The sequence below is a fragment of the Marinomonas arctica genome, assembly GCF_003259225.1.
Taxonomy (GTDB): Bacteria; Pseudomonadota; Gammaproteobacteria; order Pseudomonadales; family Marinomonadaceae; genus Marinomonas; species Marinomonas arctica.
On sequence record NZ_QHJF01000025.1, the window covers coordinates 1 to 57,671 of the forward strand.

Below are 57,671 nucleotides of genomic sequence, written 5' to 3' on the forward strand. Positions count from 1 at the left end.
GTGAGGCATTGAGCTAACCAATACTAATTGCTCGTGAGGCTTGACCATATAACACCAAAGTGGTTTTTTAAAATCACAGACACAGATTACGATAAAGCATCAGCAATGATGCGCATCGGTTTGATACTTGGTTATCGCTATTTCAAAAAAGAATTGTTAAAGATCCAAGCACGTCTTCGCGTGTTTTGAGACAAGCTAGCCGTCAAAGGCAAGCAGCACAACACAGTGCCACTCAAAACAAACGCAACAGAATTGCTTGACGATCATAGAGGCGTTGAACCACCTGATCCCATCCCGAACTCAGAAGTGAAAAGCGCCATCGCCGATGGTAGTGTGGGAGATCCCATGTGAGAGTAGGTCGTCGTCAAGCTTTATATTTAAGAAGCCCTGATAGCTAACGCTGTTGGGGCTTTTTTTTGCCTCAAGGAAATGCCATCTTGTCATTGCATTCGCTTGCGCCAGTTTCGTAAGCTCAACGCGTCAGCGCGACTTCAATGCTAAGATGGCATGTATCGGTGTACAGTGAGAGTCCCGCAAGAGCATAAATATCGTCAAGCTTTATATTAAGAAGCCCTGATAGCTAACTCTGTCAGGATTTTTTATCTCAAGGAAAGCTCTTTTGGCGGCCTGAAAGCCGCCGACCTACAGTTTGGCTCTATTCTGGGGATAAACGTTATTTTTATGCACAAAAAAGCCCAGCTTGTTGCTGGGCTTTGTGTATAGTTCAGGTTTTTTTATCGTGTGTTGTCCGCTAATTCACTTAGCAAGGCTCGCTGAGCACTACGGTATTCGCCTTTTCTTGGTTTAGATAGCTGGTAAGAGCCATCACTTTGCAGAATCCAGCTTTGTGTATTGTCTGCTAGATAGTATTCTAATTCTTTCTTAACACGACGAGTCTGCTTGTAATCCTGTAACGGGAAGGCAACCTCGATACGGTTATTTAAGTTTCTGTCCATGCCGTCTGCGCTGGACAGATACACTTGTGGATTACGATCGTTGAAGAAGTAATAGACCCGCGTATGCTCGAGGAATCGTCCTATAATACTTCGTACTCGAATATTAGAAGATATGCCTTTTATACCTGGTCGCAAGGTGCAAATGCCTCGTACTATTAGGTCAATTTTTACACCAGCTTGAGATGCTTTGTACAATGACTGAATAAGTTTCTGTTCGGTCAAAGAGTTCACCTTGATGATGATTCGAGATGGCTCGCCTTTCAGAGCGTTTTCAGCCTCGCGATTGATCATATCAAGTAAACGATCTCGCAAAGTAAAAGGTGCGTGTAGCAGCTTCTTCACTTTTAGCTCTTTACTCATTCCGGTGAGTTGCTGGAAAACACGATGCACGTCATCGCCTATTTCTTTATCCGACGTCATGAAGCTGTAGTCAGTATAGAGTCTTGCATTTCCTGCGTGATAGTTCCCCGTGCCTAGATGAACATAGCGGGTGAGTTCTGCACCCTCTCTACGAACGATCAGAATCATTTTGGCATGGGTTTTATGTCGAACAACGCCGTACACAACAATGGCACCAGCGTCTTGTAGACGACTTGCTAAGGCTAAGTTCTCAGCCTCATCGAAACGAGCCCTTAACTCAATGACAACCGTTACTTCTTTACCGTTACGAGCGGCTTCAACCAGTGCGTTGGCAATAGGTGAACGAGAGCCGGTTCTATATAACGTTTGACGGATAGCCACGACACTTGGGTCTTTCGCGGCTTCGCTTAATAAGTCGATAACGGGCGAAAAACTTTCAAACGGGTGCATCAATAGATAGTCGCGTTGACGAATGGCCTCGAATAATCCCCCTGAGCTGGCCAATTTTCTAGGCAAGCCTGGTGAAAAAGGAGGGTACATTAGATCTGGTCTATCAACCAGTTCCAGAACGGCCATGAGTCGGCTAAGGTTTACCGGCCCATCTATTCGATATAAATCTTGTTGCTCTAGCTCAAACTGCTTAAGCAATGAGTCGACAATGTGCAGAGGGCAGTTTTCAGCGATTTCTAATCGAACTGAACTACCGTAATGACGACTTTGTAACTCTGTTCGTAAGGCACCAGCTAGATCGACACCAATGTCATCGGAGTCTACTTCTAGATCGGCGTTACGGGTAAGGCGGAATTGGAAGCAGCCTTTTACCGTCATGCCGGGGAATAGCTGATCAGCATGGGCGTGAATAATGGAAGAAAGAAAGACAAGGTTATCACCGCCCTCACAAACGTCATCCGGCAGTTTCACTAAACGAGGCAGCGAACTTGGTGCAGGAACAATGGCAAGCCCATTTTCACGGCCAAAAGCATCACGGCCTTCAAGCTCCACCACGAAGTTAAAGGTTTTGTTTGCGAGTCTTGGGAAAGGGTGTGCTGGATCAAGGCCAATTGGGCTGATGATAGGCAACACATTGTCACGGAAATAACGTTTTACCCAAGCCGCTTGTTTTTCATTCCAGACGGTACGGCGAATAAACTTAACGTTTTCATTAGCCAGTTTAGGCAAAATGATATCGTTGAGAATACGGTACTGACGGCGTACTAGTTTGTGGGCGTGTTCACTAATCAACGACAGTACTTTTTTCGGGTGCATGCCGTCAGGACCGTTTTTTTCACGGCTATATTCTAATTGGCTTTTAAGACCTGCGACACGAATTTCAAAAAATTCGTCCATGTTCGAACTAAAGATGCACAGAAACATCAATCTATTTAAGATTGGATGATTTTCGTCCATAGCTTGCTCAAGAACGCGGGCGTTAAACTGTAAGTGACTTAACTCTCTATTGAAGTAGAGCTCCGGATCCGCAAGATCGATTTGTTCTGGCAAGCGTTCTTCGATAGATGCTTTAGTAGGATCTTGTGGTTGTTCTGGTATGGGTTCTAAAACAAGTTCTGCGTCCAACTCTAAAGATGGACTCGGAATGGGTTCTTTTTTATCTATTTCGTTCACCGACTGCTCAGACATGCGTTCTAATTCTCTCTAAATACCGTTTTATTGTGTTGTTGGTATCAATGTTCCTTTGCCTACAGTATGTAGGCATATGATAACAAATTACACCAACGCAGCCTGCTGGTCACCGGATTCTATGTATCTATTTGTGTTAAAAGTTATTAGCTTTTGGTTTTCAGTAGGCGTGCTGCATCTTTTGCAAAGTAAGTCAGGATGCCATCTGCACCAGCGCGTTTGAATGCTAGGAGTGATTCCATCATTACCGTATCTTTATCTAACCAACCATTTTGAAAGGCGGCCATGTGCATGGCGTACTCTCCGCTTACTTGATAAGCAAAGGTGGGCACTTCAAGTTCTGTTTTTACTCGGCGTACGATATCTAAATAAGGCATGCCGGGTTTGACCATGACCATATCTGCGCCTTCTTCTATATCGAGCATCACTTCTCGGATCGCTTCGTTCGAGTTAGCAGGGTCTATTTGGTAAGTAAATTTATTGCCTTTGCCAAGGTTGCCGCTGGAACCAATCGCGTCACGGAATGGACCGTAATAAGCCGAAGCGTATTTGGCTGCGTACGCCATGATCAGGGTATTAACAAAGCCTTCCGCTTCTAGTTCATCGCGAATCTCACCAATTCGTCCATCCATCATGTCGGATGGTGCGACTATGTCGGCACCCGCTTGGGCATGTGAAAGCGCTTGCTTTACTAGCGTATCGACAGTGATGTCATTCAGCACATAACCTGAGTCATCAATGATGCCGTCTTGGCCGTGAGTGGTGTAAGGATCTAGCGCGACATCAGTAAGCACACCTAGTTCGGGAAAGGCTTCTTTCAAAGCGCGAACCGCTCGTTGTACTAAGCCATTTGGATTGTATGATTCTTCGGCAAGCAATGATTTTTTATCACTGTCAATGACGGGAAAGAGTGCAATGGTAGGAATGCCTAGCTCGACAAGTTCTTTGGCTTCTTCTAACAGTAAGTCGATCGAAAGACGTTCAATGTTTGGCATAGAAGGAATGGCTTGGCGCACATTACTTCCTTCAAGAATGAACATTGGATAGATTAAATCATCTGCTGTAAGGTGATGTTCGCGCATTAGGCGACGAGAAAAATCATTTTTACGCATGCGTCGCATGCGAGTATATGGAAATGTCATCCAATATGTCTCCTTTTAGCTGTCTGTAAATGTACTTTAGCATTGTTACAATATTAAGACAGTGACAGATGAAAAGCTTTGTGTTGAGACAAAACTTTACGGATTTTTAGCACTTAGTCTTTGTTTGTGCTCGTTTTGTGCTGCTAAGCCAATTGTGCTTCGGCCTCTTCAAGCTCTTCTTGTGCCTCAAACCACGCTTCTTCACTTTCGGCTTGGGCTTTTTTCCATTTTGCCTCATCGCTTAATAAGCTCTGTAGCTTATTTCTTTGATCGGCTTCGTAAAGGCTTGAATCAGCCATCGCTACTGCAATACGATCAAGATGCTCTTGAGCTGTTTGAATCGCTTTTTCGTACTTCTCAATTTGTTTGCGAAGAGGGCGTAACTTTTCACGCATTTCTGCGGCTTTACGACGCTCTTCTTTGCGATCAACTCGGTCTGTTTTATCGCCCGCCAATTCGCTTTTTTCAAGCTGCGCAGCGTTGGCTTGTCTTGCCTGTAACCATGTGTGATAAGCCGGTAAGTCACCATCGAAAGCTTGTATTTGATGGTCGGCAACAAGGTAAAATTCGTCGACGGTACTGTTAAGCAAATGTCTATCGTGAGATACCAGTAAAATGGAGCCTGGAAATTCTTGCAATGCTTCCGTTAGTGCTTGGCGCATTTCGATATCCAAATGGTTGGTTGGCTCATCGAGTACTAATAAATTGGGTTTTGTCCAAGAAATTAAAGACAAAGCTAAACGCGCTTTTTCTCCACCTGAAAAGCCTTTTACCGCACGAAGGGCGTCGTCGCCAATAAAGCCAAAGCCACCTAGATAGCGTCGAATATCACTCTCAAGTACTTTCGGAGTGAGTCGTTGGATATGCAGTAGTGGCGAAGCTTCTAGATCAAGTGCACTTAATTGATGTTGTGAGAAATAACCAATCTTTAGGTTTTCCCCTAAGATGCGATCCCCTGCCAGAATGCTAATTTCGCCAACGATGGATTTGATGAGCGTTGATTTACCCGCACCATTAGGGCCAAGCAGACCAATACGTTGACCATCTCTAAGCGCGAAATTGGTGTTACCCAGTTGTACTGTTTTGACGCCAGATTTAGAGGTGTAGCCCAAGTCTGCTTGAGATAAATTGACCAATAATTGTGACGTTTTTTCGGCCACGGGAATCGTGAACTCAAATTGCGAATCGATATGAGCAGGGCCGATAATTTCCATTTTTTCGAGCATTTTTAAGCGACTTTGTGCTTGCTTTGCTTTGTCAGCCTTGTAGCGGAAGCGGTCCACGTATTGTTGTAGGTGGGCACGCTTTTCTTGTTGTTTCTCATAGTTAGCTTGTTGTTGCGCTAAGTGCTCAGCACGTTGGCGCTCATAATCCGAGTAGTTGCCTTTGTACAACACCAGTTGCTTTTGATAGAGGTGAACGATATGGCTACAGATGCCATCTAGGAAATCACGATCATGAGAGATGAGTAGTAAGGTGCCTGAGTACTGGCGCAGCCAGTTTTCCAGCCACATTACCGCGTCTAAATCCAAGTGGTTAGTTGGCTCATCCAGTAGTAATACATCAGAAGGACACATCAGGGCTTTGGCGAGGTTAAGGCGAATTCTCCAGCCACCAGAAAAATCAGACACGGGTCTTTGCATGTCCGTCATTTTAAAGCCTAAGCCTTGAAGAAGTGTTTCGCCCCGTGATTGTGCGGTATAACCATGAGCGTTTTCATATTCACCCAGCCAGACAGCGTGAGCATGATCGTCACCATTGGCTTGCGCCTCAGCTATATTTTTTTCGATCTCTCTGAGTTTGTCATCACCATCGAGACAATAATCCAAGGCACTGCGTTGTGTTTCTTCTACCTCCTGAGCCATGAAGGCAATACGGCGCTGCCCGGGTAGAATAACTTCACCGGTATCAGCATGCAGTTCGCCTTTGATCATAGCAAATAAAGAGGATTTGCCTGCGCCATTGGCACCGATGAGGCCGACTTTTTGACCTTCAAAGATGGTGAGATCGGCTTCTTCAAGTAAAAACTGAGTACCGCGCTGTAAACTAACTTGCGTAAATTGGATCATAAAAACTGATTATCTCTTATCTCTCTTAATGAGAAGTGATGTTGATCGTTTCAATCGTCTTTCCAGTAGAAAGTGCAATGCACAACATTTTAGAGTGCTGCTAGATGAAACGAAATAGCAAGTGTGAATATTCCCCGTACATATCCCCAGTTAATGACGGTTTTAAAGTGGATGATTGGGCGTCTCAAGGGTAAAATGGCGATAATACTCATTTGAATTTTTTACTCAGGCTTATGGCTTGGGAAAGGTGTGCTTTGTGAACAATGTAACCATCAATGAAATCCAGCGTTTTTCCTTCGATAACAGTAACGTTCGTGGTGAACGAGTGTTGCTTAACGACGCCTATCAAGAAATTATAAAACGTAAGGCATATCCGTTATCGCTAGAAAAGCTTCTCGGAGAGTTTGTCGCTGCTATCGCGCTTTTGAGGGATATTGTCAAAATAGATGGCGTGTTATCGATTCAAGCCAAAGGTAATGGTTTCTTATCTACCCTGATGACGGAGTGTGACGAACATCAAAATCTTCGTGGTATTGCTCAGTGGGATGAAAGCCAAGAGGTGCCAGAGAGCATTTCCCTAAAAGAGGTACTTGAAGGAGGGTATTTAGCCATTACCATCCAGCCTCGTAATGGACAGCGTTATCAGGGCATCGTTGAGATCATTGGGGACACCTTGTCTGAATGCCTTGAACAGTACTTTTCTCAGTCTGAGCAGTTGCCAAGCCGAGTGTGGTTAGCAGCGAATGGTGCACAGTGTGGTGGCTTGTTCTTACAACGCTTGCCAGAAGAGCAAGCAAAAGAAGGCGATGAAGATGCTTGGGAGCGTTTAACACATTTGGCTTCAACGGTGAAAGAAGAGGAATTGCTTGGGCTTGAAACCAGTGAACTATTGCACCGCCTATACCACGAAGAAGAAGTGCGTTTATACGACGTTAAGACAATGCAGTTTGGTTGTTCATGTTCTCGTCAGCGTACTTTAGAAGCCGTGATGTCGTTAGGGTCAGCAGAAATACGTGAGTTGCTAATAGAGCAAGGCAGTGTGAAAGCCGACTGTCAATTTTGCGCTGAAAAGTACGAGTTTTCAGAAAATGACTTGGCCGACTTTCTCGGCGACCAAGCCAAAACCCATTAGTCTGAAGCACATTAAGACTTAAACGTGGCGTGATTGATCAGATCGCGCCACGATATAATGCCAATCACATTATGTTCATCGTCAACGACAGGTAGGCAAGAAATATCCACGCGTTTAAACCAAGCGATGATGTCCTCTATGGAGGTGTCAGCTTTAACCGTTATCGGCTGACGAGTCATTGCCTGATGAGCCGCACGGTTTAAGGTGTCTAAATCTCTTGGTTGTTCGGATACTTTGTTAATAAAAGGGCTAATCAGACGCAACAGGTCTCGGTCAGAAATAATACCGACTAATTTGCCTTTCTCTGTCACAGGAAGATGGTGAAAACCATGTGTTTCCATGATTTTTCTGATGTTGGGTAAGCGTTCATCCATTTCGACACAGATGACATTTTTTACCATGATATCTTGTGCTTTCATTGTCATACTCCCCAGCATCTCGATAAGAGAATTTAGTATATTTATACTGAATATTATTATTTAAATATAGTAGCAAAATCGAAGCATGTTTTTTATTAATGTTGCTAACATCGCTTTTCTTGCTGCTAAAGTCAATCAAATGAGCGTTATCTTGCTCATTGAAATGTGAATATATCTACAATCTTATACTAAGGTCTCAAGACATTACTTTTAAAATCCGTATAATTGAATCACACCTGCTCAGAATCCCTATTAAGCTGATTTTCTATGTACTTTCGGCATACGAGCAAAGGCGTTCTGAGGAGAGGGTGAAGAAAGTAAAGTAGCGAGCTTTTGTCGTTACTGGCCAAAAGCCCTTTTTCTACATCACTCTCAAATTCACAATTGGCTATGACACGGCGAAATCATATGACCTCAAATTCTGTAGACGTTTTACTAGTCGGAGGCGGTGCTATGAGCACCACCTTAGGAGTGTTACTCAAGCAATTAGATCCCAGCATGACCATGTTGATGGTGGAACGGTTGGACAGTGTCGCAAAAGAAAGTACGGATGGCTGGAATAACGCTGGGACAGGCCATGCGGCATACTGCGAACTTAACTATACCTCTGAAAATAAAGACGGTTCTGTCAATATCGACAAAGCCGTAACCATCAATGCGGCTTTTGAAATCAGTCTTCAATTCTGGTCTTATTTAGTCGAACAGGGGCTTATGCCTGCTCCTCAAGAGTTTATCCATCGCGTGCCTCACCAGAGCTTTGTATGGGGAGAGCGTAATGTAAAAATGCTTAAAGCACGTCATGCGGCCATGAGTGCACATCCTGCTTTCAGAGAAATGCAATACACGGAAGACCGTGAAAAAATGAGAGAGTGGATGCCTCTCATAATGAATAATCGTGAGGGTAACGAACCTCTTGCGGCAACCCGCGTTGATCATGGCGCGGATGTGAATTTTGGTGCGATTGCTCGGAATATGAGTAAGCATCTACAAGGGCTGGATAATTTTGAACTGAGCTTAAATTGTGAAGTGAAAGATTTAAGCAAAAGACCAGACGGAAGATGGGACGTTGAGATAGAACAAAATGGCGCTCGTAAAACCGTGGATGCTAAGTTTGTCTTTTTAGGTGCCGGTGGTGGCGCTTTGCCTCTCTTACAAATGGCCGATGTGAAAGAAGGTAAAGGTTTTGGTGGTTTTCCTGTCAGTGGTCAATGGTTGGTTTGTGAAAAGCCTGAAATTGTCGATCAGCACTTTGCCAAGGTCTATGGTGCCGCGCCAATTGGTGCACCGCCAATGTCTGTGCCACATTTGGATACACGTATTATTGACGGTAAAAAAGCCATTTTATTTGGTCCATTTGCAGGCTTTACAACCAAGTTTTTGAAAACAGGTTCGTTTTTCGACCTTCCTAAAAGTGTTCGCTTTGACAATATCAAGCCAATGCTCAGTGTGGGTAAAAACAATATGGACTTGACTCGTTATTTAATCAGCGAAGTGATGCAGTCTCATAAAGACCGTTGTAACTCGTTGCGTCAGTTTTTTCCAGATGCGAAAGATGAAGACTGGGAACTGGCTTACGCTGGACAACGTGTTCAAATTATCAAAAAAGACGCAAAAACGGGTGGCAAATTAGAGTTTGGTACCGAAGCCATTACGACCGAAGACGGTTCTCTTGCTGCTTTGTTAGGTGCCTCTCCTGGCGCTTCAACGACAGTGAATACTATGATTGGTATTATAGAGCGCTGCTTCCCAGAGCAAGTTGACTCTACAGATTGGCAAGCAAAACTAAAAGTTATGGTGCCATCTTATGGTGAGTCACTCATAGATAATACGGATTTGCTACTTTCTATTCGTGCACGGACGTTAGAAACGCTCAATTTAAAGCCTTAATGTAAGTCAATAATGGCCTCTAGAAAGCGGGCGTGAGACTTCGCTTTCTTGGCTTACATCTTGAAAAATACATCAATACAGAGATTGAATATGACAATGACTTTTGCTGAGCGCGCAGACCAACTGTGTGACAGATTACGAGACATGGAGCATCACGCAGAAGAAGGAGATCAGCTTTTTTATTGCGCCTATCTTCTTGGGCTTTTGGGGCTGCATAGTAGCGCTGAAGGTGAGGGTAAAGAGGCGTTTGACCGAGACTTTACAGCGATTCTACAAGAAACGCTTGAGGCTGAAGGTGTTACCACGAACGATCAAGCAAACATAACGTCATTATGGCAAACGGTTTGCTCAAAAGCGTCTTAGTCGTATCGAATGAAGCATGTGAGTATAAAAAAAGAGGGGTCATTATTAGACCTCTCTTTTTTTAGCTCAATACTCAAATTCACCTAGGTAGGTAAAATGGGAGAATACTACAGCACTTAAAGTGCGGGTTTATTTGGGTGTGGAGCGTAAGCAAATACGTCAGAGAAACAACGCTCTGTGCTTAGTCCTTTGAGCTCTAGCTGGTCAAATGTCCCGTATACCATGCCAACTGATCCGCTGATAAACGCCACACTTTGGCTTAAATCGGGGTGATCTGCTAATATAGCTTCGTATAACCAACCACGTCTTCCGTGCCACTGATCACTTGCCTCGTTAACGATGACATCTAGCGTGAAGGGCGTGTATTTGTGAGCTTCTTCTAACCATTCTTGGGCGAATACATCTTCAGCGGTTCTTAATCCCCAATAAAAGGATACTTTTCCGGTAAAGTTTTGCTCTACTAATTCGCTGTATAGGCTTTTGATTTGAGCAAAGCCTGTGCCACCAGCGATGAGTAAAATATGCTCAGGATGAGTGTCTAATACGCCATTTTGTAGGTGACAGTCACCGCCAGGTGCTTTGATTGCAATGCTGGTGTTGGATTGAATATAGTCTACGACCTTGCTGGCAAGTGACGTCGGATCTGATACCAAAATGTACAATGTCAAATTCGGAAGTTCGTGCGGTGCACTGCCAATAGAATAAGGAACTTTTTCACCTGTTGGCAATACGACCATTAAATACTGACCTGCTTTAAAGGTCAGATCATCGGCTTCTAGGCTAACTCGGTATACATTCTGATTAATTAATTCAACAGCCTTTACCGATGCGCTCATCTCTTTCATTCAAATTACTCCAATCTGTGTCGCACTGACTTATCAAAAAAGTCCGCGGACATTGATGATGCACTATATTGATCATGTAAGTAAAAAAAAACCACTTCATGAAGTGGTTTTATGAGGCAGAGTGATCTGCCTATTTATTTTTGCCTTTCATTGACTCAAAGAACTCATCGTTTGTTTGAGTGACTTTGAGGCGATCAATCAAGAACTCAGTTGCCGCTACATCTTCCATAGGATTCAGTAGCTTACGAAGAATCCACATACGCTGCAGTTCATCTTCTGAGGTCAACAAGTCTTCACGACGAGTACCTGAACGGCGAATATTGATGGCAGGGAACGTTCGTTTTTCTGCAATTTTACGGTCTAGATGCAATTCAGAGTTACCAGTACCTTTGAACTCTTCAAAGATAACTTCGTCCATTTTGGAGCCTGTATCAACAAGCGCCGTTGCGATAATCGTCAAACTACCGCCTTCTTCGATGTTACGTGCCGCCCCAAAGAAACGCTTTGGACGCTCTAATGCGTTTGCGTCCACACCACCCGTTAATACTTTGCCTGATGAAGGGATGACGGTGTTGTAGGCACGTGCCAAACGAGTAATGGAGTCTAGTAGGATTACCACATCGCGTTTGTGTTCAACGAGGCGTTTTGCTTTTTCGAGTACCATTTCAGCCACTTGAACATGGCGTGCTGGTGGCTCATCAAACGTAGAAGCAACCACTTCACCGCGAACAGTACGAGACATCTCGGTTACTTCTTCAGGACGTTCATCAATCAGTAACACGATGAGGTGACATTCAGGGTTATTACGGGTAATGGCGTTGGCAATATTCTGCAGCATAAAGGTTTTACCCGCTTTTGGCGGAGAAACAACCAAAGCACGCTGACCTTTACCCATTGGCGCAACAAGATCAATGATGCGCGAGGTAACGTCTTCTGTGGAGCCATTACCGGCTTCCATCAATAGGCGTTCATCTGGGAAAAGAGGGGTAAGGTTTTCAAAAAGGATTTTATTGCGAACGCTTTCAGGTTTATCAAAGTTGATTTCGTTGACTTTTAGTAGCGCAAAGTAACGTTCACCATCCTTTGGAGGGCGTATTTTCCCGGAGATAGTATCCCCAGTTCGCAGGTTAAAACGTCTAATTTGGCTTGGTGATACGTAAATATCGTCCGGACCTGCTAAGTAGGAACTATCAGGTGAACGTAAAAAGCCAAAGCCATCTTGAAGAATCTCTAAGATACCGTCGCCGTATATGTCTTCCCCACCTTTTGCATGACGCTTTAGGATTGAGAAAATAACATCTTGTTTACGGGAGCGAGCCATATTTTCTAGGCCCATCTCTGATGCGATGTCTAAAAGTTCGTGTACTGATTTCTGTTTTAAGTCGGTAAGGTTCATAAACGGGTTTTGTATTAGCTCATTTGAGGAATATTGACGGAATTAGAGTTAATCAATAAGTAACAATAATGTGTGTCTGGAAGTATCTTACAATGTATCAGCTATTCGGCATAAAAAAACACAAAACAACGTGGTTATAAAACTTTTGTTTTGGTTTAGATCAGCCCGGATAGGGCAAAGCCAATACAGCGCGAAACAATTTGATTGGGATCTAGAGGTGACTTGCTTGTTGCTTTGTCACTATCGAGACCATCCATACTATAGTTCGACTTAAAGGCGAGGTCTATAGTGAAACTCAGGAAAAAAACAATTTCTGGTAATTTTTTGATCAAACTCAGGGTTTTTGTGCTTTCAGAAGAGTCTATTTTTCACGTTAAGTGCTTAATGCCCCTTGCTTTTCGGAAAAAGTGGGCTGTTTTCGTAAAAAATTCATAAAAAACTCTAGGCTTTTTGCTGCCATGTTGCCAATGACATAGGCAAGGAACTGATATACTCTTGCCTTAATTAAGACTTCTGCAAGATAAGGCTTTCTGAATGCAATCACTTTTTTTGCAACAATCTCATGATTTTCCTTTTGAAAAAATTGCGGCTATAGACTTGGGCTCAAACAGCTTCCACATGGTGATCGCTCAAGTGACTCATGGGCAGTTACGAATCACCGGTGAGTTTGGTGAAAAAGTTCAGTTGGCGGCGGGCCTAGTGAATGGGCGCTTAGATGACGAGTCACAGCAACGAGGCTTAGATTGTTTAGCTCAATTTGCACAAGTGATCGAAGACCTGCCTCCCGGCTCTGTTCGTGTGGTTGGTACGAACGCGCTAAGGGTGGCCAAAAATCGATATGATTTTATTGGTAAGGCCATGGATATCATGAGCCATCCGGTAGAAATCATCGCGGGTCGTGAAGAGGCTCGTCTGATTTATGTTGGTGTATCAAGAACCATGGATCATGGTGATGCAAAACGGCTGGTAGTGGATATTGGTGGTGGTAGTACGGAATTTATTATTGGTAAACAGCTTGAGCCAATATTAACGGAAAGCCTTCATATGGGCTGTGTAAGTTTTAAGCAGCGCTTCTTTGATGACGGCAGCATTAATAAATCCAATTTTCAGAAGGCTGTTACGGCGGCTCGCTTAGAGCTTTTAAGTATCCAAGATGATTACCTTGATGAGACATGGGATGTGGCTATTGGCTCTTCAGGGACAGTGAAAGCGGCTTTTAATATTGTTAAGGAAAACAATTGGAGCAAGAAAGGCATCACGTTAAAAAATCTAAAACAAATTCAAAAAGTGTTATTTTCTGCAGGGCATATTGATAATCTCGACCTGCCGGGCCTTAAGCCTGAGCGCAAAGTGACGTTTGCGGCTGGTATTGCGATTTTAACGGCGGTGTTTGAATGTTTTGATATCAAGCAGATGGATTTCTCTAACGCGGCGTTAAGAGAAGGCGTGCTTTACGATATTATGGGTCGTTACGCGGAAACGGATATTCGTGAACGTACCGTTAACTACATGCTGAATCAGTATCACATTGATACGGAGCAAGCAAAACTGGTCACGCACACTGCGTTATCGGCATTAGCTCAAGTGAAAGACGATTGGAACCTGAATAGTATTTCCAGTGAAGACTTACTACGCTGGTCTGGATTACTTCATGAAGTAGGGGCGGGCATTTCCCACAGCCGCTACCACAAACATGGCGCTTACATTATTAGTGAGTCTGATATGCCAGGTTTCTCTCAACAAGAGCAACAGGCATTGGCTAATTTAATTCTACGGCACCGTCGCAAGTTCACTCAATCTTTAGATTACCGCTTTACCAAAAGTGATCAGCAAGATTTAGACCGATTGTCTATATTATTAAGGCTTTCAATATTGCTGCATCATGATAGAAAAGAGGGCGACATGCCTATCTTTACTCTGAAAGCGAGTGATAAAAGTTTGCATGCTGAGTTTTTACCAGAATGGTTGAATAACCGTCCTTTGACACTAGCCAACTTACAACGCGAAGCTGAGTCTTTAGTGGCTGATGGATACACTTTGACCTTTAGTTAATATAAATCAGCGTCAGTTGAGGATCAGGTTAGTTTATCAATTGAGCGATACAAAGCGGCGACTTCCTCTCGTTGTAATCCCGTAATACGAGAAAGTCGTCCAATGCTCGAAGACACTTGCACTGACTCTTTTCCTTGTTGCTCTTTTTCTTCCTTATTATCGGCTTGCTGCAATGTTGATATTAACTGTTGTTTTGCCTTCCCCGATAATTGAATGCTGTCCTGCTGTCTTTGAACATCTGAGCGCACGTTACTGTCTGTCTGTGCGGGCGGCACAGGCAAATACAAACGATTGTTTGAGATGGGAGAGATTGACAAAACAGCCACCTAATAATGAATGATCTATTTTAAGAATAGTATAAAAAACAATCAATGTGTATGTTTCTTGCTACAATCTTTAATCTGTAAGTTAGACATGGCTAGGTAAGGTGTTTTTATCGACAGTTCTATTTATATGTCTTAATAGAACTGCGTTATTTTAAATTTATTTTATCGTCTCATTCACCATATTAGTGTCATTGCCATACAAGGATGATATTGTTTGCACATTGTTATCAATTTCATGACTAAAGAACAATGCATGTAACAGATGTAAGGTCTGCCTTATCGCGTTAATCGCGCGAATGATTATCTGTTGTCAGTCGTTTGCTTCAAAAAGGATGCCGCATGAGCCAAGAAAATCTTCCAATAGAACATCTTTATTTTACTGAGACAAATTTAGAACAAATCTTAGCAAATTTAGACGTTGTTCGTAATCGAATACACCCACAGGCAACGGATGACGAAGGCGTAAATGAACAGGTGTTTCCATCTGTTTGCCTTATTGGTCTGGGGCGATGTGGTTCCAATATCGCTCTGGATGTCGCCTCGTTGGTATACGATGCGAGAACCAATTATATGCGAGAAGTGGAAAGCCAAGAAATCCTCGAAAATGAAAGCGAATTTCGACCTATGCGTTGGATTCGTAAGCATTTACCACTCGAAGGGAAAGACGGTTTTAAGCCTGTATTCTTAATTGAGCCTATCGTGTTATTGGGTGACTTGGATAAGGATATCGAAGGGCGAATTCGTTTTTCTAACCAAGAAGGCAGAGCCAAGTTCTTAGAAGAGTACACCAAGCTACAGATAATGGATTTGTCTGAAGTGCATGCTGGTGGTGCGGGTAATGCGCCAATTTTAGGACAATATCTTGCCAAAATTATCTTGAATAAAGATGCCACCACCTTCCGCAACGAAAATTGGAAACAGATGCATTCCTATTTGGTGGATTCGTGCGGTATCAAAGCCAACCAATCACGTTTATATTTTTATATTTTCAGTGCGGGTGGTGGAACGGGTTCAGGCATGGCCTCTGAGTTTGGCCTAGCACAACAGTTTTCCTATCTCAGCAAGACTTTCGACTACCGATCCGATCAGAGCAAAATGGCGGATAAACGCCATAGCTTTGTGTTTGAGCCAATTTTCACATCGGGTATTTGTATTTTACCGAATATATCTGGAAAAAATGTTGAAATCTCTGAGGCGCTACATATTAACGCTGGGCGTTTGCTAACGAAATACATATCAGAAGAATGGAATTTTTCGTACAACGAAGAACGTGAAGAAGATGAAGTGCCTGCAGACGTCATGGAGCGCATCCGCCCATGGAACTCCATGATGTTAATCTCTAATGACATCATGCGTTATGCAGAAGAGGAAGATGGTGGCGATGCAGACAGTATTGATGTTAACACCATGGAAAAATACGCTAACCAGTATATCTCTCAACAAATCTTCAATATCTTAACCGCTCAAGCCGTCACAACGGATTACGATGAAGATTACTTCCGTCGCGCGGGTATTGATATTGCTGAGACTATTCGTCTGGATGCAAACGATTTGTTCATGAGTTTGGCAGGCCCTGTTGCTGTTGCTTACGCAGAAAGTGTTGTTAATGAAAGTACGCGTCAAGACAGCGTCGATATTGATGACCTATTCTGTCGCTCAATTGAATTGCCACACTTCAATAGTGACACGTCAGCGATTGAAGGGGTGAGTGTATTGCCAGTTGAATCCGAGCGATACCGTGAAGCGATTAAGAACTATCGAAAAAGCGGTTACGACGCGACCACGTTGAATCACCTGCATTTCTTTAAAAATTGTTCGTCTATCGTATCGATTATTTCTTTGCCGCGAGATTACAAACTATCTTTTACGGCATTAAATCGTCTCAAAATGCACTTGAACCGCTTATGCCCTAATACAACATTAAAACGTTATGCATTGGTTATTGGTGCATCGGCTAACTTGTCATTAACCACGCTTATCGCAAAAAGCCCTTGTTTGAGTGATGATTTTTTAACCTTAATGGTCGCTTACATGAAGCGTTGTTTTGCCCGTGACGATTACCGTTACACGGATGAAATAGACAAAGCGATTATTAAAATGATCCAAGATACGGATTTTGATGAAGCGTTAGTAGACAAGTTTTTTACTACGTATGAGAACCCTGCGAAAATCTTGGATACAAACTGGTATGCGATTAAGCCAATGTATGAGAAAAAATACCGTGAGCTAATCGACAATAATCAGCGTTTTGTCTCGATCAATGATATTCGTTTGGACATTGATAACGTGAAAAATGCGATTAAATATCTGCGTGAAATTTATCGTCATCGCATTAGTAAAACCAATGTTCTTACACTGAATAGCTAATGATTGATAATTAACATTATGTTTTAAAGGCAACTCACGCAGAGTTGCCTTTTTTAGCTGGTTAAAAACAAAAAATGCCATAGTTGGCTTAGTTATTGAGTGGACACTTACTTTCGAAACGCTTTGCATTGTTCGATAAGCGCGTCGATGTTGATGTGTTGTTCGGCGCTGTCGGCGAGGCGGTTGATTTCGGCATCGCGGTACTGGTCGTAGTCGAATGCGGCGGCTTGGTCGACGCCAGCCCAGTGAAGTAGAGCTTGTAGGGCGTCTGGATGGTCGAATATACCGTGTAAATAGGTGCCTATAATCTTACCATCTTCTGATATATAGCCCTCTTTTTCGCCATTTTCGTTATTTTCTCCATTCTCTAAGTTAGCGAAGTGGCGGATGCTTGTGTTAGTTGAAAAGCTTGATACGCCGGAGTGAATTTCGTAGCCCGTGAGTTGGGCTTGTTGTGTCTCGATTTGCAGATAGCCTTGGCGTTGCTTGAGTTGTTTTTCTTTTTCTAACACCGTGGTCATGGGGATATAACCAAAGCCTTTGGCTTGGGTGTTGGCGTGTTGGTTTTCTAAGCCATAGGGGTCGAGTAAGGTGTCCCCTAGCATCTGAAATCCCCCACAAATGCCCATGACTTTGCCACCGTATCTTAGGTGTGTATCTAAATACCTTTCCCAACCTTCCTGACGTAAAAACGCTAAATCACTCTGTACACTTTTGCTGCCCGGCAAGATAACAAGGTCGGCCGGCGGTATGGCTTGGTTTGCTTTGACAAGGGTGACTTGCACATTAGGATGGAGGCGCAGCGCATCCCAGTCTGTGTGGTTACTGGTGCGAGGCATGACGGGAATAACCACATTCAGTTTGGTATTGGCGTCCGTTTTGACGGGACTGTGGGCGACCGCGTCTTCGGATTCTAGATGGAAGCCTTTTAAATAAGGCAAGACACCAAGGACGGGCTTGCCTGTACGTTGTTCAAGCCAATCTAATCCAGACTGCAATAAACTGATATCGCCCCGGAAGCGGTTGATGACAAAGCCAATAACGCGATCTTGTTCGCTAGGGCTGAGCAGTTCCAAGGTGCCAACCAGATGCGCAAAGACGCCACCTTTATCTATGTCGGCAATAATAATAACCGGACAATCGATGCTTTCAGCAAAGCCCATGTTGGCAATGTCACGAGCACGTAGGTTGATCTCAGCAGGACTGCCGGCCCCTTCAATAAGCACCGCCTGATATTGATCGGCAAGGCGGTAATAAGAATCCAGCGCAGCCACTTTAGCGATGCTTTTGTATTCATGGTAGCCAACGGCATCCATGTTGCCCACGGCTTTGCCTTGGATGATGACTTGAGCACCGACATCGGTATTGGGTTTGAGCAAGATGGGGTTCATGTCGACGTGGGGTTCGAGCCCCGCGGCATAAGCCTGTACGGCTTGGGCACGACCTATTTCATTGCCATCTTGGGTCACGGCGCTGTTCAATGCCATGTTTTGCGGTTTAAAGGGGGCGACTTGAATGCCTCGACGTGCAAATAAGCGGCATAAAGCCGTTACTAGGGTGCTTTTTCCGGCATCGGATGTGGTCCCTTGGACCATTAAACTAAAGGCTGGCATTCAGAGTCATCACGCTTTAAATCAATAAGGTGATAGAATTCTACCTCATTGTCCCATTATGTGAAAAACGACCTATATTCATGATGACTTCAATTTTTGACTTTTTAGCGACGAACAGCTTTATGGTGTTGGCGGCATTGGTGTTAGATCGCTGGCTAGGTGAACCGAAAAGTTGGCATCCGCTGATCTGGTTTGGCCGTTGGGTGGATTTGTGTCGCAAGCATACTCAGCTGCCTTTAGATGCCTCCTCGGCTCGTCAACGTATGGTGGGTGTACTGGCTTGGCTGATCGCCGTGTTGCCTTGGTTATTGATCTTATGGGTATTGTTTTGGCTACTGCCTAATCTGCTGGATGTGATTCTGTCTATTCTTATATTGTATTTTGCGATTGGTTGGCAGAGTTTGCGGGAGCACGCGTTGGCTATTTACCTGCCTTTGTCGGCTGTGTCGCCGTCGTCTGAAATGACGACTGAAGAGGCGGCTGAAAAGCTCAATGAAGCACGTCTTGCTGTCAGTTATATCGTCAGCCGGGATACGCAAAATTTGGATGAGTCTGCCGTCGCGAAGGCCGGTATTGAGTCGGTATTGGAAAACGGCAGTGATGCGGTTTTTGCGCCGATTTTTTGGTTTGTACTCTTGGGAGCACCAGGAGCGTTGTTATATCGTTTGGCCAATACGCTAGACGCTATGTGGGGCTATAAAACCGAGTCTTTGTTGTATTTTGGCTGGTTTGCCGCACGATTTGACGATGTGCTGAATTATCTGCCCGCGCGATTGGTGGTTTACACTTACGCCGCTTGTGGTCATTGGCGGGCGGCTATTCGCAGTGCTCGTCGTCCTTCGGCTCGTTGGAAAAGTCCCAATGCGGGTCCTGTTATGGCCGCTGGTGCTGGTGCGTTAGGGGTTCAACTGGGTGGTGAGGCACCGTATTTTGGCAAAATAGAGACGAGGCCGATTTTAGGAGAGGGTGAAATGCCTAGGCCTAAACATTTAAAAGAAGCCATTTGGTTAGTGGATAAAAGTGTGTATTTATGGGGATTGGTGATATGCCTTTTGATCTGAATAAAAAGCCTGTGAATCTTGAGCTTGCCGCCCCCAAACATGGTGGTGATTTGGCCTATTGGCAACGCAAAGTGGGCAACGACGCGTTAAATTGGTTGGATTTGTCTTCTGCCTGTAACCGAGAACCTTGGCCGGTTCCTGAGGTGTCTACTGCGTTGTGGATGGCCTTGCCAGATCAAACTGAGCTATTAGAGCAAGCAGAGCGCTACTTTGCTCGTCGTCCTAATGCCATAGGGGCTGGATCTCAGCACATTATTGAATCTTTGCCTCCGTTATTGCGGGAGTCCGGATGTCTAACTAATCAAACGGTGTTTGTGCCGCGTATTGGTTATCAAGAGCATGCTTTTGCTTGGCAGAAATGGGGCTATGACATTGTTTATTACGACGCGTTAGAGGAATTATTGACGCAGCATTGGGCGGTGGCTGTGGTGATTCAGCCGAACAATCCGACAGGTGAGCTCGCGTCAGCCAGCATCTTGTCTCAGTTGGTTGCTCATGCAGAGCAACAAGGCGCCAGTTTGGTGGTGGACGAAGCTTTTATTGATGCGACCCCTGAATGGAGTGTGCTGAACCATCAACAGACAAGGGACTTGAGTGAATCTTTGTTTGTTATGCGTTCTGTAGGAAAATTTTTTGGTTTGGCGGGTGCAAGAGTGGGGTTTGTTTTTTGCGCGTCAAAATGGCAAGTCGCATTGAACAATTTACTGGGACCTTGGCCTGTCGCGACACCCAGTTTGCATTTGGTGAGCTTGGCGTTGGCGGATACCGCTTGGCAATCTCACGCGTTGCAGAATTTGACCGTACGACAAGCGGCGTTTGTTGAGCGAGTGATGCCAAAACTGAATACCATCTTTGACTCACAAGACAGTGTACGGAATGCCTTATTTACGACTTGGTTTCTTGATAGTCAGGCGTATGCGGAGCACGTTTTTACCATGTTGCATCAGGTGGGCGTTCATACGCGTTTAGGGGACGGTTGGATTCGTGTGGCATTGCCTGCGTTGGATGAAATGGACGCGTTAAACCGTGCCTTGATACGCCTATTAAAAACCGCAGGAGATCAAACGCAGGGCCATTCAAGGGGGGAACTTGCATGAAACATCTTGTTCTCGGTGGGGTGAGAAGTGGTAAAAGTGCGTTTGCGCAAGAGCAGATAGCGGCTTGCGCGAAGCCTGTGTGTTATGTGGCGACGTCGCAGGTATGGGATGATGAGATGGCGAGCCGGGTTCGCCAACATAAAGACAATCGTCCCAAAGAATGGCAGTTAATAGAAGAACCGTTGGCGCTTGCCAGTGTGTTGGATTCTCTTAATACGCCTGAACAGGCGGTCATTGTCGAATGTTTTACCTTGTGGTTGACGAATTTATTATGTTTGGAAGACGACGCTCGATTGGAAAGCGAAAAGTGTGCGCTGTTACAAGCAGTTGAACGCTTTGAGGGCGATTTAGTGTTGGTTTCCAGTGAAGTGGGTTTGGGGATTATGCCGATGAATGCCCTAGCTAGGCGTTTTGGCGATGAGGCAGGTGCTATGAACCAAGCACTGGCTAAACTGACCGATCGGGTAACTTTTGTTGCGGCAGGGCTGCCTCTACCGCTAAAATCCTAATCTGGCCTATTCCACCTAATGTCTGCGTGTTTGGTGACTTGTTCGTCACCTTATAGAGTAGATAAAACTAGTAGATAAAACGAACGATAAAAGTGTAGGAGCTTTGAAGATGACCCCTTATTCAAAAGATTTTCCAGTGTCTTGGGAAGAGTTACATAGAAATGCTCGTGCGTTATCTTGGCGGTTGCTAGAGCAAGGTCCTTGGAAGGGTATTATTGCGATTACCCGTGGTGGTTTGGTGCCAGCGGCCATTTTGTGCCGTGAAATGGACATTCGTTTAATCGATACCATTTGTATTGTCAGCTATGGCGCCGATGAAAAGGGCGATGCGGCCATGAAACAAGGTGAGCTGAATGTATTAAAAGGTGTGGAAGGCGACGGCGAAGGTTTTATTCTGGTCGACGATCTTGTTGATACGGGTCGAACGGCTGCGAAAGTACGTGAAATGCTGCCAAAAGCCCATTTCGCGACTATTTATGCCAAACCGGCTGGCAAGCCTTTGGTGGACACTTTTATTACGGAAGTCAGTCAAGATACTTGGATTCGCTTTCCTTGGGATATGGAATATACCTTTTCGACACCGTTGGCCGATCGCCAAGGAAAATAAGCCGCTCTTCGACATCAATGGGCTGTCATTTAAAAAAGAAACGAGAGTGTGGCAAAATGACACAAAGCTCTCGTTTCTTTTACGTATTTTTGAGCTAACTTTATCACTGGGTTTTCATAAAATAGATGGCTTAAAAGTGATTTAAATAACAAGACTATAGGATTTCAATATGTGGCAAACGCTAACTCGAGTTGTTTTGATAGGTATTTTATCGTTTGCAACGATATTACCTGCGTGGGCGGAAGGCACGGTTGCCCGTGCGCAGTTTTCGACGGATGTGGTGGATCGTGAACCAATCGATGACATTGGTCCCGTGGTAAAAGTAGAATACGGTGAGATACAGCGAGTGTATTTCTTCACGGATTTACGTGACATGCAAGGTAGCCAAGTGATTCATCGTTGGAAGCTGGATGATGAAGAGCAGGCTGATGTCGCGTTTGATATTGGTGGTGATCGTTGGCGAGTATGGTCAAGTAAGCGCTTAATGCCAGGTTTTGATGGCAAGTGGAGTGTGGATGTCGTGAAAGATGGTGCTGTGATAGAGACTCACTCTTTTGACTATGTGGATAGCGAGTAACAACTCGCTTCCCTTTCCATTAAATTATTTTCTTAGAAGTAAGGATGGTTATGCCCCATTTACGTGTACGCGGCTTGGCGTTTGATGAATTAGAATCCATTGCCGACATTTTAGTTGAGAACTTAGCAGAAATTACGGACACGCCTAATTCACACTTTACTCTTGAGTATCAAGCGACGACTTTTTTAGCGGTTGGCGGAGCCTCTCCTGCGTATCCGTTTTTTGATGTGTTTTGGTTTGATCGAGGCGACGAGGTGAAACGCAAGGTTGCACTCATTATTGAAGAATTAGTCAGACCATTGGTGGACAGTGGGCAAGACATCACCGTGCTTTTTCACGATCTGCAAGGTAAGGATTACTACGAAAACGGTGAGCACTTTTAAACAGTGCGTTCGCCTATTGAAAGAAGCACGTCCGTTGCAATCGGTCGTGCTTCTAGGTTTGCTTACTGGTTACAAACGCATTTCTATGCCAGCGTCTGTCATGCGCTGCTTGGCTTGTTGAATGCTGTATTCGCCAAAGTGGAAAATACTGGCTGCTAATACAGCATCGGCTTTGCCTTTGATAACACCATCCACAAGATGATCAAGGTTGCCAACACCGCCAGAAGCGATGACTGGTACATGAACCGCTTCGCTTATTGCTCGGGTGATGCCAAGATCAAAACCATTTTTCGTGCCGTCACGATCCATGCTCGTCAGCAGAATTTCTCCCGCACCGTATGCCACCATCTTTTTCGCCCATTCAACCGCATCTAAGCCAGTGGGTTTTCGACCGCCATGGGTAAAAATTTCCCACTTATCAGGCTCGCCTTCGGCACTGACTTTTTTGGCGTCAATGGCGACCACGATACACTGGGAGCCAAAACGTTGGGCTGCTTCGCGGACAAACTCTGGGTTAAACACCGCGGCGGTATTAATACCGACTTTGTCAGCGCCAGCATTTAGCATACGGCGAATGTCTTCACAGGTACGAATGCCACCGCCTACCGTTAGAGGGATAAACACTTGGCTGGCAATGGCTTCCACCATGTGAACTGTGGTTGCGCGGTCGTCCGAACTGGCGGTGATGTCTAGAAAGGTAATCTCATCGGCGCCTTGCTCATTGTAGCGTTTCGCCACTTCAACAGGGTCACCCGCGTCGCGAATATCGACGAACTGAACGCCTTTTACAACGCGACCATTGTCCACATCGAGGCAAGGAATAATACGTTTTGCTAAGCCCATAAATGGCGCTCCTAGAATCTAATATGCTTCTATCCAAACAAACTGAAGGGCTTGCTATTACGGCTTGCCATCCCAGTGAAGGAAGTTTTTATAAAGTTGAAGACCGTCTTTATGGCTTTTTTCAGGGTGAAACTGGACTGCGAACACATTGTCACGGGCAAGGGCGACACAGAACGTCAAACCGTAGTCGCAGGTACCTGCCACTTCGTTTTTGTTCTCTGGGACCACATAAAAGCTGTGTACAAAGTAAAAGCGCGCGTTGTCCGGAATGTCAGCCCAAAGAGGATGATTAATCGTGTGTTTGACCTGATTCCAGCCCATGTGTGGCACTTTTAATTTGCTACCATCATGATCTTTATGGTTTTCACCAAAGAACAGTGCGTTGCCTTTAAAATGGTTTAAGCAATCGACGCCGCCGTTCTCTTCACTGTGAGTCATCAACGACTGAATGCCGACACAAATAGCGAGAAAGGGTTTTTCCGCCATGGCTTTGCGAATGCTGGGAACCAGGCCTGCGTTGTGCATTTCGCCGATGCAATCACGAATGGCACCAACACCCGGTAATAACACACGATCTGCCGCATCAATCACCGCAGGATCACTGGTGACGATCACCGTGGTATTGTCGTCTGCTACGTGTTCAAGGGCTTTGGCAACCGAGTGAAGGTTACCCATGCCATAGTCGATGACCGCAACAGTGGATTTTTTCATTTCGTTCATGCTGACAGTGTCCTACAAACAACCTTTGGTAGATGGCATTTGACCAGCCATGCGTTCATCCACTTCTAGTGCCATGCGCAACGCACGACCAAAGGCTTTAAAAATGGTTTCGGCTTGATGGTGGGTGTTTTTACCACGAAGATTGTCTAGGTGTAGCGTGACTTTGGCATGGTTAATAAAACCGTGGAAGAACTCAGAGAACAAATCCACATCAAAACCACCAACGGAACCACGAGTAAAAGGCACATGCATTTCTAGGCCGGGGCGACCTGAAAAATCGATCACCACCCGTGATAGTGCTTCGTCTAATGGAACGTAAGCATGGCCGTAGCGTTTGATGCCTTTTTTGTCGCCTACCGCGATGTCAAATGCTTGTCCTAACGTGATACCTAAATCTTCCACTGTGTGGTGAGCGTCAATGTGAAGGTCACCAACGGCATGAATGTCTAAGTCAATCAGGCCATGACGTGCTACTTGTTCAAGCATGTGGTCAAGGAAAGGAACGCCTGTGACGCAGCTGAATTTACCGGTACCGTCTAAGTTAATCGACACCTTAATCTGAGTTTCAAGCGTATTACGCTCGACACTGGCAATGCGATCGGACATTGATTGGTTTCTCCACCGTGATTGTGACGAAGAGTCGCCACTTTTTGTGTAATAAGAGCATGACATAAGGTACCCATTATAGAACGTGGGCTCCTTAGCTTCTATGCTTTGTCTGAGTGTTTTTTGATGAGTTGTCGCTATTGCGTCGATAAACATCAACTTCGAATGCTATGATAGGCGAATTAATCCGCCGCTGAGTATGAATTAAGGTAAGCGGCTAATTAGATCAAACGCATTTGTGGTTATACATCTTAAAGGAGTCTGTCATGGTTTGGATAAAGCGACTTTCATTATTAGTGGTGGGCTTGTTAGCCATTATTGCTCTTTTACTGGCGTACGTTATGTTGTTCGTCAATCCGAATGATTTTAAAGACGAACTTAAAAGTGTTGCCTTAGAAAAAGCCAATGTCAGTTTGCGTCTGGATGGTGATATAAGTTGGTCTTTTTTCCCTTGGCTTGGGCTTGAGTTAGAGAATATCGGCGTTGCTTTGGGTGATGATCCAGAGATAGTGCAATTCGATCGTGCTGAATTCGGTGTGGCAATTTTGCCTTTGCTTGAGCGAAAAATTCAGGTGAATAAAGTTAACTTAGTCAATCTAAAGGCCAGTTTAAATAAGGATGTCAATGGCCAAGGCAACTGGCAATTAGAGTCGGCCGCTGCTGGTGCGGCGAATAGTGATTCATCAAGCCGCTCTGCGACACAGGCATCGACAAATGCCGTCACACAGACGGATGGCAATAGCACACCTTTCAAGATTCCCGATGTTCAATTGGATGAGTTACGCATTGAAAATGCACAGGTGTTGTACCGTGATGAACAAACGAAACAGCTTATCAATGCCGTTTTGAATGTTCAGCTAAACGATGTGCAGTGGGATAAAGCGTGGCCTATGGTCATGGACATTGCGGTGACACAAAGTGACTTGCAAGGTCAGTCGCCTATTAAAGCAAAGGCAACCTTAAACGCCAATCTTACCGTGTTCCCTGAGCGTGAATCCCTAACATTGGATTCTTTAGTTTTGTCGGCTGAGGTAGAGGGTGACAACTTACCGGCGAGTCCAATGAGTGCGAAGCTGAGCGCGGTGAATTTGGATATTGATTTGCCGCAAGAGAATGTGTTGGCTGAGGGCGTGGCATTAAGTGTCTTAGGGGTAAATGTTGACGCTAAAGTTCAAGCCTACCAAGTATTGAGTGATCCTCAATTTTCTGCCGTACTATCAGTCGGCGAGTTTAATCCTCGTTATCTAATGACGCGCTTAAACTTACCGTTGCCAGAGATGTCCGATGATTCCGCGCTGACTAAAGCGCGTGCCGATATTATATTTGAAGGCAGTTTAGATTCTATTACAGCTCAACCGATTTCTATTATGTTAGACGACACCAAAATAGAGGCCAATGCTGTGGTGGCTTTGTCTCCTTTGCGTTGGGATGTGAGTGTTGCGGGTGCTAATTTAAATTTAGACCGTTATCTTCCTGTGCCAGTTGAGCCAGTCGAGCCAGTCGAGCCAGTCGAGCCAGCCGATGATCAGGGGCAAGAAAAGCCACCAGAAGTGGCTGCGGATGTTAGCTCGAAAGACGACAGTGACCTCCTTCCCGTTGAGTTGCTGCGTAGTTTAAATGGTCATGTCGGCTTAGTGTTTGAAAACATAACGGTTAAAAACCTGAAAATAGACAAGATCGAACTTGACTCCACGCAAGCCAATGGCTTTATAAAAGTGTCACCATTGCACGCTTCCTTATATAAGGGAAACGTCTCATCAACGATGAATGTAGATGTGCGAGGACGTGTGCCATCCATTGATATTGTTCCTTCCATCGACGGTGTGCAGATTCAGCCATTATTGGTTGATTTCATGGACATGGATAAAATAGCGGGTGCAACCTATTTGACTGGTGAACTAAGCGCCAAGGGCAATCGTATAGACAGTTTAATGTCGTCTCTACAAGGGGATTTACTCATCGACATTAAAAATGGCGCCTTAGTAGGCACAAACCTAACAAAGACAGTGTGTGAGGGTATTGCTACCATCCGTAAGGATAAAATTGATGAGCAAAAGTTTGGTCCTGATACACCGTTTGAAACCATGCGTTTTCCGGCGCGTATTATGAATGGACAGGTGTCGACGCCAGGCTTGAAAATCAGTTCGGCAGGTGTGCAAGTGACGGGTAACGGTATTGTGTCATTACCCGACTCCTCATTGGATTATCAGGCGAACGTTGCTATTGCGGGTAGTACCTTAGATCAAGCTTGCCAAGTGAATGAGAAGGTTACTCAATTAGCGTTTCCAATCGTGTGTAAGGGGGAGTTTAGCGATGATCCAGCAGGTTTATGTCGTCCGGATATAAAAGGCTTTGGTCAGCTCTTTGCGGATTTGGCAAAAGCAGAATTGGCCGAAAAAGCAGCTGAGGAAAAAGCCCGTCTGCAAGAAAAAGTCGACGCTGAAAAAGCGCGTTTAAAAAGCAAAGTTGAAGAAGAAAAAGCGCGATTAAAAGCCGAGTTTGACGAAAAACGTCAAGCAGAGGAAGAAAGAGCAAAAGAAAAATTAAAAGAGAAGCTAAAGAGTTTGTTTTAGTTTCTGTTGAACATGTTGTGAACGTGAGAAGTAGATGCAAGCAGTTGAGAATTTTGCGCCCCGTGTTTTAGCGTGGTTTGATGAATACGGGCGTAAAAGTTTGCCTTGGCAAGAGAATAAAACCCCATATCGTGTATGGATTTCTGAGATCATGCTGCAGCAAACGCAAGTGACGACAGTGATTCCGTATTACCAGAAATTCATGACGTCGTTTCCAACGGTGGAGGCTTTGGCTGATGCTGAGCAAGACGACGTACTCGCTCATTGGAGTGGTTTAGGTTATTATGCCCGAGCACGTAATATGCACAAAGCCGCTAAAATGCTGGTGGACGAATTTGACAGTGAATTTCCGCAAACGGTGGAAGGTGTTTGCGAGTTGCCAGGGATTGGGCGTTCAACCGCAGCGGCGATTCTTTCTATTTCTCGTGGTGTTCAAGCGGCGATTCTGGATGGCAATGTCAAGCGTGTGTTGGCGCGTTTTCATGCCATACCCACGTGGCCTGGTGATAAAAAAACCGAAAGTGCCATGTGGGATTTGGCGGAACACTATATGCCTAATGCGCGTTGTGGTGATTACACGCAAGCCATGATGGATTTAGGTGCAACGCTCTGTACGCGATCCAAACCTCAGTGTTTGCTTTGCCCCTTGGAGCGTGACTGCCAAGGGCGTCTTAGCCAAGATCCAACGCAATTTCCGATTCGTAAACCCAAAAAAGCCGTAAAACCTGAGAGGAGTATTCAGCTATTGGTGTTGAATAATCCACAAGGACAGCTTTTGTTGGAAAAGCGTCCATCAACAGGTATCTGGGGAGGATTGTGGAGCTTGCCTGAATTGGCGTCGGAAGAGTCGATTGTTTTGCATGTTGAACAGCGTTTTGCGACGCAAGTGCACACTGTCATGCCATTGTCACCTTTTAGACATACTTTTAGTCATTATCATTTGGATATTGCACCAAGCCAAATTCAGCTGTCCGCTATGACGTTGGTGATGGAAGAGAATAAATATCAATGGTTTAGTCTACAAGATGCTTTGGCCCAAGGATTGCCTGCGCCAGTCAGAAACATTTTAGAACAGATTAACTGATTTGGATTTTTTGCATGATGACAGACAAAAAACGCTCCTATATTAAGCGTGTTAGCGAGGTATTTGTCTCGTTTTTATGGTTAGGTTTTACCAGTTTTGGTGGGCCTGCTGCGCACCTTGGTTATTTCAACCAGACCTTCATTAAGCGTAAGCAATGGGCAAGTGAGGCTCAATATGTCCAATGGGTCGCGCTGAGTCAGATAGTCCCCGGGCCAGGATCGAGTCAGGTTGGCTTTGCTTTGGGCTATCATCGCGCGGGTTTACTTGGCGCGATAGCTGCCTTTGTGGCTTTTACGTTACCGTCTTTTGTTGTTATGGTGCTTTTGGCTCAATTTGGTTACCACTGGCAGGGGAATGTGTTTTTCGATGGTGTTGTTCATGCATTGAAATTATTGGCCGTGGTGGTGGTGGCTGATGCCTGTGTGAGTATGTGGCGATCTTTCTGTCAGCGCAAGGCAATGGCGTGTGTGGCTCTTTTGAGTGCTGCGACGCTGATATGGATGCCATTTAGTTTTAGCAGTCTTGTGGTGTTAGTTATCGCCGCTTGTATTGGCTTTTTCCTGCCTTTTTCGTCTTTAAATGCTCATGACCCGTTACCTAAGGTGCGTTGTGCTTGGTTTTTGTTGTTTTTATCGGTCGGCCTGTTTTTAATTAGCTTTGCTTTTGACAGTGGGTTAGGTGGTGTGTTTGCTGATTTCTATCGAGCTGGTGCTCTGGTATTCGGTGGTGGTCATGTGGTTTTACCTATGCTGTCGGCATTTGTTTCCGATCGTGTCTCTGAGGCGAATTTGCTGATTGGATATGCCGCGGCACAAGCGGTTCCTGGTCCAATGTTTACCATGGCAAGCTTTCTTGGTGCGTCTGCGGCACCGCAAGGAGCCAATGTTTGGTTGTGGGCGGGTATCGCAACATTAGGTGTGTTTTTATCAGGTTTGCTCTTGATGCTCGGTGCGCAAAACATCTGGCACCATTTATCAAGCAATACGCGATGCCGTGGTATTGTGGCGAGCCTAAACGCTGCCGTAGTCGGTATATTAATCGCGGCTCTATACCATCCTATTGGAACGTCAAGCCTTGTTAGTGTGTGGGATATTGTTTGTGTTGCCCTAGGATTTATTTGGTTGAAATACAAACGACCTTCGATTTTTATGTTGATTATTGTGTTTGTTCTAATCGGACTGGTGCGCCGTTATTGATTCTAGGAGTGACGAGTCATGCTCACCTTGAATTTTGCTGTGTTGGCGCCATTATTTATACTGTATTTTTATGATGACGAGAGAGTTTTATGGCGAACACGGTTTTTTGTAAAAAATTTCAGAAAGAAATGGAAGCCTTAGATCGTGCTCCATTGCCGGGGGCAAAAGGCCAAGAGATTCTACAAAATGTCTCCAAGCAGGCTTGGCAAGAATGGCAGCAACTGCAAACCATGATGATTAATGAGAAGCAATTAAACTTGATGCAACCAGAGTCTCGTAAATACGTGATGGAGCAAATGGAAAAGTTCTTTAACAATGAGGCAACGGATAAATTGTCAGGCTATGTTGATCCTGATGATATTAAAGAGCTTTAATCGGTGATATCGGGTTGGATTTTTCTCAACCATCGTCGTAAGTTTTAACAAAAATGCCCCTTGTTAATTGGATTAACAAGGGGCATTTTTGTGGGTAAACGTTATTGTTTATTAGACGCAGTGTCTTTTATTGGGTGACAAAGCTGGCAAATAAAATGTCTTTCACGGGTGCTAAGTTGGTTTCTTTCTGTAAAGCATCATTGACCGCAATAGCCGCTTCTTCACGCGTTTTTTCTCGTGCTATGGCACCGGTGACTTGTTCTGTGGTGCGTGAGCTAAGGAACATTACCAAGGCATCTCTAACTAGCGGCATATTGGCTTCTATTAAGTCTTTTGAGTTGACGTCAGTTCGAATGCTAATGCTGGTTTTGATATATTTTAGTCGGGAGTCATCACCTAAATGGTTAACAACAAAATCTGGTTTTAATTCCACGTAGGCTGGTGGCGATGCAACTTCCTCTTCAGCATGGCTGACCATGCTAGTAAGTCCGTAAAGTAAAAAAAAAGTAAAAAGACTATGTTTGTTAAGCAGGGATATCATCAATGACATGTTAGGTTCTCGTATTCGTTCCAATTGGCAGTATACTAACTGCCATTAAAGCTTGCTGTCAGTAGTAATTTTGTACTTTCTTATTTTTCTACTTTCTTGCGCAAGTTTATTTTTAAGCTGGTTTTATTTTATTTCGTTTACTGAGAGGTTGTTGTCTATGGTTGCCTTGTTATCCGCTCGTCGCTTTCATGGTTTGGTAGCATTTGTCGCTTTCGCGCTTTTAGCGGTGGCTTTTTATATGGAATATCAAATGGGATTAGAGCCTTGTCCTCTTTGCATGTTGCAACGAATTGCCTTTTTCTGTGTAGGCGTTATGTCTTTGTTATCCGCCTTGACGGGGAGTGTAAAAGTTCGCAAAGCGTGTGCTTGGGTGGTAACGGTTTTATCTTTGATCGGCGCGGCTTTAGCCATTCGACACTTGTATTTGCAAAGTCTGCCAAGCGATGAGTTGCCAGCGTGTTTGCCAGGGTTGAGCTATATGTTTGAGGTGTTTCCATGGCAAGAAATTATGCAGGCAATGGTGATGGGAACAGGGGAATGTGGTGAAGTTCATTGGACTTTATTCGGTATTAGTATTCCAGGTTGGACATTGCTTGCCTTTATTGGGATGGCGTTGGTGAATATTGTTATTGCGTTGCGAGTCGGTAAAAAAACATCTTTCTAGTAAACCGTTACAAAACCCCTCAGGTGATAGTCTTGCAGGGGTTAACAGATCGGAATATGCTTGAAACAAAGGTGAATTATAATAAACGCGTGATGGAGTCTGTATATGTTAGAAGGTTGTAAAACAGCCCAAGAACGATGGGGCGGTGTTCACGATATTATCGATCGTTGGCTTGAGCAGCGTCGTCAGCTTATCGAGTTGTGTATTTATTTACGTGATCGTGGTGAGTTCACTCCGACAGACACTCCTAAGATTCAATCTCTTTGTGAGATGCTAGTGGATTATGTGTCAGTTGGACATTTTACGGTTTATGAACAGCTAGCGCTGGAAGCCAAAGAGTTTCACGACGATAGTGCCTTGGTTTTGTTGCGCAAGTTGTTGCCAAAAATCGATGCTTCAACTGAGGTCGCGATTGAATTTAACGATAAGTATGACACCAAAGAGCATTGTAATTCTCAGCTTGAAGCCTTGCCGTTTTCATTGAAAGCCTTGATTCTTGTGATAGCCGAACGATTCCAATATGAAGATCAGTTGATTAAGGAATTACATGAAGCACATAGCGAAAAAAGCGCTTGAGCTTGGTTTAATTGCTTTTAGCTCTGTTGCCTTGCTGTCTTGCTCTGCTGAAGCGCCTATTCGTACAGCAAAATACGCTGAGCAGGGGCTGTATTCTGCTGGGCTGAGTGATGACGGTTCCTCTGCGTTAATTGGTTCCGTGCAGCATGGTGGCAGTTATTGGGTAAATGCTGTTAATGAGCGACGTTTTAACTGGAATCATGCTGCAGGTGAATTTTCATCCATAGTAGGCGTTGATATTGATCCTAGCGGTCTTTATGCGGCAACAGGTGGCGCTCGCACATTAGTGCTTTGGAATACCACAACGGGTATGTCTGAAGGCTTTTGGTCGACGCCCGGTGATATTCAGTCCTTAAAACTGACTCAAAATGGCAACAATGCTCTTATTGGTTTGAATGATCAAACCGCGCGTTTTTTTGATATTAAAAACGGTGGTATAAAGCAAACCTTAAGAACAGGGGCAACGGTTCGAGCTGTGGACGTCATGTCTGATGGCAGCATTGGAATCACTGGTGATGATTTGTCCAATGTCATTTTATGGAATTTGCAAACCGGTGAAAAAATACACCAGTGGACATTAAGTAATGACATTGCCAGTGTCGCATTATCAAGTGACGGGAAATATGCCTTTGGTGCAGCCCAGCTTGGTAACGCAAAAATTTGGTCCACGCGTGATGGTAAAGAGTTGACGAATATTGACACTGGTGCTTTAAAGTACCGCAACGTGACGCTTAGCCAAGCCGTATTTTCACAAGATAATCGATTCATTCTTGTTGGTGGTGTGAATAGTCAAGTTTCTCTTGTGCAAGTCAGTACTGGTGCAATACAAAAAGAATGGCGTATTTATTTGCCTAAAGGTCGTCCTGCAGGGGCGAGCGTGTTGTCCTTGGCTTTTGCTCCGGGTAATCGTTATTACGCAATTGGAAGTAATGGTTACTTAAACGTATTGGAATAATGCATGCCTCAATCCTCTGATTCATTCTCATTGTTTAGTAAAAGACAACAGTCAATGTGGGCGGCGTTATTTGCAGCGCAAGCGGCTATTGCGGTTGCGGCAGGGGCGTTCGGTGCTCATGCTCTTGAAGGTATGCTAGACGTGAAGGCGCTGGGGTGGTGGCAGACAGGTAGCCAGTATCTTATGTATCATGCATTGGCTGGCTTGATTGTTTCCACTGTGCTTTTGTCTTTACCTTCTAGAAAACTTATTTTATGCCTATTTTTTCTGGGTAATATGTTATTTGCTGGCAGCTTGTACGCGATGGCCTTAACGGGCTACCGATTTTTAGGCACAGTCACACCTTTGGGTGGCCTATGTTATTTGCTGGCTTGGTGCTTTTTGATTTATCGTTTATGGCGTCTAGGTAGAAGTCAGTAACGTGATCTGTGGGGCAAACGCTTTTGAAAAGGGATAACAAAGCAGGACATCGCATGGTTTTTCCGGTAGTATGCGTGCCGAATTAATGATCGATTTAGGCTGAGACGATGGCCTATTTTGGCTTGTCACATAGTAGAATTAAGCGATACGAAACCATGCAAGAACACGATACAGAGGCTCAAGAACCGTTTCACAAACGCACTATCCGCAGTTTTGTTGTACGCGGTGGTCGAATGACGGAAGGTCAACAAAAGAACTATGAAGCAAATTGGGCCATATACGGTTTGAATCTTGCTGATGGTCGAATTGATTACACGACCGTATTTGGTCGAGAATCCGATGTTATTATTGAAGTTGGTTTTGGCATGGGATCTTCTCTTGCTGAAATGGCAAAAAACGCTCCTGAAAAAGATTTTATTGGTATTGAAGTGCATCCACCTGGGGTGGCAAAACTGATGATGCTAGCCAAAGAGCAAGGCATTACTAATTTACGCGTATATTGTGATGATGCCATAGAAGTGATGGCGAACTGCTTACCACAAAACGTAGCCAGTGCTTTCCAATTGTTTTTTCCAGACCCTTGGCATAAAAAGAAACACAACAAGCGTCGTATTGTTCAGCCTTTATTTGCAGAGCAAGTGGCTAATGTGTTGAGGGATGGTGGACACTTTCATATGGCAACGGATTGGCAGCCATATGCCGAACATATGATGGAAGTCATGGAGGAGCAGGTGTTGTATGAAAATGCCGCTGGAAAGGGCTTATATCACCCACGCCCAGAATGGCGACCGCTTACTAAGTTTGAACAGCGCGGTGAACGCTTAGGTCATGGTGTTTGGGATTTGATTTACACTAAAAAGTAATTAAGCTGTATGTCTAGCTAGGACAACAGACAATAAAAAAGCGACTTCATTGAGTCGCTTTTTTATTGGTGAAATGTTGAGATTATTTAATCTCAACGCTCTCACGGCTGTTGCCAGCATCAAAATGTTCTTGGAATACTTTTGGTGTACGTCCACGACCAGTCCATTCATGAACCTCGCCATCAACCGTTAGGCGATATTTGGGTTCTACTGTTTTGCCTTTTGCAGCGCCTGCTTTTGGTGCCGTCAATAAAGCAATCTCTTCCATAGTTAGGCCGCTTTTTGCGATTAGAGTGGCAATTTCTTCTGCACGAGCAGATTTCATTGCTTGCTCAGCTTCGCGCGCTGCTTCTTCTTCTTTGACTTTTTCAAGTGCATTGTTGAAGCCAGCAATTAGGTTTTCTAGCTGCGCAACGGTTAGTTCTTTGGCGGCCGCGCGTGCTTTTGCTTTATTGCTTGCTAATTCTAGTAATAAACTCATTAGTGTCCCCTATTTATCTGTTAAGAACTGGTTGTCTCTTAATAACTGGTTGGTCTTGCACTGAAAAAGAGATCCGTCTTTTACATCCAGTGGCGCGTTTAAATCAATAAATCTTTTAAGATAGAGAAACTTTATTTTCTGTCTGAGCATGGATCTAAATCAGAGATGAAAATGAACTTTATCTTGTAATGCTAACTCAATATTAACGTCAACCTGTAAAATCTTGAATGGCTTGCTAATACAGTGTGGTGTGATTTTATACTATTTCAAGTTTGAGTTGTGGATTTTAATAAAAAATACTCTAACATGCTAATCAAATAATGCGTTGGAATCGTTAGAAAAGTGTAAACAATAGGATAATACATGAATTCTATATCAGATAACTTAAGTTCAGAGTTTTCTATATTAAAAAAATACAGTGACAATATTATTCAGTTATTTGAAGAGGGGGCAACGGTCCCTTTCGTCGCTCGGTATCGAAAAGAAAGTACGGGCGGTATGAGCGATATAGATTTACGTTCTTTTTACGATAGATGGCAATATCTTGCAGAATTTAAAAAACGTCAAGAGAGCATTCTCGCGACATTGTCACAGGATCCAGCGGTGCCAGTTACGATACTTAATAAGCTTCGTCAGGCAACGTCTAAAAATGAACTAGAAGATCTCTATTCACCCTATAAGAAAACGCGTAAAACGAAAGCAGACGAAGCGAAAGAGCAGGGGCTTTTGCCTTTGGCTACACTGATTTGGACAGGTCGTCAGGCAGACACTCTACCTGCTGTTTCCGCCTGGTGTCAGCAGAATGCCATTAGTATGTCTGCTGAGTCTGCATTAGAAGGCGTGACGGAAATATTGAATGAAGCAATCGCAAATGACAGTGACGTTCTGAAAAAGGGGCGTGAAGAGCTCTTGAAAGATGGTATTTTAACCAGCCGTGTTTTACGTGGAAAAAAAGAGCAAGGTGAAAAGTTTAGAGATTACTTTGATTATCAAGAAGCGATCAATAAAGTGCCTTCTCATCGATTATTAGCTCTTTTCCGAGCCAAAAAAGAAGCCATTCTTAAACTCAGTGTGTCCTTAAAAGATACGGTTGGTTATCCCAGTAGACTAATTTTTCCTCACCTTAATCAATTACTTGATAATAAGGCACCTGAGTCTCAAAGGATGACCGCATTGCAATATCGTTATTTAAACCTAGCTTGGGAAAATAAATTATTGCCGAAATTAGAGTCCGATGTGCTTGCGCAATTGAAAGAGCGAGCTGAGGAGGGCGCCATACAGGTATTTGCTAACAATCTTCAGGATTTATTGATGGCCGCTCCTGCCGGTGCTCACCGAGTATTAGGTGTGGACCCAGGTTTTCGTAATGGCGTTAAGTTAGCGGTCATTAATGAGCAAGGCTCTTTGTTAGATCATGGTGTTATTTACCCGCATGGGCCTCAAAATCGCATACAAGAAGCGAATGCCATGCTGTCTACACTCATTCATCAGCACCGCATTGGTTGGGTGGCAATTGGTAACGGTACGGCTTCAAGAGAGACTGAAGCCTTAATCAAGGCGCTGATAAAAGAATCCAACCTAGAATGCCGTGCTGTTGTCGTTAGTGAAGCGGGGGCGTCTGTGTATTCTGCTTCGCCAATAGCAATAGAAGAATTTCCTGATTTAGATGTCACGATTCGAGGGGCGGTATCGATTGCACGACGCTTTCAAGACCCTCTTGCTGAGCTGGTAAAAATCGATCCTCAAGCCATTGGTGTGGGACAGTATCAACATGATGTAAAAGTTTCTCAACTGACAAAATCCCTTGCTAATGTTGTGGAAGATTGTGTGAACCGAGTGGGCGTTGATATTAACCTCGCTTCTGTTTCTTTACTGTCTTACGTGTCAGGTTTAACGCATCGTTTAGCACAGAATATTGTCGATTATCGTCAACAAAAAGGTCGAATAGAATCCCGTGCCGAGTTATTAAAAATCAAAGGTATTGGCGATAAATGTTTTGAACAGTGCGCGGGTTTTTTAAGAATACTAAATGGTAAAGAGGCGTTGGATCAGTCAGGTGTTCATCCTGAGTCCTATCCTTTAGTGCAGAAAATGGCGGCGCAATTAAAGTTAAAAGCGCACGATTTGCTGAATAACAGCGGTGCTTTGCAGCAGCTGAGACAATTAGCGCCCAGTTTTGCGCAAGCGGGAGATTTTACGTATTCGGATATTCTCAATGAGCTTGCTAAACCTGGTCGAGATCCGCGGCCTGAGTTTCGTTATGCGTCATTTGATCAAAGTGTGCAAACGTTAGAAGACCTTCAAGAAGGCATGGTTTTAGAGGGCGTTGTCACCAATGTGGCTGCCTTTGGCGCGTTTGTGGATTTGGGTGTGCATCAAGATGGTTTGATTCATATCTCTCAGCTAGCAGATCGTTTTGTGAAAGATCCAAGGGATTTTGTACGAGTAGGGCAGGTTGTCAATGTGACCGTGCTTGAAGTAGATGTGCAGCGTAAACGTATTGCATTAAAGGCAAATGGGCTTTGATCAATTTATCTTTAAAAAAACAAAAACCGATTAGAGGGTTCTAATCGGTTTTAGAATAACGCATAACGTTAGTGTAAAAGGGATAGTGACGAATTTTAAACCGCTACTGCGATTTGTGCTTTTGCTTCATTGAACGCTTCTTCGCCAGGTGCGCCCATTGCTTGACCACCAGCAATGAAAGTCTCTTTCACATTTAGGCCAATGAAGCCTAGGAATGTTTGAATGTGCGGTACTTGGTGATTAAATGCTTCACCTGCAGAGAAACTGCCGCTTGCAGCAAAGATGTAGGCATCTTTGTTTACCAAGCCAACAGGGCCAGTTTCTGTATATTTAAAGGTACGACCAGCACGAGCAATATAGTCAAAGTAAGACTTTAAGGTAGAAGGAATGCCGAAGTTGTACATTGGAGCAGAAACGATAACTACATCTGCAGATTCTAGTTCCGTAATCAATTCGTCGCCAATCGCTACAATGGCTTTTTGCTCAGCAGTGCGACTTTCTTCAGATGTGAATAGTGCACCGAGCGTCTCGCTAGTAAAATGTGGTAGTGGGTTCGCAGCTACATCACGGGCAACCACTTTGCCGTCAGGATTTTTGGCGAGCCATTTTTCAACAAATTCATTCGCCAATTGACGAGATTTAGAGTTTTCGCCAGAGGCACTAGAATCGATACGTAATAAAGTTGCCATAAAAATACATTCTCCGTAATAAAGTATTGAGCCTATTTGGCTCTGGTATTTGACAGTTGCTCCATACTATAACCAAATTATTCGATTAAAAAGCGACATTTATTGAAGATATTGATCGAAAAATGCGATACTTTTGCTGTTGAATTATTATAGCTAATTGACCTTATTAAAAGAGAATCACTTTGAAAGCCCCAAGAGTAACCTTAGAACAGTGGCGAGTACTGCAATCGGTTGTCGATAAAGGTGGTTTTGCTCAAGCCGCTGAGGCTCTGCATAAAAGCCAATCTTCTGTTAGCTATACCGTAGCCAAACTGCAAGAGCAGTTAGGTTATCCTTTATTGATTATAGAAGGTCGTAAAGCCAAGCTGACCGAGCGCGGTGAAGTATTATTGCGCCGTTCACGGCACCTTTTAAAAGAAGCGATTGATTTAGAAGAGCTTGCGCATACCTTGGGGCAAGGCTGGGAGCCAGAATTAGAGTTGGTTGTTGATCAGACATTTCCTACACCGGCTTTATTACGCGCATTAAAGTTATTTGAACCACAAAGTAAGGGAACACAAGTTCAGCTCAAAGAAGTGGTGTTAAGCGGTGGTTTAGAAGCCTTAAAGCAAGGTCGGCCAGATCTTGTGTTAAGTGCGATCGTGCCAAAAGGGTATCTTGCGGATCCTATCGTTGAGGTTGAGTTGCTTGCAGTTGCTTCTCCACAGCATCTTTTGTTTCAGGAGGAAGGTTTAATCGATAACGAACGGTTAAGTCGAGAATTGCAGTTGGTTATTCGCGACTCTGCTGTAGAAACGTCTATGGATGCAGGTTGGCTAGGCACCGATCGCCGCTGGACTGTATCCAGTGTGCAATCAGCATTAGAAATTGTAGTTAGTGGCATCGGGTTCGCTTGGCTGCCAAAAGCAGACATACACGATGAGTTGGACAGCGGAAAATTACAGAAACTTAACCTTGTTTCGGGTAGTGAGCGCAATTTCCATCTCTATGCCATTTTTGGTAAAGGTGAGCGTACTGGTCCAGCGACACGGCTGCTGGTAGAACTACTTCAAGCCGAATGCAACAGTTGTCCAAAACGTTCTGTCATCACAGCAGATAACACTTCGTTTTTAAAATGATAGAAAGTGTTATCTGTGCTGAGTATTTAAAAGATCACTCGCTGGTTTGATCTTGAATAATACGCAATAAAGAGGGAAGGAGAGCACGGTCTACGTGGCTTTCTACATTCCATAACTTCGCGATAGCGATGGCTTTTGGGCAATGGAACAGTATTTTTTCAATATGAATTTTCACGACTAATTTTGGTGGTTTAGGGTCACTAAAGAGCGATAGAAGATCCTCATCACGATGCAAACTGGCAATGCCCTTTGCGCGGACAACTTCACCAATACCTGGAATCATAAACAGCAACCCCATTTCAGGTTGAGTAACAAGGTTTTTTAGGCTGTCTAAGCGGTTATTGCCCGCAGAGTCTGCAAAAGCCAGTGTTTTTGAGTCCAAGACTCTGATGAATCCCGCTTCTCCGCCACGAGGCGAGATGTCTGCGAAGCCATTTTTATCGGTGGTAGAAATAAGAACAAAAGGACTGTTTTTTATAAAGGTAACGGCGTGCTGTTCAAGCTCGGTGATTTCTTTACTTACAGCCAGTGGGTGAGGCTGATCGTAGAGGGCTTCTAGTTGCTCTAGTGATGTTATTTGGCTCATGCCAGTCCTTTTGTCTGTATGGTCGATGTTTGATTTTATCGTAGTGTTCATTCTATAACACTAATGCCATCATGAGGAGGTCATCTAATTAGCATTTTTCTGCGTATAAGAAAGTCTGAAGCGGTTTTTGAATAAGTTACATTTATTTTTTTTAGAGCAAAAGGAGGCGATATGATTACAGTACATCATTTAGAAAACTCACGATCTCAGCGTATCTTATGGTTGCTGGAAGAGCTTGGTTTAGAGTATGACATTGTGGAATATAAGCGCGACCCAGACACAGCGTCAGCGCCAGAATCGTTAAAAAAAGTACACCCTCTTGGTAAGTCACCGGTTATTACGGATGGCGGGCTAACGGTAGCGGAATCGGGCGCAATAATAGAATATTTATTAGACAAATATGACGCTGACAATCGTTTAAGACCAACAGAAGGTCAGGCGCTATTAGATTATCGTTATTGGTTGCACTTCGCAGAAGGTTCGTTGATGCCGCTGTTGGTGATGAAGTTAGTGATGATGAAGGTCCCACAAAGTCCAATGCCCTTTTTTGTGAAACCGATCGCAAAGGCATTAACGGGGAAAATCCAAGAAAAATTCATTATGCCACGTATTCAGCCGCAACTGCTTTTTATCGAAAAGACCTTAGGTGAGCATACTTGGTTGGTTGGTGACACGTTAACGGCCGCTGATATTCAGATGAGTTTTCCATTGCAAGCTTCAAGTACGCGCATGGATTTGGCTAAATTTCCTAATATTGCTCGTTTTATTAAGCAAGTCGAAGCCATTCCAACGTATCAAAAAGCGATAGAAAAAGGTGGTGCGTTTACAACACTATAGGTGTTCGTGGGACGTTTATGCACCGCACTAGTGTTTACTTTATTAAGGGTGTTAGTGTGGTGTCTAAATTCTGCACTATTTGTTGATATTCGTTCTCATTAAGTGTATTTTGCACCTCTTAGTTTTTCTATTTAAAAGAGGTTTAACGGATTAATGGCACCTGAGCACCAAGTTCCCCAAAACGTTGGTGAGCTTTATGTGGAACACAGTTCGTGGTTAACAGGATGGATCCGTAAACGTTTAGGCTGTCAGGAATTGGCGGCTGACATTGCCCAAGATACTTTTGTTCGATTACTTAAAAAGCCAAAATATTTCGCCAATATGGGTGAGGTTAGAGCGTTTTTAAGCACAGTCGCTAAGGGATTATATATTGATCAATGGCGTCGTAAGCAAATAGAGCAGGCTTGGTTAGAGTCGTTAATGCACAGCGAGGAAGCGTTTTATCCTTCCGCAGAGCATTCTGCGTCGATGATAGAGTTGCTTTGTGAGTTGGACGCGATGATTGCCAAAATGCCTAAAAAAGTGGCCAATGCCTTTATTTTATCTCAAATACATGGTTTAACGTATTCAGACATCGCTCAGCGCTTGTCTGTCTCTGAAAGAATGGTAAAACGCTATATGGCGCAGGCCATGTTACACTGTGTTTTGCTTAAATCTGACTTGTCTTTGTAGATATTATGACTTCATCTCAATCTGTCACCTATGCCCATCTTGAGGCCGCTTCTGAGTGGTTTGCCGTTTTATCTGATACACCTGTCTCGGAGGTCGATCAGGCGGCATGGCAGCGATGGCTGAATGAAGACGACGTGCACCGTAAAGCGTGGCAGCAGGTGGAGTCTGTCAGTGTTATGTTTTCTTCTTTTCAAAACCCTGAGTCTCAGCAATCAGCGAGTTATGTATTAGACAAAACGCACACTGTTAGTCGGCGTCAGTTTATGAAAGGGGTGCTTGGTTTGGCCGGTATTGCCTCGTTGGGGTGGGTGAGTTGGCAAAACACCGCATTGCCTTCAATGGTGGCGGCGTGGCACGCCGATTTTCATACCTCGGTGGGCGAGCAGTCTTCCTTCTCTTTAGAAGACGGTTCCCATGTGTGGTTAAACACCAACAGTGCAATGACTCCTTATTATACCGCCGCTATTCGACACCTATCCTTGCTGTCGGGTGAGGCTTTTGTGGAGCTAGCAAACCAAGATAGTCGACCTTTTGCCCTGTCTTGTGGTCAGGCTACCGTGCGTCCAATGACCGATAAGGCGCGGTTTTGTCTGCGACATTTACCTGACCAGCAAGCCATCCTCTCTGTGTATCGTGGTACTTTGTCTATTGCCTTGAATGAATCGACTGTCACAAAAGAAATTCACGCTGGAGAATCCGTTACTTTTACTCCGCAATCCTTTGCTGAAGTAAGGCCGGCGTTGGCCTTATATGAATCTTGGGTAAAAGGCTTGTTGGTCGTAGAAGACATGCCTTTGTCTGACTTTGTCAACGAGCTGAGCCGCTATCGCCACGGTTTTATTAACGTTGACCCAAACATTGCGGACTGGCGTGTGGTTGGAACGTATCCCGTGCAAAATACAGACGTGATATTTAGCATGCTAGAGAGCAGTTTCCCTCTTCACGTTAAAGAAACGCTGCCTTGGTGGATCAGTATTTCTCCTGTTTAATTCACCATAAAGCGACTGCATTAAATATTTATTAAAAAGTAGACGTTTTCATGTCCCCTTTTACTCTGCCTGTTCGGTAATAGTAGTAATAAGCATTACTATTACGGAGTTTCTATGTCATCTCGTCCTGCAATACCGTCTTTTAAGCGTCGTGCAGCCCCAAGGCTACTGGCGCTGCAGATTGCGTTAGTGAGTGGTTTTTCTATATTGCCTGTGTCTATTGTGTATGCCGAATCTGTGTCCGCAGATATGCGTTATTACAAGATTGGTGCCGGATCTTTGTCTAAAGCGGTTAATGCTTTTGCTGCTACCTCTGGTCTGTTTTTGGGCGGCAGCGGGCAACTGCTGAGTGGTAAGCAAACGGTAGGTTTTGAAGGCGAATACTCGACGGAACAGGCGTTAGAGCTATTGCTAGTAGGAACAGGGTTATCTTATCAAAGAGGGGATGGAAACAGCGTAGTGTTAGTTGATGAAAACTCAGTAACACAGACGGAAGACGGCGTTAATTTGTCGCCTTTGATGGTGAGAGAAATGAAAAGCCAGAAAGAGGTGGGTGTTCAGACTATCGGCTCGGAAGAGATTGAAGCCATGCCAACCGAAGGGGGAAATTTAACCGACTTGCTTCGTACCAACACAGCCGTTAACTTCAGCCGTTCTAGTAGTAGTTCGACAAATAGTGGCAGTATGCGTCCTGATGAAGTGTCTATTTATGGACAGGATTATTATCAAAACGCCTTCATGATCGATGGTATCGATACATCTAATGATTTTGATCCAGGTTCAAGCAGTGCAGGTGATAGTTATACTAACCCAATTTCAAATGCTAATCTGTCAACGCTTTCTGGAAGCTCGCCACAGAGTTATTACATGGATGTGGATGCTCTAGAACAGGTCAAGGTTTACAGCAGTAATATCCCTGTGGAATACGGCGGTTTTATGGGGGGCGTGATTGACGCTAGATTGAAGCGTTATGATGGCGAAGATTCCGTTTTTATCAAATATGGATTGTCTAAAGACGCATGGGAGAAATTTCACTTTGACGAGAGAAAAGCCGAAGAATTTTATGGTGCTGACAGTATCGATGGTGCTTATACGCCGGAATATAAAAAACAAAATTACTCGGTAACCGTTTTAAAGGGTCTTTCCGACAAAGTCGGTTCTACCTTGACGGTGTCTAGAAAAACCTCTGAGTTCAGGCAGCAATATGAAAATCGTTCCGATGAAGTCAGGTCAATATATTATGATGACACCATTGATAACCTGATGGGGCGAATTGATGCAAAAGTGAATGATAGACTCGATTTAGGTTTTTCGTTTCGCTATTCAGACCGTTTTCATGATGGCTTAACATCAACGGATTATAATGATACTTTTGTTAAGTCGCATACCGCTTACGGAGTAGGGAATAACTTCGACTATCGCTTTGACAATAGTGTGTTAACCATTGATACCGCATTCGATCGCTCCTTCGACGAGCTTGATTCTCAGTCTAATGTATATTCGTTTCATCCTTCTGCGAATTATTATAATGGTCTTCCGTATTCTGGCGGTTACGGTGATATTTTGCAGCAACAAGATACCTTCAGTATTAATACAAAGTGGGTGCGTGATGCGATTGCTCTTGGTCAGACGCAACACACGTTCACCCTTGGCGCTGATTTAGCATTCAAAAAAGCGTTTTATCAAGCTTATGGTAGTGAGTATTACCAGTATGCCTGTCTATCCGGAAGTACTGGCTCTGGGTGTAAGGATTCAAACAGGGACGGTGTTCATGATGAAAATGATGAATACCTTACAAGGTACGGAGTTTTGGAAGGCAATAAAATAACCAAGCATTATCAAAGTTATGGGGTTTATCTTGAGGATCGAATTGATATTCATGACTGGACATTGACGGCTGGTGTTCGGGCCGATCATGAAACTCTGCTTGATAATGTCAATATTGCTCCGCGAGCCAACTTGCAATGGGATGTTTTTGGTGATGATAGTACACGATTAACCACAGGTGCTAGCCGTTATTATGGGCGTAGTTTCTTAAAATATGCCCTAAGAAATGAAATGAAAACCTGGTATACAACGACTCGATATAATAGAGATGGCAGTATTAGCAGCAGTCCTGACACAAATTCTAGTGATTATGCTAATTTTTCAGATTACGATTTGAAAACGCCTTATTCTGATGAAATCATGTTCCGTATAGACCAAGTTATGGGGCCTGTGGACGCGTCTTTAACCTTAGTTAATCGTGAAAGCAGGGATAGCGTAAAGCTCGCGGGATCAAGAGGGTCTTATTATTATACTAACGAAGGACGTAGTTCTAATAACAGTGTTGAGCTCGCTTTCCAGCAACGTACTCCTCTTGAGGTATTTAATACTTTTACTAAAGCAAGCTTCTCTCTTGGTTGGAAAGAAAGTAAGTCCAATGTTCAAAGTGACGAGGGCTATGAAGAGAATCTAGAAGACGAGGAACGTGTCTACTACAACGGAGAGGAGATCGACTTTGCAGACTTGCCTTCTTGGGATTACAACATACCATTTACGGTTAAGTTGAGTACCACAACCAATATTCCTGCTTGGCACCTTCAGTGGAGTAACTTTGTTAATGTAAAAAGCGGTGGTGTTGTGGCTCAGTCAGATAGCTCAAGCAGCTACACCGATGCCGACGGTAAAGAGTTGACAGTATACAAAGATAAGGACTTTGATGATCTGGTGACGTTAGATACGAAAATTCGTTTTTCTCCACCATTATTTGCGAGTAGTGAAGGTTACATAGAAGCAAAAATTACCAACTTATTCGATGATGTTGTATCGACAACAACTTCCACGTCTTCTACAGCAACTCAGTCTTTTACCTCCGGTAGAAAAATCTCTATGGAAGTCGGCATGCGTTTCTAAGCCGATGTTTCTCTTATCTCCTGTCCTGTTGATAAACAAATGCTCTATTGAGCATTTGTTTACTTCTTTATATGAAATGATTTCTATGAGCGGTTTTATGCTTTTTTTTCAGAATATTTTACGTGTGGTTGGATTAACGTGTGCGGTGATGTTTACGCTTCAGGCGTTTGCGAATGACGATGAAGGATTACCTTGGGATAAGCGTGTTGTTCACGGCACATTAGACAATGGTTTTCAGTATTATTTATTTGATTCAAGACAGGAAAAAGACGCGCCAGAAGGTCTGACTTTGGCGAATTTAGTGGTACTTTCTGGTGCGATCGATGAAAAAGAAAATCAGCTCGGTGTGGCGCATATGGTGGAGCATATGGTGTTCCATGAAAGCGCTGGATTACCGAATGGTACTCGGCAAGCCTTGTTAGATATGGGGTTTAAGCAAGGGCGTGATTTTAATGCCATGACCAACAGTGAAAATACGCGTTATATGGTGAATTTGCGTAACACCACACCAGAGCGGCTCCACAGGGTGTTGGACGTGTATCAGCAAATGGCTTTCCACGCCGATATTAGAGCGACGTCGTTAGACAAAGAGCGCTTGATTATTCAAGAAGAGTGGCGTGGGAAATTGAGTCACCGAGCACGGGTCAATGATGAGAAAAAAGCCTTGTTACGGGTTGGTTCATTGTATCCAGAGCGCCCTGTTATTGGCACGCAGGACACGATTAAACACACCCCCGCAGAGCAACTGCGCGCTTTTTATCGAGACTGGTACGCGCCAAATAATATGGCGTTAGTCATTTATGCCCCCGTTGATAGTCATGCTTTAGAGGCACAAATTAAAAACGTTTTTAGTGCTGAGCCTAGGCGGACGCTGCCGAAACGACACCCAAAAGACCCTATATTAGATGATCTTCTTAAAATGGGTCAGTTGCGCGACGCTGGCAGCAAAACCAATCAGGTTGCTTTTTTATACCGATTTGGAAGTGAGTCTTTTGATACGGACGAGGGGCGACGTGACGGATTGATTGATTATATGACGCGTAATTTGCTCACTGAGCAAATACGGCGCCAAAGAGATGTCTTACCGGAGCATGTTCGTGCTCTATCCAGTACCAAAGGAACCGTGTCGCCCAATGTGGCCATTCTGGGTTTTTCGGTCAATGTTGACGATGGCTTTCATTTATTGGGCTTAGCGTCATTGATGAAAGAAGTTGAACGTATAAAAACACACGGTTTTTTACCTCAGGACTTTGATAAGGTTTATAAAAAAGTCGTTGATACCGCAGAAGCGAATAAAGACGCGGCCAAAAGTCGCGGCACTATTTGGGCTGTCAAAATGGTGGATGCGGTGACGTCAGGCAAAAAACTACAGGACCCAGTGCTAAGCAATGATCGAGTTTTGCGCTTGGTGAGAAGTATTTCACTGGACGATGTCAATGCGCGTTTGCGTCAGTGGTTATCAGCTCCGGATCGTATTCTGTATACGCAAGCCGTCGGTGGAAAACGTGTTGATATAGGCTCTGTGGAATCGGTTGAGGCGATGTTTGACACCATCAATAAAAAAGATCTTGCGCCGTTGGAAGAAGAAAAAGTGGTGGCCGAAAAAATGCTGCCTGTTGTCACTCAATCCGGCTCATTGTCTTTGATCTCAAGAGAAACGGAATTAGGGATTTCCAATTGGTCTTTATCCAATGGTGATCAACTTACTTTGTTAGACCCAAGTGTATTGGCGGGGCGTTATCAAATTGAAGCGTCAGAGGAGGACAGTAAAAGTTATTTTACAGCGTTGTCAGCCGCTGGCTATAACGTCACGCAAGGTTCGACATGGGCAGAGCAAATTGCGGTGCAACTGTCGGATGCAACGGGGATCTATGGTTGGAGCGACGAAGAGTATGCGCAGTGGCGTCGTCGTCACCAAGCGTTTCTGTCGACGAAGCAAAAAGCACAAAGTTTGACGTACCGGGGTACCACAGACGACGAAGCTTTTGACAAACTATTGGCGGTTTATCGTGTCAATCAAGTTACGCCAAAAATTGATACGACGGTCTATGAGAGTGTGATGGCCAGTCTGAAAAGAAGCCTGAATATTGAGGTTGTTCGTCCCCTTGAAGTGTTTACTAAGCGTATGGCACAAGCCCGGTTTGGGCAAAAAGAGGTGTCACCCAGTCTTACGGATTTAACGTCGTTATCGTTAGAGACGTTAGAGCAGACACGAAAGAAGCAAGTCGCTTTGCCCGTACATTATTTTATTGTGTCCCGTATGCCCGAAGCGGATATGACAGAACTGGCAGCAAGGTATCTTGCGACGATTCCTCGTGATATATCCGCTTATCGTGCTTCTGACTACGAAACGCTACCGGTGTTGCAGTTGTCTGGCGAGTCAGTCGTTGACATGGCGTTGAATACTGAGCCAAAGGCGGAATATCGCATGTATGCCTACCAGTCTATGCCTTGGTCACCGATTGCTGCCCTGCAATTGACCTATTTGGGTGAGCGTTTAGAGGCAGAATTAAAACAGCGGCTGCGCAGTGAAGCTCAAGGGATTTACAGTGTCAGAGTCGGCTTGGAACTGAACAAAGACTCCCACCGTGCGGAGTTGAGCATTCAATATTCCAGTGCGCCAGAGCGATTAAACGATTTGGCGGCAATGACCAACAAAGCGTTATCTGAATTACCTGAGATGGTTACCGCAGCGTGGGTAGATGAGATACAAGACGCGTTTGTAGATGTTGAGCAAAACCGCTTAGAAAAAGATTTCGATGGCACCTTGGCACATCGACTGGAGTTGAGTGAAACCTTATACGGTGATGCGCGCTATCTTGACGAAATGGATCAATTGACCTCTGGTTTAACATTAGAAAACCTAAAAAAACTGGTTGATACTTTAACATTCAGCGACAGGGTGACGGGTTTTTATCGTCCTTTGGATTAGGTATTTCGATAACGAACCTACAAAACGTAAATGCCCAACAATGATATTGTTGGGCATTTTTTTTGCGTGTGCACTACAGATTAACTTGGCGCAGACTCAAGCTCGACTTATGGTGATGCCATGAATATGATGAATCGACCTGTTTATCGTTTGGCCTTTGTAAAAAAAGGAAAGTGGATGTCTCGTACAGTAAAATATTGCGTTGATCACGGCATTGATTCATATCCTGATAGACGAGAGTTTAACGGCGCGTTTACGTGCGACAAGGGGATACTGTTTTGATGTCGCCTTTGTCGTCTTATCAACACAAGCTCGATCAACAGCATGTGTTGTTTGATCTTCATCAGCAGCCCGCGCTATATGAATTAGAACGTGTTTATCAGTTACTAGTGTCGAATCCATCAAGCGCAGACGGGGTTGAGTCAATCCAAGGGGTTTATCTCTGGGGCGATGTGGGGCGTGGTAAGACGTTTCTGATGGATTTATTTTATGATTGCTTGCCAGACGATGTGGGGTTGAGGCTGCACTTTCATCATTTTATGGCACGTTTGCATCGAGAATTGAATCTTGTCTTTGGTCAAAAAAATCCGTTAAAAGGCATTGCCAAGCGGTTAGCGTCAGAGTGTCGAGTGCTGTGTTTTGATGAATTTTTTGTCTCAGATATTGGCGATGCTATGCTGCTAGGCGGATTAATCGAAGCCTTGTTTGACGAAGGGGTTGTGCTGGTGGCAACGTCGAATATTGCCGTGGAAAACCTTTTTCAAAATCAGTTACAAAAAGAACGCTTCGCGCCGGCCATTACCTTGTTACAGCAAAATGTGAAGAGTCTTCATCTTGGTGGCGAAGAAGACCATCGATTACGTCATACTGGTTGTTCGCCGATCTTTTTCGTCAAACATGAGCAAGAGATGGCCGTTTTGTTTAGGCAGTTAGCAAAAGGCACTGTTAATCAGCAACCGCTGCTCATCTGTCGTCGTGCGATTGCTGTGATTGAGTCAGCAGAGAATATCGCCTGGTTTGATTTTCACGAACTGTGCAATAGCCCAAGATCGTCGTTGGACTACATTGAATTAGCGAAAAGCTATCCATTTATCATGCTGACGGCGATTCCCGAATTAAGTAGTGAACCTTTTGAGCATATCAAAGCACGGGGCACCGAAGATGGGGCCGTTGGCTCAGGAAAAACAGGTGATCGCGCGGTGTCTTTGGGGATCAATGACGACGCTGTACGACGTTTTATCAGTTTGGTGGACGAGTGCTACGATCATCAAGTGGTGCTTTTGTTGAATGCCGATGTGCCACTTGAAAATTTGTATTTAAACGGTTCTTTATTATTTGAGTTTCGTCGGACTTACAGTCGTTTAATTGAAATGAAGTCTCTTTATTATCAACAACTACGTGTTAAATAGTTGATTTTGTTCCGACTATTTTTAGTAACTTGTTTGTTAAGGCTTGATAAAAAGCCATTGCGCGACCACTATGTTTGTATGAGAGTTTATGTATATTAAAGACAACAACCCAGAAGTAAGGAGGGCGATCATGCAGTATGAAGATCGCGTTGATGCGTTAGTCGCACCAAAGGGTGCGTTAGAGATGTTATCTCAAAATGAAATCACTCGTCTGTCGGAAGAGTCAGGCCCACTTCATGATTTATTCCATCGTTGTGCTTTGGCAATTTTGAACTGTGGCAGCGATTCCGATGATCCGCAAGCGGCCATGGAAGAGTTTAAAGACTTTGAAATTCGCATAGTACAGCAAGAACGTGGCGTGAAGTTGCAGCTTAAGAATGCGCCAAGCAGTGCGTTTGTCGATGGCAAGATGATCAGCAGTGTACGTGAAATGCTGTTTAGCGTATTACGTGACATTATTTTTACTCAGCATGAATACTTGCTTGCCCGTGGTTTAGAGAATGCCAGCTCAGAGAAATTGACCAATGTCGTCTTTGAACTGTTGCGCAATGCGAATGTCTTCCGCCGAATTCAGAACCCCGACATGATCGTGTGCTGGGGCGGCCACTCTATTGCGCGTCACGAATACGATTATACCAAGCGTGTAGGTCACGAATTAGGCTTGCGTGAACTCAATATTTGTACGGGTTGTGGACCGGGTGCCATGAAGGGGCCAATGAAAGGCGCGGCCATTGCTCACGCTAAGCAGCGTATTAAAAATGGGGTGTATTTGGGCTTAACAGAGCCTGGCATTATTGCGGCAGAGTCACCGAACCCGATTGTCAATCAGCTGGTCATTATGCCAGATATTGAGAAGCGGCTTGAGGCTTTTGTTCGTGCTGGCCATGGTATTGTGGTGTTTCCAGGCGGTGCGGGTACGGCCGAAGAAATTCTGTATATTTTAGGCATTCTGCTGCACCCTAAAAATGCCGATGTTCCTTTTCCTTTAGTGTTTACCGGTCCAAAAGAAAGTGCGGATTACTTTGAACAAATTCACGCTTTTATTGGTGATGTATTGGGCGCAGAAGCACAAAATAAATACCGCATTATCATTGAAGATGAAGTGGAAGTGGCGCGCACTATTAAGCAAGGAATGGAAGATGTGCGTCAGTATCGTAAAGCCCATCAAGACGCGTTTTACTACAACTGGAAATTGCATATTCCAGAGGAGTTTCAACACCCATTTGAGCCAACTCATGACAATGTGCGTGGTTTAAACCTGCACTTCAATCAAGAAACGCATTTGTTGGCGGCGGATTTGCGTCGTGCCTTCTCATCCATCGTCGCAGGTAACGTAAAAGCCCAAGGCGTGGCGTATATCAAAGAGTTTGGGCCATTTGAGATTCATGGCGATAAAGCCTTGTTGGCTAAACTGGATGCCTTGTTACAAGCCTTTGTTCGTCAGCAACGGATGAAGCTGCCCGGCAGTGCGTATGTGCCCTGTTATAAAGTGGTGACAGATTGATATGAATTGGGTATTAGTGGTTTAACTGATATTGGTAAAAGGGCCTTGATTGGCCCTTTTTTTAAGTCTAAAAATATATGGCTATATTACCCAAAAACCGACCAACCAATACTTTCGGACAAGGCTTCGAGGGCGGCCATGCCAGCAAGCGAATTGCCAGATTTATTCAGTTCAGGCGACCAAACGCAAACGGAGAAGCGATTAGGGACAATAGCAATGATACCGCCACCCACACCGCTTTTACCGGGTAGGCCGACACGATAAGCAAAGTTTCCTGCTTCGTCATATAGTCCACTCGTGGCAAGTAATCCATTTACCTGCGTGGTCTCTCTAGGGCTAAGCATTTGCTCACCAGAATGCCGACAGTAGCCTTTATTTGCTAAGAAACTAAAGGCTTTCGCCAGGTCGACACAATTCATGCGCATGGCACAATTATCAAAGTAGCTGTGTAACACGGCCTCGACATCATTATGAAAGTTGCCGAATGCCTTCATAAGATACGCCATTGAGGCGTTACGGGCGCGAAATTCGTACTCTGAATCGGATACTATTTTATCTGAGCGTAATTCTGGGTTATCGGCTAGGCGACGTATAAATTCTCGCATCGCATAATGGGGAGAGGCAAAACGTGACTGATTCATGTCACAGATGACAAGTGCCCCTGCGTTAATGAAGGGGTTACGGGGCACGCCTGCTTCGTATTCTAATTGCACCAAGGAATTAAAAGGGTTGCCCGATGGCTCACGACCAACGCGCTTCCACATGTCTTCACCATAATGTTTGATGGCAAGGGTCAAGCTAAAGACTTTAGAGATACTCTGGATAGAAAAGTCAGTATAGGCTTGGCCTGCATGGTAAAGCTCACCATTATTGCTGTAGATGGCGATACCAAATTGATTGGGATCGACATTGGCTAACGCGGGAATGTAGTTTGCGACCTTGCCTAAACCGATTAATGGTTTTACTTTTTGTTCTATTGAATGCAGTAAATCTTCCACATCACTCTCATTAAACAGGGTTAAAGGGGGCGCCTAGTATAGAGAAAGTCGTTAGGAAACCCCAGTGGAATTTGGTTTGCTGCCGATCATAAAAAAGCCCCCAAAAGAGGGGGCTGGCAGTGTCGTAATAAACGGTTATTTTTTGGGTGAAATACCGTAAACAGACGTGGTTCCACTGACTTCATTGCCAACAATTAATAATGCTTGGCCTGTTGGGCTGTCGTCTTTTGATACAAAGCTCATGCCCTCTGGACCAAGATCTCCAGCGGCTGAGGTTTCTACTTTTTCGTTGAAGTTACGGCTGGTTGAATATTGTACGAACTGGCTTTTTGCCGGTGTGGTGATGTCGTAAACCATGATGCCGCCAACACGTTCTAGACCAATGAATGCATAGGTACGACCATCGATTTGACCGAGAGTGAGCGCCTCTGGTTCTGGTCCTTTGTCATCACTGCGGCCGTCTTCTTTATTTGAATCGTTTGAAGCATTAAAGCCATTTTTACCTAGTTGCTCGGCGGTAATACGTTCAAAATCGCTACCACTATCAAACACTTGCTCGCCTGTTTCGCCGTTCCAGATAGAGAATGAGCGTGCGCCGTAGCCGTATAGTTGAGTAAAGGTGCAGTTGGTTGGTGCGCCTTTGACTAGCTCACAATCTTTCGCGCCTAACGTACTGGTCATTTTCATACGGCCAAGGTTGTTGTCGTCCTCTAATTTGCCTTCAATGCTATGCTGTAGAGAGCTGGTGAGTGCAAGACGGCTGTTTAGTTCGGCAAGGTCTTTGACTCGGTATTCCTCGCTGAAACCTTTGTAGTCTCTTGAGTCGCCTTCATTGGCGGAAACGATATAGGTGCTGCCTGAAACGCTATAGGATGCGATGCTATCAGGCATGTATAAGCCTAATACTGGCCAGTTTTTTAGCTGAATGGTGTTATCTTTATCGCTTATGTCAAGCTCGTTGCCAGGTTGGTTATAGTCCTTTGTACCCAATGCCCAAATGGTTTCTACCGATTTTTGCTTGAGGTCAATTTTCGCAATGCCGTTATTTTCTTGTAAGGACACAAAAGCATAGCGATTATCTTCGGATACGGTGACGTACTCTGGTTCTAAATCTTGAGCAACACTGGCATTTGGGCCAAAAATACGCAAACCTGCTGGGCGTTCTGCAGCTCGTGGGCCACCATTATTGAAGTCACGGAATGAAACGTTAGTGACGTCTTTTTGGCTTAATGTTTTGATGTCACTTGGAAGCGAGATAATGCTTACGCTGCCTTCAGGGTCGATCGTGTATTCATCGTTTGGCTCGCCTTCATTGGCAACAACAACCTGCTTACCATTGTGAGTAAAGGTCACCATATCCGGTAAAGCGCCCACCTTGACGGCTGTGATGAATTCATGGCCATCAACTTTGTAAAAAGCGATGTATCCCATGTCTTGTTTTACTTTGGCTTCAATAGCAACGGCCATTATGCCATCATGAACGCTGACACTATTGGCTGCGCCGAGCACGATTCCAGTTAAATTCGTGACATCCTTACTAACATCCAATGTCGTTATTTTGGTGGGAGATGCTGGGTTTTTCATCGATAAAACGTCTATTTTTCCCGAGTTTGCGTTCACTACAAAAGTTTCTTGTGTGTTTGCATCATACGCCACAATTTCAGCCGCACTTGCACCAAAAACACCAGATTCATAACGACCTAAAAAGCTCAGCTCGATAGAAGACGTTGCGGACGGAGCGTCTGAATGAGTTGTGGTGCAGCCGCTAAGCAAGACAACGGTGGCGCATAATGGTAAGGCAATCGGTAAACGCATGGTAATCTCTCCAAAGGGATAAAATTTGAGGATCTACACTAACGTTTAAATATGACAAAAAAGTGGCAAAGGGCAGTAAGTGTTTACTTACTGCCCTTTCATAGTTGGTATTAAGAGCGCTGAGCTTTGATGTGTGTGACATGCGCATTAATCAATTGTCCCGATATGGTCGCATTGTTCGGGATATTAGGTAGGGCATCAATGGAATACCAATGGGCCTCTTCTATTTCGCCTGGCGCGGGGACGATGTCGCCGCTTTTATAGTCGGCAAAAAATCCGACCATAAGCTGATGAGGAAACGACCAAGGTTGGCTGTCTACATAACGTATATTGGTTATTTCTAAGCCGACCTCTTCTTTTACTTCGCGAGCGACGGCTTGCTCTAAGGTTTCACCTGCTTCAACAAAGCCTGCGATATTACTGTATCTGTCTTTTGGGGCAAGGGGGCCACGAGCCAATAAGATTTGGTCTGCTTTTCTGATGGAGACAATAACGCAGGGGGAAATTCTTGGATAATGGCGTAGGTTGCAAGAGGGGCAAATTTTAGTGTGTTCTTTGGCGTGTTTTTCTTGCATGGCTGTGCCGCAGCGTCCACAGAACTGATGATCACGATCCCATGTAGACAGCTGATGTGCGCGACTTAATAAAATATAGTGCGGTTGATCTTGTAAGAAGAGCAACTCTCGCAAACCTATTTCACTGAATCCTTTTGGTACGGCATCAAAGCGGCAGACAAAAATGTCTTGTTCATGCCATTTGCCACAATAAACCGCGTTCATGTTTGAGTTGGGCTGAAAATGGGTAAATGGAATCAGAAACTGATCATCAGACTCAATCAATACTTGGTTGCGATGTAGCAATATATAGAGCGCATTTTGATGGGGAAGCGGATGTGTTTGAGTGCCTATTTCTAACATATGATTGCTCAGGTTGCGTCTAAAAGAATGACGCTAACGCGATCACTCTTTAGACGCAATAACTAAGATGGATTTAATTCCAATCTAGTATCACTTTGCCTGACTGTCCTGATCCCATGGTGTCAAAGCCTTGTTGAAATTCGTCCACTTTAAAGCGGTGGGTAATGATTGGACTGATGTCTAAGCCGGATTGCAACATAGCGATCATCTTGTACCAGGTTTCGAACATTTCTCGTCCGTAAATGCCTTTAATGATGAGGCCCTTAAAGATGACTTGGTTCCAGTCAATCAAGGTGTCTTTACTGGGAATGCCAAGCATGGCAATCTTTCCACCATGGTTCATGCATTCAAGCATGGAGCGAAAAGCCATGTCATTGCCGGACATTTCTAACCCCACATCAAAGCCTTCAGACATGCCTATTTCGCCCATCACGTCTTTGAGTGATTCTCGACTGACGTTGACCGTTCGTGTGGCGCCCATTTTCTTCGCCAAGTCCAAGCGGAAATCATTGACATCCGTGATGACAACATTGCGTGCGCCAACGTGCTTTGCAATCGCCGCGGCCATGGCACCAATAGGGCCAGCACCGGTGATAAGCACATCTTCACCAATCAAATCAAACGATAACGCTGTGTGTGTCGCATTGCCGAAAGGGTCTAAGATAGCGGCCATGTCGTCGCTGATACTGCTGGGGATTTTGAAAGCATTGCTCGCTGGTATGACTAAATATTGAGCAAATGCACCATTGCGATTGACACCGACACCAAGTGTTTTACGGCATAGATGGCGGCGTCCTGCACGACAATTTCGACAATGTCCGCAGGTGATGTGGCCTTCACCTGAAACGCGATCACCGATTTTAAAGCCTGTTACTTCTGGGCCAATTTCTACGATTTCGCCAACAAATTCATGTCCCACCGTCATTGGCACCGGAATGCTATTCTGTGCCCAATCATCCCAGTGATAAATGTGCATGTCGGTTCCGCAAATAGCGGTTTTACGTATCTTGATGACCACATCGTTATGACCACATTCTGGGTGGGCGACGTCTGTCATCCAAATGCCTTTTTCGGCATGTAACTTTGCAAGTGCTTTCATTCTGATTTTCCCTCAATAATACCCAGTTCGCGGCCAATTTTCGCAAAAGCGGTAATGGCGCGATCAAGCTGTTCCGTGGTCAGTGATGCGGACATTTGTGTACGAATTCTTGCTTTTCCCATCGGGACAACCGGATAGGCAAAACCCGTCACAAAAATCCCTTCTTCGTATAGCGCATTTGCCATTTCTTGTGCGAGATTGGCGTCGCCTAAAATAACAGGAATGATAGGGTGATCGCCAGCGACAAGATCAAAGCCTAACGCGCTCATGTGAGAGCGAAAGTATTGGCTATTTTGCTTGAGCTGCTCTCTGGCTGCTGCGCCAGTCTTAAGTGACTGAAGAATGTGTAAGCTGGTGGCTGTAATAACAGGTGCAAGCGAGTTAGAAAATAGATAAGGTCGAGATCGTTGGCGTAGCCAGTCGACGATACTTTTGGAGGCGCTGGTGTAGCCGCCAGAGGCACCGCCAAGCGCTTTACCCAAGGTACCGGTCATAATGTCAATACGCCCTAGTACATCGCAGTATTCATGGCTGCCACGGCCATTTTCGCCCAAAAAGCCTACCGCATGAGAGTCGTCTACCATAACAAGTGCATCATATTGATCGGCAAGGTCACAGATGGATTTTAAATCGGCGATGATGCCATCCATAGAAAACACCCCATCGGTGACGATGAGCTTGGTTTTTGCGCCGTCTTTATCGGCTTGTTGTAGCTTGGCTTCTAATTCGCTCATGTCATTATTGGCATAGCGATAACGCTTAGCTTTACATAGGCGAATGCCATCAATGATGCTGGCATGATTGAGCGCATCACTGATGACGGCGTCTTCTTCTCCTAATAAGGTTTCAAACAAGCCTCCGTTTGCATCGAAGCAAGACGAATATAAAATGGTGTCTTCCATATGCAAAAAGTCACTCAGGCTTTTTTCTAACTCAGTGTGTATGTCTTGAGTGCCGCAAATAAATCGCACGGATGCCATGCCATAGCCATATTTATTCAGAGCGTCATGAGCCGCTTCTGTGACATTAGTGGCGTTAGCGAGCCCTAGGTAATTGTTAGCGCATAAATTGATTAAAAGCGTGTTGTCCGCGGTTTTAATCTGACTGGCTTGTGGCGTGATAAGCGGGCGCTCTTTTTTATAAAGGCCTTCTTGCTTAAGGGTTTGGAGTTGATTTTCCAAATGCTGATAAAAAGCTGATTTGCTCATATTTTGTCCTCTTGTGGAGATGTGTGTCCTTTTTATTATGAATTCCTTCTTTCTTGAGTGTAGGTGGGCAGCCTAACAGTGAGTAGATGCAGTGGCATAGAAAAATGGGCATAACAGTTGTGGGTTGTGACATGCTGGTCATGTCGCCGCTTCGTCCGTAGAATGAGGACAAAGATTAAACAAAAAGGAAAAGATATGTTATCAACGGTTCGCTTTAGTGGTCTTGTGTTAGGGACGGCGCTCAGCGCCAGTATAACGGTTCAGGCGCAAGATTATTTGCCCATTCTGCAATACCATCATGTCAGCGCGAGTTCGCCTGCGTCAACATCTGTGACGCCCGAGCAGTTTATGGAACATATGGATTATCTTAAAAGCTCAGGATTTCAGGTTGTTGACCTGCGCTCTGCGTTGGATGATTTAAAGGCGAACAAGCCGTTGCCGGACAAAGCCGTCGCTATTTCCTTTGATGATGCTTATCAAAGTATTTATCAAGCGGGTTTTCCAATACTAAAAGAAAGAAACTTCCCTTTTACGGTTTTTATCAACACAGAGCCAGTAGAGCGTAACAGTTCAAGCTTTTTGACCTGGGCGCAAATGAAAGAGATGCAAGCCAACGGTGGCGTGTTTGCTAATCATACTGTTAACCATCCTTATATGTTGAGAAAGGAGAGTGGTGAAAGCGATGGTGATTGGCTAGCGCGCATGGAAAAGGAAGTCGACACAGTGGAAGCTTTATTGGTGAAGCATTTAGGTCATTCTCCTAAAATGCTGGC

General features: G+C 44.4%; 50 protein-coding genes and 1 rRNA gene (1 of these 51 running past the window's edge). 31 read left to right on the top strand and 20 right to left on the bottom strand.

The features are described from left to right. Positions 1–255: 255 nt before the first annotated feature. Positions 256–370, top strand: a 5S ribosomal RNA gene (gene rrf / locus DK187_RS14530). Positions 371–734: 364 nt separating this feature from the next. Here the strand turns inward: rrf and ppk1 are convergent. The 3 genes from ppk1 to DK187_RS14545 form a co-directional block, all read right to left on the bottom strand. After that, complete coding sequence (gene ppk1, locus DK187_RS14535; RefSeq protein WP_111608077.1) at positions 735–2,954, bottom strand: polyphosphate kinase 1; 2,220 nt, start codon at positions 2,952–2,954, stop codon at positions 735–737. Between the two features lie 146 nt (positions 2,955–3,100). After that, a complete protein-coding gene (gene hemB, locus DK187_RS14540; protein ID WP_111608078.1) occupies positions 3,101–4,096 on the bottom strand; it encodes a porphobilinogen synthase in 996 nt (331 codons plus the stop codon). A 143-nt stretch (positions 4,097–4,239) separates the two neighbouring features. Beyond that, positions 4,240–6,165, bottom strand: coding sequence for an ABC-F family ATP-binding cassette domain-containing protein (locus DK187_RS14545; protein ID WP_111608079.1), 1,926 nt, complete (start codon positions 6,163–6,165; stop codon positions 4,240–4,242). 256 nt (positions 6,166–6,421) lie between these two features. On the opposite strand from DK187_RS14545, the gene hslO reads away from it, so the two are divergent. Continuing rightward, complete coding sequence (gene hslO / locus DK187_RS14550) at positions 6,422–7,297, top strand: Hsp33 family molecular chaperone HslO (protein WP_111608080.1); 876 nt, start codon at positions 6,422–6,424, stop codon at positions 7,295–7,297. Positions 7,298–7,308: 11 nt separating this feature from the next. Here hslO and DK187_RS14555 read toward each other — a convergent pair whose 3' ends face one another. Further along, the gene (locus DK187_RS14555; protein ID WP_111608081.1) at positions 7,309–7,716 is read right to left on the bottom strand and encodes a CBS domain-containing protein; all 408 of its coding nucleotides are present in this window, start codon (positions 7,714–7,716) and stop codon (positions 7,309–7,311) included. Between the two features lie 408 nt (positions 7,717–8,124). Between DK187_RS14555 and mqo the strand changes: the two genes are divergently transcribed. Together mqo and DK187_RS14565 are read left to right on the top strand one after the other, a co-directional pair. Further along, positions 8,125–9,603, top strand: coding sequence for a malate dehydrogenase (quinone) (gene mqo / locus DK187_RS14560; protein WP_229676494.1), 1,479 nt, complete (start codon positions 8,125–8,127; stop codon positions 9,601–9,603). 90 nt (positions 9,604–9,693) lie between these two features. After that, positions 9,694–9,966 carry a YfcL family protein gene (locus tag DK187_RS14565; protein WP_111608083.1) on the top strand — a complete coding sequence of 91 codons (273 nt, stop codon included), beginning with the start codon at positions 9,694–9,696 and terminating at the stop codon, positions 9,964–9,966. 116 nt (positions 9,967–10,082) lie between these two features. On the opposite strand, the gene DK187_RS14570 is transcribed toward DK187_RS14565, so the two are convergent. Continuing rightward, positions 10,083–10,811, bottom strand: coding sequence for an NAD(P)H-flavin reductase (locus DK187_RS14570; RefSeq protein ID WP_111608084.1), 729 nt, complete (start codon positions 10,809–10,811; stop codon positions 10,083–10,085). Between the two features lie 130 nt (positions 10,812–10,941). Continuing rightward, positions 10,942–12,207 (bottom strand): transcription termination factor Rho, encoded by a 1,266-nt coding sequence (gene rho / locus DK187_RS14575; protein ID WP_111608085.1) that lies wholly within the window; start codon positions 12,205–12,207, stop codon positions 10,942–10,944. 534 nt (positions 12,208–12,741) lie between these two features. On the opposite strand from rho, the gene DK187_RS14580 reads away from it, so the two are divergent. Then, on the top strand, positions 12,742–14,259 hold the full coding sequence (locus DK187_RS14580) for a Ppx/GppA phosphatase family protein (RefSeq protein WP_111608086.1): 1,518 nt from the start codon (positions 12,742–12,744) through the stop codon (positions 14,257–14,259). A gap of 23 nt (positions 14,260–14,282) precedes the next feature. Here DK187_RS14580 and DK187_RS14585 read toward each other — a convergent pair whose 3' ends face one another. Further along, the gene (locus tag DK187_RS14585) at positions 14,283–14,576 is read right to left on the bottom strand and encodes a hypothetical protein (protein WP_111608087.1); all 294 of its coding nucleotides are present in this window, start codon (positions 14,574–14,576) and stop codon (positions 14,283–14,285) included. Positions 14,577–14,924: 348 nt separating this feature from the next. Between DK187_RS14585 and DK187_RS14590 the strand changes: the two genes are divergently transcribed. Further along, positions 14,925–16,952 (top strand): hypothetical protein, encoded by a 2,028-nt coding sequence (locus DK187_RS14590; protein ID WP_111608088.1) that lies wholly within the window; start codon positions 14,925–14,927, stop codon positions 16,950–16,952. Positions 16,953–17,059: 107 nt separating this feature from the next. Here DK187_RS14590 and DK187_RS14595 read toward each other — a convergent pair whose 3' ends face one another. Beyond that, positions 17,060–18,565: a cobyric acid synthase gene (locus DK187_RS14595; protein WP_111608089.1), complete on the bottom strand. Its 1,506-nt coding sequence runs from the start codon at positions 18,563–18,565 to the stop codon at positions 17,060–17,062. A gap of 80 nt (positions 18,566–18,645) precedes the next feature. Between DK187_RS14595 and cbiB the strand changes: the two genes are divergently transcribed. From cbiB to DK187_RS14625, 6 genes are all read left to right on the top strand, one after another. Then, entirely contained in the window at positions 18,646–19,626 is a 981-nt protein-coding gene (gene cbiB / locus DK187_RS14600; RefSeq protein ID WP_111608090.1) for an adenosylcobinamide-phosphate synthase CbiB, read from the top strand. Continuing rightward, positions 19,596–20,723 (top strand): aminotransferase class I/II-fold pyridoxal phosphate-dependent enzyme, encoded by a 1,128-nt coding sequence (locus DK187_RS14605; RefSeq protein WP_223232241.1) that lies wholly within the window; start codon positions 19,596–19,598, stop codon positions 20,721–20,723. The genes cbiB and DK187_RS14605 overlap by 31 nt, the downstream gene beginning before the upstream one ends. After that, a complete protein-coding gene (gene cobU / locus DK187_RS14610) occupies positions 20,720–21,232 on the top strand; it encodes a bifunctional adenosylcobinamide kinase/adenosylcobinamide-phosphate guanylyltransferase (protein WP_111608091.1) in 513 nt (170 codons plus the stop codon). Before DK187_RS14605 ends, cobU begins: the two co-directional genes overlap by 4 nt. A 109-nt stretch (positions 21,233–21,341) precedes the next feature. Beyond that, positions 21,342–21,839 carry a xanthine phosphoribosyltransferase gene (gene gpt / locus DK187_RS14615; protein WP_111608092.1) on the top strand — a complete coding sequence of 166 codons (498 nt, stop codon included), beginning with the start codon at positions 21,342–21,344 and terminating at the stop codon, positions 21,837–21,839. A 169-nt stretch (positions 21,840–22,008) separates the two neighbouring features. Continuing rightward, positions 22,009–22,416, top strand: coding sequence for a DUF2914 domain-containing protein (locus DK187_RS14620; RefSeq protein ID WP_111608093.1), 408 nt, complete (start codon positions 22,009–22,011; stop codon positions 22,414–22,416). A gap of 50 nt (positions 22,417–22,466) precedes the next feature. Then, on the top strand, positions 22,467–22,799 hold the full coding sequence (locus DK187_RS14625) for a DUF1904 family protein (RefSeq protein WP_111608172.1): 333 nt from the start codon (positions 22,467–22,469) through the stop codon (positions 22,797–22,799). A gap of 69 nt (positions 22,800–22,868) precedes the next feature. On the opposite strand, the gene hisF is transcribed toward DK187_RS14625, so the two are convergent. From hisF to hisB, 3 genes are read right to left on the bottom strand one after another with little or no spacing between them, the layout of a single operon-like run. After that, positions 22,869–23,642 (bottom strand): imidazole glycerol phosphate synthase subunit HisF, encoded by a 774-nt coding sequence (hisF, locus tag DK187_RS14630; protein ID WP_111608094.1) that lies wholly within the window; start codon positions 23,640–23,642, stop codon positions 22,869–22,871. A gap of 57 nt (positions 23,643–23,699) precedes the next feature. Continuing rightward, complete coding sequence (gene hisH / locus DK187_RS14635; protein ID WP_111608095.1) at positions 23,700–24,362, bottom strand: imidazole glycerol phosphate synthase subunit HisH; 663 nt, start codon at positions 24,360–24,362, stop codon at positions 23,700–23,702. A 12-nt stretch (positions 24,363–24,374) separates the two neighbouring features. Continuing rightward, positions 24,375–24,968: an imidazoleglycerol-phosphate dehydratase HisB gene (gene hisB, locus DK187_RS14640; protein WP_111608096.1), complete on the bottom strand. Its 594-nt coding sequence runs from the start codon at positions 24,966–24,968 to the stop codon at positions 24,375–24,377. Positions 24,969–25,234: 266 nt separating this feature from the next. Here hisB and DK187_RS14645 point away from each other — a divergent pair, with 266 nt between their 5' ends. From DK187_RS14645 to DK187_RS14660, 4 genes are all read left to right on the top strand, one after another. Then, positions 25,235–27,541, top strand: coding sequence for an AsmA family protein (locus DK187_RS14645; protein ID WP_111608097.1), 2,307 nt, complete (start codon positions 25,235–25,237; stop codon positions 27,539–27,541). Positions 27,542–27,575: 34 nt separating this feature from the next. Continuing rightward, the gene (gene mutY, locus DK187_RS14650) at positions 27,576–28,625 is read left to right on the top strand and encodes an A/G-specific adenine glycosylase (RefSeq protein ID WP_111608098.1); all 1,050 of its coding nucleotides are present in this window, start codon (positions 27,576–27,578) and stop codon (positions 28,623–28,625) included. A gap of 14 nt (positions 28,626–28,639) precedes the next feature. Then, positions 28,640–29,821, top strand: a complete 1,182-nt coding sequence (gene chrA, locus DK187_RS14655) for a chromate efflux transporter (RefSeq protein ID WP_111608099.1) — start codon at positions 28,640–28,642, stop codon at positions 29,819–29,821. Positions 29,822–29,910: 89 nt separating this feature from the next. Then, complete coding sequence (locus DK187_RS14660) at positions 29,911–30,195, top strand: oxidative damage protection protein (RefSeq protein ID WP_111608100.1); 285 nt, start codon at positions 29,911–29,913, stop codon at positions 30,193–30,195. Between the two features lie 127 nt (positions 30,196–30,322). On the opposite strand, the gene DK187_RS14665 is transcribed toward DK187_RS14660, so the two are convergent. Continuing rightward, positions 30,323–30,673, bottom strand: a complete 351-nt coding sequence (locus DK187_RS14665) for a flagellar basal body-associated FliL family protein (protein WP_223232240.1) — start codon at positions 30,671–30,673, stop codon at positions 30,323–30,325. Positions 30,674–30,902: 229 nt separating this feature from the next. Here DK187_RS14665 and DK187_RS14670 point away from each other — a divergent pair, with 229 nt between their 5' ends. From DK187_RS14670 to trmB, 5 genes are all read left to right on the top strand, one after another. Further along, positions 30,903–31,409 (top strand): disulfide bond formation protein B, encoded by a 507-nt coding sequence (locus DK187_RS14670; RefSeq protein ID WP_111608102.1) that lies wholly within the window; start codon positions 30,903–30,905, stop codon positions 31,407–31,409. 105 nt (positions 31,410–31,514) lie between these two features. Beyond that, positions 31,515–31,985 carry a sigma D regulator gene (gene rsd / locus DK187_RS14675; protein WP_111608103.1) on the top strand — a complete coding sequence of 157 codons (471 nt, stop codon included), beginning with the start codon at positions 31,515–31,517 and terminating at the stop codon, positions 31,983–31,985. Continuing rightward, positions 31,957–32,940: a WD40 repeat domain-containing protein gene (locus tag DK187_RS14680; protein WP_111608104.1), complete on the top strand. Its 984-nt coding sequence runs from the start codon at positions 31,957–31,959 to the stop codon at positions 32,938–32,940. The genes rsd and DK187_RS14680 overlap by 29 nt, the downstream gene beginning before the upstream one ends. A 3-nt stretch (positions 32,941–32,943) precedes the next feature. Continuing rightward, a complete protein-coding gene (locus DK187_RS14685) occupies positions 32,944–33,360 on the top strand; it encodes a DUF423 domain-containing protein (protein WP_111608105.1) in 417 nt (138 codons plus the stop codon). 155 nt (positions 33,361–33,515) lie between these two features. After that, positions 33,516–34,223: a tRNA (guanosine(46)-N7)-methyltransferase TrmB gene (trmB, locus tag DK187_RS14690; protein WP_111608173.1), complete on the top strand. Its 708-nt coding sequence runs from the start codon at positions 33,516–33,518 to the stop codon at positions 34,221–34,223. An 82-nt stretch (positions 34,224–34,305) separates the two neighbouring features. Here the strand turns inward: trmB and DK187_RS14695 are convergent, their stop codons facing one another. Then, complete coding sequence (locus DK187_RS14695; RefSeq protein ID WP_111608106.1) at positions 34,306–34,704, bottom strand: H-NS histone family protein; 399 nt, start codon at positions 34,702–34,704, stop codon at positions 34,306–34,308. A 363-nt stretch (positions 34,705–35,067) separates the two neighbouring features. Here DK187_RS14695 and DK187_RS14700 point away from each other — a divergent pair, with 363 nt between their 5' ends. Then, the gene (locus DK187_RS14700) at positions 35,068–37,230 is read left to right on the top strand and encodes a Tex family protein (protein WP_111608107.1); all 2,163 of its coding nucleotides are present in this window, start codon (positions 35,068–35,070) and stop codon (positions 37,228–37,230) included. 95 nt (positions 37,231–37,325) lie between these two features. On the opposite strand, the gene DK187_RS14705 is transcribed toward DK187_RS14700, so the two are convergent. After that, positions 37,326–37,919, bottom strand: coding sequence for an FMN-dependent NADH-azoreductase (locus tag DK187_RS14705; RefSeq protein ID WP_111608108.1), 594 nt, complete (start codon positions 37,917–37,919; stop codon positions 37,326–37,328). A gap of 182 nt (positions 37,920–38,101) precedes the next feature. Between DK187_RS14705 and DK187_RS14710 the strand changes: the two genes are divergently transcribed. After that, a complete protein-coding gene (locus DK187_RS14710; RefSeq protein WP_111608109.1) occupies positions 38,102–39,037 on the top strand; it encodes a LysR family transcriptional regulator in 936 nt (311 codons plus the stop codon). A gap of 34 nt (positions 39,038–39,071) precedes the next feature. On the opposite strand, the gene DK187_RS14715 is transcribed toward DK187_RS14710, so the two are convergent. Beyond that, a complete protein-coding gene (locus tag DK187_RS14715) occupies positions 39,072–39,623 on the bottom strand; it encodes an MSMEG_1061 family FMN-dependent PPOX-type flavoprotein (RefSeq protein ID WP_111608110.1) in 552 nt (183 codons plus the stop codon). A 171-nt stretch (positions 39,624–39,794) separates the two neighbouring features. On the opposite strand from DK187_RS14715, the gene DK187_RS14720 reads away from it, so the two are divergent. The 7 genes from DK187_RS14720 to ppnN all read left to right on the top strand — a co-directional run bounded on the left by DK187_RS14720 (position 39,795) and on the right by ppnN (position 50,861). Further along, a complete protein-coding gene (locus DK187_RS14720; RefSeq protein WP_111608111.1) occupies positions 39,795–40,460 on the top strand; it encodes a glutathione S-transferase in 666 nt (221 codons plus the stop codon). Between the two features lie 153 nt (positions 40,461–40,613). Next, a complete protein-coding gene (locus tag DK187_RS14725) occupies positions 40,614–41,132 on the top strand; it encodes a sigma-70 family RNA polymerase sigma factor (protein WP_111608112.1) in 519 nt (172 codons plus the stop codon). A gap of 5 nt (positions 41,133–41,137) precedes the next feature. Next, a complete protein-coding gene (locus DK187_RS14730) occupies positions 41,138–42,121 on the top strand; it encodes a DUF4880 domain-containing protein (protein WP_111608113.1) in 984 nt (327 codons plus the stop codon). Between the two features lie 114 nt (positions 42,122–42,235). Continuing rightward, complete coding sequence (locus DK187_RS14735) at positions 42,236–45,016, top strand: TonB-dependent receptor (RefSeq protein ID WP_111608114.1); 2,781 nt, start codon at positions 42,236–42,238, stop codon at positions 45,014–45,016. 97 nt (positions 45,017–45,113) lie between these two features. Then, positions 45,114–47,948 (top strand): M16 family metallopeptidase, encoded by a 2,835-nt coding sequence (locus DK187_RS14740; RefSeq protein WP_162623528.1) that lies wholly within the window; start codon positions 45,114–45,116, stop codon positions 47,946–47,948. A gap of 281 nt (positions 47,949–48,229) precedes the next feature. Then, positions 48,230–49,357, top strand: a complete 1,128-nt coding sequence (gene zapE, locus DK187_RS14745) for a cell division protein ZapE (RefSeq protein ID WP_111608116.1) — start codon at positions 48,230–48,232, stop codon at positions 49,355–49,357. Positions 49,358–49,487: 130 nt separating this feature from the next. After that, positions 49,488–50,861 carry a nucleotide 5'-monophosphate nucleosidase PpnN gene (gene ppnN / locus DK187_RS14750; protein ID WP_111608117.1) on the top strand — a complete coding sequence of 458 codons (1,374 nt, stop codon included), beginning with the start codon at positions 49,488–49,490 and terminating at the stop codon, positions 50,859–50,861. Positions 50,862–50,947: 86 nt separating this feature from the next. Here ppnN and glsB read toward each other — a convergent pair whose 3' ends face one another. The 5 genes from glsB to DK187_RS14775 all read right to left on the bottom strand — a co-directional run bounded on the left by glsB (position 50,948) and on the right by DK187_RS14775 (position 56,898). Then, positions 50,948–51,859 (bottom strand): glutaminase B, encoded by a 912-nt coding sequence (glsB, locus tag DK187_RS14755; protein WP_111608118.1) that lies wholly within the window; start codon positions 51,857–51,859, stop codon positions 50,948–50,950. A gap of 135 nt (positions 51,860–51,994) precedes the next feature. Next, positions 51,995–53,674 (bottom strand): choice-of-anchor I family protein, encoded by a 1,680-nt coding sequence (locus DK187_RS14760; protein ID WP_111608119.1) that lies wholly within the window; start codon positions 53,672–53,674, stop codon positions 51,995–51,997. A 110-nt stretch (positions 53,675–53,784) separates the two neighbouring features. Further along, positions 53,785–54,591, bottom strand: a complete 807-nt coding sequence (nudC, locus tag DK187_RS14765) for an NAD(+) diphosphatase (protein WP_111608120.1) — start codon at positions 54,589–54,591, stop codon at positions 53,785–53,787. A gap of 73 nt (positions 54,592–54,664) precedes the next feature. Further along, positions 54,665–55,690, bottom strand: coding sequence for an L-threonine 3-dehydrogenase (tdh, locus tag DK187_RS14770; RefSeq protein ID WP_111608121.1), 1,026 nt, complete (start codon positions 55,688–55,690; stop codon positions 54,665–54,667). Next, complete coding sequence (locus DK187_RS14775; protein WP_111608122.1) at positions 55,687–56,898, bottom strand: glycine C-acetyltransferase; 1,212 nt, start codon at positions 56,896–56,898, stop codon at positions 55,687–55,689. Before DK187_RS14775 ends, tdh begins: the two co-directional genes overlap by 4 nt. A 195-nt stretch (positions 56,899–57,093) precedes the next feature. On the opposite strand from DK187_RS14775, the gene DK187_RS14780 reads away from it, so the two are divergent. Then, on the top strand, positions 57,094–57,671 hold the 5' portion of the coding sequence (locus DK187_RS14780) for a polysaccharide deacetylase family protein (protein WP_111608123.1). 493 nt of this gene lie beyond the right edge of the window; the window shows 578 of its 1,071 coding nt (coding positions 1–578); the start codon lies at positions 57,094–57,096; its stop codon lies beyond the right edge, outside the window.

Bases quoted from the DNA above. Each gene is read 5' to 3' on its own strand.
- ppk1 (WP_111608077.1), bottom strand. From the start codon at position 2,954: ATGTCTGAGCAGTCGGTGAACGAAATAGATAAAAAAGAACCCATTCCG.
- hemB (WP_111608078.1), bottom strand. From the start codon at position 4,096: ATGACATTTCCATATACTCGCATGCGACGCATGCGTAAAAATGATTTT.
- DK187_RS14545 (WP_111608079.1), bottom strand. From the start codon at position 6,165: ATGATCCAATTTACGCAAGTTAGTTTACAGCGCGGTACTCAGTTTTTA.
- DK187_RS14555 (WP_111608081.1), bottom strand. From the start codon at position 7,716: ATGAAAGCACAAGATATCATGGTAAAAAATGTCATCTGTGTCGAAATG.
- mqo (WP_229676494.1), top strand. From the start codon at position 8,125: ATGACCTCAAATTCTGTAGACGTTTTACTAGTCGGAGGCGGTGCTATG.
- DK187_RS14565 (WP_111608083.1), top strand. From the start codon at position 9,694: ATGACAATGACTTTTGCTGAGCGCGCAGACCAACTGTGTGACAGATTA.
- DK187_RS14570 (WP_111608084.1), bottom strand. From the start codon at position 10,811: ATGAAAGAGATGAGCGCATCGGTAAAGGCTGTTGAATTAATTAATCAG.
- rho (WP_111608085.1), bottom strand. From the start codon at position 12,207: ATGAACCTTACCGACTTAAAACAGAAATCAGTACACGAACTTTTAGAC.
- DK187_RS14580 (WP_111608086.1), top strand. From the start codon at position 12,742: ATGCAATCACTTTTTTTGCAACAATCTCATGATTTTCCTTTTGAAAAA.
- DK187_RS14590 (WP_111608088.1), top strand. From the start codon at position 14,925: ATGAGCCAAGAAAATCTTCCAATAGAACATCTTTATTTTACTGAGACA.
- DK187_RS14595 (WP_111608089.1), bottom strand. From the start codon at position 18,565: ATGCCAGCCTTTAGTTTAATGGTCCAAGGGACCACATCCGATGCCGGA.
- cbiB (WP_111608090.1), top strand. From the start codon at position 18,646: ATGATGACTTCAATTTTTGACTTTTTAGCGACGAACAGCTTTATGGTG.
- DK187_RS14605 (WP_223232241.1), top strand. From the start codon at position 19,596: ATGGGGATTGGTGATATGCCTTTTGATCTGAATAAAAAGCCTGTGAAT.
- cobU (WP_111608091.1), top strand. From the start codon at position 20,720: ATGAAACATCTTGTTCTCGGTGGGGTGAGAAGTGGTAAAAGTGCGTTT.
- gpt (WP_111608092.1), top strand. From the start codon at position 21,342: ATGACCCCTTATTCAAAAGATTTTCCAGTGTCTTGGGAAGAGTTACAT.
- DK187_RS14620 (WP_111608093.1), top strand. From the start codon at position 22,009: ATGTGGCAAACGCTAACTCGAGTTGTTTTGATAGGTATTTTATCGTTT.
- DK187_RS14625 (WP_111608172.1), top strand. From the start codon at position 22,467: ATGCCCCATTTACGTGTACGCGGCTTGGCGTTTGATGAATTAGAATCC.
- hisF (WP_111608094.1), bottom strand. From the start codon at position 23,642: ATGGGCTTAGCAAAACGTATTATTCCTTGCCTCGATGTGGACAATGGT.
- hisH (WP_111608095.1), bottom strand. From the start codon at position 24,362: ATGAACGAAATGAAAAAATCCACTGTTGCGGTCATCGACTATGGCATG.
- hisB (WP_111608096.1), bottom strand. From the start codon at position 24,968: ATGTCCGATCGCATTGCCAGTGTCGAGCGTAATACGCTTGAAACTCAG.
- DK187_RS14645 (WP_111608097.1), top strand. From the start codon at position 25,235: ATGGTTTGGATAAAGCGACTTTCATTATTAGTGGTGGGCTTGTTAGCC.
- mutY (WP_111608098.1), top strand. From the start codon at position 27,576: ATGCAAGCAGTTGAGAATTTTGCGCCCCGTGTTTTAGCGTGGTTTGAT.
- chrA (WP_111608099.1), top strand. From the start codon at position 28,640: ATGATGACAGACAAAAAACGCTCCTATATTAAGCGTGTTAGCGAGGTA.
- DK187_RS14660 (WP_111608100.1), top strand. From the start codon at position 29,911: ATGGCGAACACGGTTTTTTGTAAAAAATTTCAGAAAGAAATGGAAGCC.
- DK187_RS14665 (WP_223232240.1), bottom strand. From the start codon at position 30,673: ATGGTCAGCCATGCTGAAGAGGAAGTTGCATCGCCACCAGCCTACGTG.
- DK187_RS14670 (WP_111608102.1), top strand. From the start codon at position 30,903: ATGGTTGCCTTGTTATCCGCTCGTCGCTTTCATGGTTTGGTAGCATTT.
- rsd (WP_111608103.1), top strand. From the start codon at position 31,515: ATGTTAGAAGGTTGTAAAACAGCCCAAGAACGATGGGGCGGTGTTCAC.
- DK187_RS14680 (WP_111608104.1), top strand. From the start codon at position 31,957: ATGAAGCACATAGCGAAAAAAGCGCTTGAGCTTGGTTTAATTGCTTTT.
- DK187_RS14685 (WP_111608105.1), top strand. From the start codon at position 32,944: ATGCCTCAATCCTCTGATTCATTCTCATTGTTTAGTAAAAGACAACAG.
- trmB (WP_111608173.1), top strand. From the start codon at position 33,516: ATGCAAGAACACGATACAGAGGCTCAAGAACCGTTTCACAAACGCACT.
- DK187_RS14695 (WP_111608106.1), bottom strand. From the start codon at position 34,704: ATGAGTTTATTACTAGAATTAGCAAGCAATAAAGCAAAAGCACGCGCG.
- DK187_RS14700 (WP_111608107.1), top strand. From the start codon at position 35,068: ATGAATTCTATATCAGATAACTTAAGTTCAGAGTTTTCTATATTAAAA.
- DK187_RS14705 (WP_111608108.1), bottom strand. From the start codon at position 37,919: ATGGCAACTTTATTACGTATCGATTCTAGTGCCTCTGGCGAAAACTCT.
- DK187_RS14715 (WP_111608110.1), bottom strand. From the start codon at position 39,623: ATGAGCCAAATAACATCACTAGAGCAACTAGAAGCCCTCTACGATCAG.
- DK187_RS14720 (WP_111608111.1), top strand. From the start codon at position 39,795: ATGATTACAGTACATCATTTAGAAAACTCACGATCTCAGCGTATCTTA.
- DK187_RS14725 (WP_111608112.1), top strand. From the start codon at position 40,614: ATGGCACCTGAGCACCAAGTTCCCCAAAACGTTGGTGAGCTTTATGTG.
- DK187_RS14730 (WP_111608113.1), top strand. From the start codon at position 41,138: ATGACTTCATCTCAATCTGTCACCTATGCCCATCTTGAGGCCGCTTCT.
- DK187_RS14735 (WP_111608114.1), top strand. From the start codon at position 42,236: ATGTCATCTCGTCCTGCAATACCGTCTTTTAAGCGTCGTGCAGCCCCA.
- DK187_RS14740 (WP_162623528.1), top strand. From the start codon at position 45,114: ATGCTTTTTTTTCAGAATATTTTACGTGTGGTTGGATTAACGTGTGCG.
- zapE (WP_111608116.1), top strand. From the start codon at position 48,230: ATGTCGCCTTTGTCGTCTTATCAACACAAGCTCGATCAACAGCATGTG.
- ppnN (WP_111608117.1), top strand. From the start codon at position 49,488: ATGCAGTATGAAGATCGCGTTGATGCGTTAGTCGCACCAAAGGGTGCG.
- DK187_RS14760 (WP_111608119.1), bottom strand. From the start codon at position 53,674: ATGCGTTTACCGATTGCCTTACCATTATGCGCCACCGTTGTCTTGCTT.
- nudC (WP_111608120.1), bottom strand. From the start codon at position 54,591: ATGTTAGAAATAGGCACTCAAACACATCCGCTTCCCCATCAAAATGCG.
- tdh (WP_111608121.1), bottom strand. From the start codon at position 55,690: ATGAAAGCACTTGCAAAGTTACATGCCGAAAAAGGCATTTGGATGACA.
- DK187_RS14775 (WP_111608122.1), bottom strand. From the start codon at position 56,898: ATGAGCAAATCAGCTTTTTATCAGCATTTGGAAAATCAACTCCAAACC.